The following is a 56,243-nucleotide window of genomic DNA, read 5'->3' as shown; positions in this document are numbered from 1 at the left end:
CGCGCGACGCTCAGGTGCGTGAGGCCATGACGCGCATCGCCGACGATGAGACGCGGCACGCCGAGCTGTCCTGGTCCATCGACCGCTGGGCGCGGGAGCGGCTGTCCTCTTCCGAGCGAGAGGCCCTGCGTGAGGCGAAGCGAGAGGCCGTGGCGACGCTGCGCGAGGAGGTGACGGTGCCGCTGGACGCCGAGCTCCTCTCGGAGGCGGGCATGCCCTCGCCGGAGGTCGCTGCCTCCCTGATGGCCACGCTCGAGCAGGAGCTCTGGGCCTGAGGTGACGGGCCCGAGGAGGGGAGACGAGGAGTGCTAGCGTGGGACTCCTCTTCCCACGCCGGTAGACCTCTCATGCGCCGACTCCTCTCGTTGATGGGGGCAGTGCTGCTCCTCGCCTCCTGTCAGTCCGTGTCGTCCTCTCGCGCAGGCTCCGCCCTTCCGTCGGAGGGGCAGCCCCTCATCCTTGGGGCGAAGCACAGCCTTCGCTCCAACATCCTCGAGGAGGAGCGCGGCTACCGGCTCTATCTCCCTCCGGGGTACGAGACCTCCTCAGAGCGCTACCCCGTCCTCTACCTCCTGGACGGCGATGCTCACTTCCACCACTCCACCGGCATCGTGCAGTTCCTCGCTGGGAACTCGCATATCCCCCAGATGATCGTGGTGGGGGTGTCCAACACGAACCGCACGCGGGATCTCACTCCGCCGACGCGGGGTGACACCCGGATGCCTGGGATTGGCTCTCCACAGAGCGTCGCGCAGGCGCTTCCCACCGCCGGAGGCGCGGATCGCTTCCTGCGCTTCCTGGTGGAGGAGCTGGCCCCTCACATCGAGGCGCGCTACCGCACGCAGCCCTACCGCATCCTCGTGGGCCACTCGTTCGGCGGACTCTTCGCCCTGCATGCCTTGATGAACCGCCCCGAGAGCTTCCACGCGTACATCGCCATCAGCCCGAGCCTGTGGTGGAACAACGGCGAGCTGGTGGCCGGAGCGGTGAAGTCCCTCGAGCGTCTGCCCGAGCAGGAGCGCTTCCTCTACATGAGCATGGGCAACGAGGGAGACGACATGCTCAAACCCATCCAGCGGCTCGCGGCGTCGCTGGAGCAGGCCCGGTTGGCGCGGCTGGCGTGGCGCTACTCCTTCCTCGAGAACGACCATCACGGCAGCACGCCCCACCGGACGCTCTACGACGGGCTGGAGGCCCTCTTCGAGGACCAGCGTGTCTCCCCGGCGCTGGCGCGTGAGGGCAACCTGGCGCAGGTGGAGGCGAACTACGCCCGCCTGTCGAAGCGGCTTGGTTTCGAGGTTCGCCCGTCCGAGGACCTCGTCAACGCCATGGGGTACTACTTGTTGCGCGACGGCAAAGTCGAGCCCGCCCTCACTGTCTTCCGGCGCAACGTCGAGCTGCACGCCGACTCAGCCAACGTCCATGACAGCCTGGGCGAGGCCCTGGAGGCCGCGGGCCAGCTGGATGCGGCCCTGGCGAGCTACCAGCGAGCACTCGAGCTCGGCATCAAGGCCGACAAGGTGCACCCCGCCTACCAGCAGAGCCTCGAGCGGGTGCTGCACAAGCTGGCCGCCACGCCGAAACCCGCGGCGGCTCCGGTTCAGACCTCGGGCGACAGCGCTCCCTGAAAAGGAAGAGGGTGCTCGCGGCCCGGAGGCGCGCGGCACCCTCTCCTTGTCCCTTCCCGGTGGGGGAGGGGAGTTACTGCTCGACGATGTTGAACTCGGTGCGGCGGTTGTTCGCGCGGCCCTTCGCCGTCGCGTTGTTGTCGATGGGCTTCTCCTCACCGAAGCCCACCGCCTCCATCCGGCCCGGGTCGATGCCGCGTTTGAGCAGCTGCGCCATCACCGAGTCCGCGCGCGCCTGCGACATCTTCAGGTTGACCAGGTCCTTGCCCAGCGAGTCCGTGTGGCCCTCGATGCGCAGCTTCTTGATGGTCGGCATGTCGCGCATCACCTGCGCCACGTCGTCGAGCACGGTGAAGCTCTCCTTGCCGATGATCTTCGCCGAGCCGGAACCGAACTTGATCTGCTTCTTGATCTCGATCTTGCCCTTCTTGACGATGACCATCTTGTACTTCTTGGCGCACCCGCGCTCGTCCTTCACGCCGGGCTCGTCGGGGCACACGTCCACGCGGTCCGGGATGCCGTCGTTGTCCTTGTCCGGATCCGGGCAGCCGCGCATCTCCTTGGGGCCGGCCTCGTTCGGGCAGAAGTCCTGGCGGTCCACCAGGCCGTCCTTGTCCGTGTCCACATCCGCGCAGCCGCGCGTCTCCTGGGGACCGGCCTGCTCCGGGCACATGTCGATCCGGTCCGGGATGCCGTCGCTGTCCTTGTCGGGGTCGGGGCAGCCACGTATCTCCTTCTGGCCGGGCTGATCCGGGCAGAGGTCCATGCGGTCCACCACGCCGTCGCCGTCCTTGTCATCGTCCGGGCAGCCGGCGTTCTCCAGCGGGCCGGACTTCACCGGGCAGCGGTCCAGCCCGTCGGGGATGCCATCCGCGTCGTTGTCGAGGTCCGGGCAGCCGTCCTCGTCCTGGAAGCCGTCCTTGTCCTCGGGCTCCTCGGGGCACTTGTCCTGCGAGTCCTCGACGTTGTCCCCGTCCTTGTCGGTGCGGGGGCAGCCCAGGTTCTGGATGGGGCCGAAGGCATCCGGGCACTTGTCCGCGGTGTCGATCAGCCCGTCCTGGTCATTGTCCGTGTCGGGGCAGCCGTCCGAGTCCTCGAAGCCGTCCTTGTCCTCGGGCTGGTCGCGGCACTTGTCCAGGTTGTCCGGGATGCCGTCGTTGTCGGCGTCGCCAGGGGCCTCCTCGGGGCAGCCCTGGTTGGAGAGCGGACCGGCCGTCAGCGGGCACTTGTCGTTGCCGTCCAGCACGCCGTCCCGGTCGTTGTCCGGCTCGGGGCAGCCGTCCGAGTCCTCGAAGCCGTCGCGATCCTCGGCGCGGTCCGGGCACGGATCGTCCTTGTCGAAGATGCCGTCGCCGTCGGAGTCCTTCTCCTCAATCTGCACCACCACCTGCTGCGGCGGCTTGGGAGTGATCTCCACCTGGGTGGGCTGCTCCGTCGGTTGCCGCGGAGGAGGAGTCCCGTCCGGCTTGTCCTTGACCGTCACCTTCGCGGGGGCGCAGCCCTTGGAGCGCTCCAGGGCCTCCTTGATGGCGCTCTCGGCAGTGCGGATGTGCTCGGAGGCACGGTAGCTGGTGCCCTGGCTCAGCTCGCCACGGGCGAAGTCGAGGTGGGCCACGGCGGTGGCGAGCTGCGTGGGAGCGCAGCGCATGGCGCCGCTGCGCTGGGCGCGCTCGATGTCGGCCTGGATGACCTCGGACTGGGCGCGGACCTTGTTACCGCTCACGCAGGCAGCGGAGAGCAGGAGCAACGAGGAAGCGATGAGACGTCGCATCGGTAGGGTGCTCTCGCGTCAGGGGTTGGGGCTGGGGGAATCGGCTTCTTCCGAGTTGGCATTGGCCATGGCCTTGGCACGGGCCTCGGTGGCGTAGCGGGCGGCCTTCTCGGCGAAGTCCACCCCAGCCTGATAGTCGGAGTAGCCGACCTCCTCACGCGCCTTGCGGATGTAGAGGTTGGCGGCGGTCCACTCGTACGGCGCGAGCTTCTCGGCACCGGCGGTGCGAGCCGCTTGAATCTGCACTTCGGCGTCCAGCAGGTTCGAGGTGGACTTCAGGGGGCCGCATCCGGCGAGGGCTCCCGCCGCAGCCACCAGTACCAGGAGTCGCTTCATGGAAGGGGCCTCGGGATAAGGGCTGGAAGACACTAGGCCCGGTCGTATCAATCGCTCCGGGGAGGGTCAAGAATCGGTCAGTTCTCTCGTCCCGAGGGAGGGAGCGGGCCCGGCGGAGGTTTTGACAGCCGCGCTCGGGCCTTGTCATCCTGGTGGGCCGTGCGCACCCTGCCAGCCTGCCTGCTGCTCGTCCTCGCCCTCACCACTCCGGCCGTCCAGGCCGCCCCCCCCTCCGTCCAGAAGCGCCAGGAGCGCCGCATGGAGACACAGGGGCTCGTCAAGGAGTTCCTCAAGGGGGGGCTGGCGGTGCCCACCGCCATCTCCCGGCTGAGGATTCTGCGGGAGGAGGCCTTTGCGGCGGGGCTGTTCGCCGCGGCCATTCCCGAGGTGCTGGAGCCCCGGCGGCTGCGGGACGTGACGGCCGTGCTGGCCGGGCTGGAGACGCGCGCGGCTGAGCCCACCCTGGTGGACCTGGCCGGGCACGAGGACAGCGCGGTGCGCATGTACGCCATCCAGGGCCTGGGTAAGGTGCGCAGCCGGCGCGTGGACGTGATGCTGCCGCTGCTGGAGGACAAGTCCTACGGGGTGCGCCGGGAGGTGGCGCGCGCCCTGGGGGCCACCGGCAACCCCAAGGTGGGCAAGGCGCTGCTCACCAGCGCGCGCACGGAGACGGATCCGCAGACGCGCGTGATGCTGCTGGAGGCGGTGGGGGCCGCGGGTGACAAGAAGCAGACGCCGGCCCTCAAGGCCTTCCTCGACGACAGCTCGGAGAGCACCCGCTTCGCCGCCGCCCGCGGCCTGTGCCTGCTGGGCGCTCCCGAGGGCTTCACCTTCGCGCGCAAGCTGCTGACCTCCGAGGACAAGCACGTGCGCCGCCAGGGCCTGGCCCTCTATGAGGGGGTCGCCGCGAAGCAGTCCTCGTCCGCGCTCCGTCCGCTGCTGGAGGACAAGGACCGCACGCTCGCGGCCGGCGCGGCCCGCATCCTCTACCAGGGAGGCGACAAGACGATGATGTCCTGGCTGGTGCTCGCCTCGTGGAACGCGCAGGGAGAGGAGAAGCTCGTCTACGAGAAGGAGCTGGAGACGCTCCACCTGGCGGACGACGAGCGCAAGGCGCTCCTACGCAAAGCGGGGGTGGTGAAGTGAAGACGTTCGCCCTGGTCTCGGCGCTGCTGGCCCAGACGCCCGTGGCCGGCAATGCGCCGGCTCCGGCCCGGCCCGGGGCGCCGGCGCGCAATACGCTCAAGGAGCCCGTGGTGGTATGGGCCTCGCTCAATCAGCAGGAGCGCGCCTCCTTCATCACCGGCGACGCGAGCCTCCCGCTCAAGGAGCGGCTGCTGCGGGTGAGCGAGCGCTTCCTGGGCACCCCCTACGTCCACTCTCCGCTGGGGGAGGGGAACGGGGTGGACCCGGACCCGACCTTCAGGCTGGACGCGGTGGACTGCCTCACCTTCGTGGAGCAGGCGCTGGCCATGAGCCTGGCCCCCTCCGAGCCCGACGTGGCGGGGCTGCTCGAGCGCCTGCGCTACGCGAGCGCGCCCACCTACGAGGATCGCAACCACCTGATGGAGGCCCAGTGGCTGCCCAACAACCAGCGCAAGGGCTTCCTCGCGGACGTGACGCGGCGCTACGGCGGTGAGGACACGGTGAAGGTGCAGAAGACGCTCACCTCGGTGACGTGGACCTCGCGCTCCTCGCTGGCGCTGGGGCTGCCCAAGGAGCGTCAGCCGCGGGGCACCTGGAACCTGGACATGATTCCCCTGGAGCGGGTGATGGCGCACGCGCGCCAGGTGCCCTCGGGCACCATCCTCGTCGTGCTGCGCGAGGACCTGCCGCTCAAGGCCACCCGGGTGACGCACCTGGGTTTCGTGGTGCAGAAGGGCAAGCGCACCTGGTTGCGGCATGCCCGGCGCGGCGTGGACGGCAACGGCCGCGTGGTGGACGAGGACCTGGAGACCTTCCTCGCGCGCAACGCGAAGTACGACAAGTGGCGGGTCTCCGGTGTGAGCCTCTACGAGCCTCGCCGCCCCCCCGAGACGGGCGGTGGCGAGCTCGTGCGCTCCCCGTGACGGCCTCGCTGCCCCCCTGCCGCTCAGTGGTAGACGTCTACCACTGATGTGCGACCAAGGGGCATAAGGTGCGCCTGGAGATTACAGGGTGCCAGGCGGGGGCGCGGTGGCCTCCGTCTCGAGCTCCTCTTCCTCGGCGGCGCGGGCGGCCTCGTCGGCGGTGGAGTCCAGCCGGGCCTTCTCCTGCGCCAGCAAGGTGAGGGCGCGCTGGAGGTGCTCCTCGCCGACCATGATCTCCCACCAGGGCTCCAGGGCGCCGGTGGTGAGCACGTCCACGGCGCCTCCTCGGCGCGGCCGGATGAAGACGGGGATGCGCTCGGCCTCCAGCACGCGCGAGTAGTCCTCGGCCGTGAGTGGATCATCCGCCGTCGTGGCCCGGACGAACTTGCGAGTGTCGCTCTCACTGGACAGCGGGATGTGGCGCTGGCGCATGGCCTCCGCGTCCACCAGCTCGCTGCCGGGACAGTCGGCGCACTCCTTCACGCCATCCTGGTATTCGGAACCGCACTGCATGCAGTACTTCATCGTGCCTCCCTCCAGGAACCACACCCTGGCAACCGGGCACGAGGTTAGCACGTGCCGGCTCAGTGCCTGGCTGCTTCCCCCAGGCTGCCGACGGCGGCTGACAAACGCTCGACATCAATGGGCTTGCGCAGCACCACGTCGCAGCAGCCAGCGTCCACATTCGTGTAGCCGGACACCAGGATGACGCCTGCCTTGGGTTGGCGGTGCTTGACCTCCTGTGCGAGCTCCGTTCCACACATACCGGGCAGCGACTCGTCCGTGACCACCACGTCGGGGTGGTCGTTCTCGAAAGCTTTCAGCCCCGACAGACCGTCGGATGCCGTGACGACATCGAAGTCCATCTCGAGCAGCTCCGCGAGAAGCTCCCGGCTGTCGCCGTCATCCTCGACCAGCAACACCTTGATTCGCTCTCCCATGCGACTGAGCAACCCAGGAGTCGTCCGGAAACATCCGCGCTTCTCCGGCGCTCCGCCCCTGGCCAGGAGAGCGGCCGAGGGAGCGGGCTCGATAACCGCTCACCGAATGTCACCAGGCTGTCCATCTTGAGGGTCCAAGGGAGGTGACGCCATGAAGGTGTTGATGCGAGGAGTCCATCTGACGTTGACGGACTCGTTGCGGGACTACGCCACGCAGCATCTGGTGGACCCCATCGCCAAGTTCATCGACGACGAGGCGACCGAGGTGGACATTGCGCTGGTGGACATCAATGGTCCCAAGGGGGGCGTTGACCAGGAGTGCCGGGTGACGGTGCGGATGCCGGGTTTCTCGGCCACGCACATCACGGAGACGGCGGAGACGATGTTCCAGGCGATCGACGCGGCGCGTGACCGGCTGGAGACCGCCATCAAGAGGATGCTGGAGAAGCGCCGGGATGTGAGCAGCCAGGGGCTTCCCCAGGACGTGCGCTTCTAGTGCGCAGGTGGAGCCCGGACCCCTCGCCTGGTGTCCGGGCTCCCAGGCGGACCTACCCGGATTCTTGCTGGCCCCGAGCGGTGGACGCTATAAGCGGACACTTCACCCCCCGGGCTAAAGGTCGGCGATGGTCCGCTTCAAGTTTTTCGTCTTCGCACTCTTGGTCCTCGGACTCGGTCTGGCGCATCTCCCCCTGGTGTCGGGACCGCTGAGCGCCCGGGCCACCGAGGATGCTTCCGCACCAGCCACGGCCGCCATTGCCGAGGTCTCTCGGGCTTTTGACGCGCGCCGGCTCGCGGTGCAGGGCCTGGCGCTGAAGCTCGCGGCGAGCCCGGACGTGGCCACCGCCGTGCAGCCCCAGGTGGTGCCGCTGCCCAAGGGCAAGGGCATCCGCATCGTGGAGCCGCCCACCGGCGAGCGCTTCGCCGCCCTGCGCACCGCCGCGAAGGAGCTGGTGCCCGAGTCGCTCGCGGGCTCGCTCGTCCTCGCGCTCGCCACCTCCGACGGCACCATGTACGCGCTTGCCGAGGGGGAGCCCGCCGCGGACGACAAGCTCGACGTGCAGGCGCTCTCGAAGGCTGGCGCCGAGGGCGTGCAGGTGGACGCGTTCGACGCGCCCCACGTCTTCTACTCCGTGCCGGTGCTGTGGAATCCCGAGGGCGGTCGCTCGCAGGTGGCCGTGACGCTGGTGGTGGGCGCTCCGCTGGTGGATGGCAAGGTGCTGGAGTCCGCGGCCCTGGCCTCCGGCGTCGCCGCGATCGCGCTGGTGCAGGGTGAGAAGGTGCTGGGCACCGCCGGTGCGCAGAAGGAGCTGGCCGACGAGGGCATCAAGGTTCTGCGCAAGGGTCAGTCCGGCCACGTGGTGCAGAGTGGCAGCGTGCGCGGGTGGCTGCCCCAGCTGCCGCAGGTGAAGCTGCCGCTGTTCACGTCCTTCGAGGACGTCAAGGGCGGTGAGGCTCCGCTCTCGGTGGGCTCGCGCCGGGCACTCGAGGGGGGCCTCGAGGTCGTGGCCGTCTCCAGCGTGCGTCCCTTCATGACGGCGCTGGCGGACTACCAGCAGATGGCCCTCTTCGGGTTGATGTGCCTGCTGGGCTTCTCCCTGGTGTGGATGTTGGTGATGGGCTCGGGCCGCGGCGCCTCGGCCGAGGCTCCCGCCAAGGAGAAGAAGGACAAGAAGAAGGGCAAGAAGGGTCAGGAGGAGGCCCCTGCGCCCGCCCAGGTCGCGGCGCCGCTGCCCGTGGCGCCCACGCAGGAGCCCCCTGTGCCCGGCCCGGACGACTTCCCCTTCCCGGCGTCTCCTGCCCGTGTTGCCCAGGCTGTGCCGGCCGCTGAGCCGAGTGGCGATGCGTTCCCGTTCCCGCCGCCGGTTCCGGGCTCGGACGCGTACGCGGCGGCCCCGGCTTCTGGCGGAGATGCGTACCCGTTCGCTTCGCCGCCTCCGGTCGTGGATCCGTACGGCTCGCCCACGGTTCCGGGCAAGGACCCGTTCGCCGCGCAGGCGGGGGCCGCGGATGCCTTCCCGTTTGCTAGCGGAGACGCGGGCGCGGGCGTGGCCACGGCGGAGGCCCGGCGCGGTGCGTTCGCCTTCGAGGACCAGCCGACGGCCGCCTACACGCTGCAGCAGGCGGCGGATCCGTTCGCCGCGGCCGCTGCCCAGGCGGGCCCTGCTCCGGCTTTCGGCGAGGACTCGCCTCCCGAGACGACCCGCGTGGCGGCCATCCCGCAGGAGCTGCTGGCGCGCTCGGCTCGTCCCAACACGGCCGAGGTTCCCCTCCCGCATCACCGCCCGGGTCACCCTGGCGTGGCCGCGCCTTCCTCGGCTCCTGGCACGCCGATGGCGGGCATGATGGGCATGCCGCCGCCGCCTCCTCCTCCCACGGGCAACAGCGCCATCGCCCTGAGCGAGGAGCATCACTTCCAGGACGTCTTCCGCGAGTTCGTCGTGACGCGCGAGCAGTGCGGAGAGCCCAACGACGGCCTGACCTACGACAAGTTCGTGGCCAAGCTGCGCAAGAACAAGGAGCAGCTCGTCCAGAAGTACGCGTGCAAGACGGTGCGCTTCCAGGTGTACGTGAAGGAGGGCAAGGCCGCCCTCAAGGCGACGCCCGTCAAGGACTGACGCGCCCGGCGCCGCACTGTTGTCTCCCGAGGGCTCCAGGTCTCCAGGACCTGGGGCCCTCTCTCTTTTCCTGCTACCTCTGGCGGCTTGCTCTCGAGGAGGTACGCATGAAGGTGGGCTTCATCGGTCTTGGCAACATGGGCCACCCCATGGCGAGGAACCTGCGCGCGGCGGGGCACGAGCTCTCCGTCTACAACCGCACGCGCGGAAAGGCCGAGCCGCTGCGCCAGCAAGGGGCCCGCGTCGCGGACTCGCCAGCGGACGCGGCTCGCGGGGCGGAGGTGGTCTTCTCCATGCTCTCGGATGACTCCGCCGTGGAGGACGCCGTCTTCGGTGACACGGGGCTGTTGGCCGGGCTGGGGCAGGGGGCCGTGCACGTCTCCTCGAGCACCATCTCGGTGGGGCTCTCGGAGCGGCTGGCCGAGGCCCATGTGAAGGCCGGGCAGCGGTACGTATCCGCGCCGGTGTTCGGCAGGCCGGAGGCGGCGGAGGCGAAGCAGCTCTGGGTGGTGGCCGCGGGCGCCAAGGCCGATGTGGAGCGGTGCCGGCCGCTGCTGGAGGCCCTCGGACGCGGGCTCTCGGTGCTCGGTGAGCGGGCGCCCTCGGCGAACGTGGTGAAGCTGTCGGGCAACTTCCTCATCGCCTCGATGATCGAAGCGCTCGGGGAGTCGTTCGCGCTGGCCCGCAAGTCAGGCGTCGAGCCGCAGGTATTCCTGGAGCTGTTCCAGGCGGTGTTCGCGCGCTCCCCCATCTTCGAGCGCTACGCGGTGCTCATCGCCAACGAGCAGTACGAGCCAGCGGGCTTCAAGATGCGGCTCGGGCTCAAGGACGTGAGGCTGGTGCTGGAGGCCGCTGGTGCGGCGGAAGTGCCAATGCCGCTGGCGAGCCTCCTGCACGACCACTACCTCGGCGGAGTAGCCCAGGGCAGGGGAGACCTGGACTGGTCGGCGCTCGGGGCCCTGGCGGCGGAGCGGGCGGGCCTCGACAAGAAGTGAGGCCGCGCTGGCTCAGGTGGACTCGGGTTCGTCACCCTCCGAGGGAGGCCTCGGTGTGCTCCCTCGGGCCGGACGCCTACGCCCGAGCGACGTCAGCTCCGGGCCCACGCCCAGGACGAAGGTGTTGCCGGGCGTGGTGCTCGCGCTGCCGAGCGTCTGCAGCATGCGCAGCTCGAGCAGCGACGGGTGCTCCTCCATCAGCCTCGCCGCGTTGGCCAGGTTGCGCAGGGCCGCGGACTCGCCGCGCGCCTTCTCCAGCATGGCCTGGGCCTCCTTCTTCGCCTTGAGCGACTCCGCGAAGGCGCGGCGCAGGTCCGCCGGCAGCATCACGTCCTTTACTTCCACTGCCTCCACCGAGAGTCCGAAGGCGCGCACCTCTCCGGCCACGCGCTCGCGCATCCGCTGGCCCAGGTCGACACGGCCTGCCGCCAGCTCCTCCAGCGGATGGCGGCCCACCTCCTCGCGCAGGGCGAGCTGCACGGCCAGGTAGAGCGCTTCCGTGAAGTTCTGCACGCGGTGCAGGGCCGGCTCGGGCTCGGCCACCGCGAAGCGCACGGCGAGGCTCACCTTGAGGCCCACCTGCTCCTGGCTGAGCACGTCCTGGCCGGGCACGGTGAGGTAGCGCTGGCGCATGTCCACCTGCTGCGTGCCGTGGCCCTGGCGCAGCACTCGATGGGCTCCGGGCGTCAGCGCGCGCACGAAGCGGCCCTGGCGGTAGAGCAGGGTGGTGAAGCCCTCGGGGACGACCACCTTGAGCACGAGCAGCTTGTAGGCCACCGCGCCCAGCACGAAGGCCACCACCAGCAGCGGGAAGAATCGGAATGTGTCCACCGGCCCCACCTCGTTCAGCGAAAGACGTCGGCTCCAGGAGCCCCGGCGGCGCGGCGGGGGTTCTTCACCCGCAGGGCCGTTCCGCACGGTGCACCTCGAGGGCGCTGGCTCCCGGAGCTTCCGTTGGGGAGTTGAACCCCGGCCTTTGCAGGCTTCCAGGAAGGGGAACCCCGATCCCAGGACACCCCCGGACCGATGTCCGCGGGCGCTGGAGAGGTCTCCCCACCGCACAGGGACGCACCTGTCCCCGTGGCCTGACCGCGATAATTTCCCCTCGCCCTCCGGGAGAGGGACGGGGTGAGGGTATCGGGTGAACCCGGGTTGAACCCCTTGCGCAAAAAGAGCGCCGCCCCCGTCTCCGGAAGCGGCGCTCCTGATGTCATCTCACCTCGGTGACGACGCCGGCGCCAATCGTCTTCCCACCCTCACGGATGGCGAAGCGCATGCCCGGCTCCACGCCGATGGGGCGCAGCAGCCGGAAGCCCACGCGGGCCCGGCCGCCCGGCTGCACGAGCCCCTCGTCCTTCACCTCGATCGTCCCCGTCACGTCCGTACTCCCGAAGAAGAACTGCGGCGTGTACCCGGTGCCGAACGCAGTGTGGCGGCCCCCCTCGCTGGCCGAGAGCACGTACAGCTCGGCCTCACCCGCGGCGTGCGGGTGGATGGAGCCCAGCGCGCAGAGCACCTGGCCGCGAGCCACCTCCTCGCGCTTGAGACCGCGCAGCAGCAACCCCACGTTCTCACCCGCGCGGGCCTCGGCGTGCTGGCGGTGGAAGGACTCGATGCTCGTGACCACCACCTCCCGCGTCTCCGCGCCGCCCAGCCCCACCAGCTCCACCGCCGCCCCCGCAGTGAGCACCCCGCGCTGGATGCGGCCCGTCACCACCGTGCCGCGCCCCGAGATGGTGAAGACGTCCTCGATGGGCATCAGGAACGGCGAGGTGTAGTCCCGCACCGGGTCCGGAATGTGCCTGTCGAGCGCGTCCACCAACTCACGGATGCAGCGGGTGGCCTCGTCCTCCACACGCCCGGCCATGACGGCCTCGAGCGCCTTGAGCGCCGAGCCCTTCACCATCGGCACGTCCGTGTAGCCGTGCGCCGCCATCAGCTCCTGCGTCTCGAGCTCCACCAGCCCGAGCAGCTCCGGGTCCGCCACGTCCACCTTGTTGATGAACACGACCATGCGCTCCACGCCCACCTGGCGGGCCAGGAGGATGTGCTCACGCGTCTGGGGCTGCGGCCCCTGCGAGCCGTCCACCAGCAGGATGGCGCCATCCATCTGGGAAGCGCCGGTGATCATGTTCTTCACGTAGTCCGCGTGACCGGGGCAGTCGATGTGGGCGTAATGACGCGTGGCCGACTCGTACTCGACGTGGGTGATGTTGATGGTGATGCCACGGGCCTTCTCCTCGGGCGCGCTGTCGATCTGGTCGTAGCCGAGGCCCTTACCGCCATGCATTGCGGCCATCACCTGAGTGAGGGCGGCGGTGAGGGTCGTCTTGCCGTGGTCCACGTGGCCGATGGTGCCAACGTTGACGTGCGTCTTGGTGCCCATGGGAGTTGCTCCTTGGTTGTGGGCCGGGCCGGCCCGGGTGAAGGCGCTGGAAAAAGAAAAACCCCTCGAGCCACGCGGGCCCGAGGGGTCGGACGGGGAAGGCGCTGTCGGCCTCAGCCGGTCAGAGCGCCACCTCGCGCCGCACACGCGGGTCTCGCGACGAGCGGGTCGCCGCTGAGACTGATGACGTGAGCGCGAAGGAGGTCATGGCCGTCGAAAGGAAAAAGGAGTTCTGGGGGGCACGGACGCACGGGCCGGAGAATCCTGACGGGGTGTCACGCTTTTCCGGCATCTGCCTATAGAGGGCACGGCGGTACGGACGAGGACACGATGCGGGTGGACGACAGCGCGCGGGAACAGCTCCGGCGGTGGATGGCTCGGCTCGCCGAGGGCGACCGGGACGCCTTCACTCCGGCCTTCGCTTGCCTCCAGCCGCTCCTGGAGCGCTTCTGTGCGCGGCTGCTGCCGTGCCGCGAAGACGCCGAGGACGCGGCGCAGGCGGCGCTGTTGAAGGTGTTTGCCCGAGCCTCGGAGTACGACGCGGCGCGCGAGGCCCTGCCGTGGGTGTTGGGCATCGCCGCCTATGAGTGCCGCACCGTGCTCAAGGCGCGGGCGCGGCGGCGCGAGGCTCCCGAGACGGAGGGCGTGGAGGTGGTGGATGGGGCCGCGGGGCCCGAGGCGCGGCTGCTCGTGGAGGACTTGCGGCACGCGCTGGCGGAGGTGATGGGCGGATTGCGGCCGGAGGATGTGGAGACCCTGGAGGCGGCCATGGGAGCGCGGGAGCGGCCCGCGATTCCTGGCGCCACTTTCCGCAAGCGGCTCGAGCGGGCGCTCGGGCGGCTGCGCGAGGCCTGGAGGATGCGTCATGGTGTCGAGTGAGATGGTGCAGCTCCAGCGTCGTGCCCGCCGGGCCTATGAGTGGGGACGTCTGCGGGCCGCGATGCCCGGAGCCCTGTATGCGGTGGTGCTGACGGTGATGGCGGTCCTGCTCCAGCACGGCGTGAGGCCCTCGGTGCTCGTCTTGGGAGGCCTGCTGACGCTGCTGTGCCTCGGGTTGGGCTGGTGGGGGCGTCAGTGGGACCGGGCGGTGACTCCGGGCTTGATTGCGGGGCTCTTCCCGTTGCTGCTCCCCTTCGTGGTCAGCGGGGCGGGACACGTCTGCTACACCGGTGGCTGCCGGGCCTTCTGTCTCATGACCTGCGTGGGCGGAGGGCTGGCCGCCGGGGCCTTCCTGTCGCTCGCGGCGCTTCGGCTCTCCGAGGGACGTGCGCGCTTCATCTTCGCCTCGGGCACCGTGGCCACGCTCTGCGGGGCCCTGGGCTGTGTCCTCTACGGCCTGAGCGGAGTGCTTGGGCTGGTGGCCGGTCTGGCCCTCATCTCGACGCCCGTGCTCGTCCTGCGCCGGGCCTGAAGCACCCTTCAACCCTGGTCGTCACTGCCTGCCTGGACGTGTCTCCGGGTGGAAAGGAATCCTCATGTCTTCGCTCCTGTCCCTTCCCCTGGCGCTGCTGCTCCACGCGGCTCCCGCGGCTACTCCCGAGCCGGTGCTCTTCGCCCCGGGCGTGGTGTCCACCGGCAACGAGGAGTTCGGCATCACCTTCTCGCCGGATGGGCGCACGGTGGTGTTCAACCGGGCGGATCCCACGCGCTTCCAGTTCCAGCTGTTGATGACCTCCCAGTGGCGGGACGGCCGCTGGACGACTCCCGAGGTGCTGCCCTTCTCGGGCCGCTACCGGGACATCGACCCGGCCTTCTCTCCGGACGGCAAGCGGCTCTTCTTCGCCTCCGTGCGGCCCCAGTCCAAGGAGGAGGTGGTGCATGCCGACTTCGACATCTGGTTCGTCGAGCGCACCGACAAGGGCTGGGGAACACCGCGGCTGGCCGAGGGTCTCAACACCCCGGACACCGAGACGAACACCTCTGTGTCGCGCGAGGGAGCCGTCTACGTGACTCGCAGCCAGAAGGCCGGCAAGCGGCGCATCTACCGGCATGCGCCCCAGGCGTCGGGATGGGGCCCGGGCGAGCCACTGCCGGAGGTCATCAACTCGGGTCACGGGGATGGCAACCACTTCGTGGACGCGGACGAGCGCTACCTCATCTTCTCCTCGCAGCGGCCGGGAGGGGTGGCTCCGGATGGCTACGATCTGTACGTCAGTGAGCGGAAGGAGGGGCAGTGGGGCGTGCCGCGCAACCTCGGACAGGCGGTCAACCAGTTCGATGGGGGGCTTACCCCGACGGTGGTGCCTGCGCGGGGGACGCTCATCTACGCCCAGCGCCGGCCCTTCGTCACCACGCCGCCCGAGCGCCCGCTGACCACGAAGGAGTTCGCCACGAAGCTGGAGTCGCCGGGCAACGGAAATGGCGACTTCTACGAAGTGCGGCTCGCGGATGTGGGGCTGCCCGCGCCGGGCAGGTAGCGCGTGTGCTAAGGCTCCGCATGAACGACGCCGGGCGGGAGGCTCCCCTTGTCCAGATGCGTGGCCGTGCGGTGGATGTTGGCGCTCCTCTTCCTGCTCCCAGCCATGGCTCGCGCTGGGGAGGGGAGGCGCTGGGAGGATGTCCCCGAGGCGGCGGGTGGGAGCCCGGGACGGCTGCGGCTCGTGCAGGCACCGGTCGTGGACACCACGCCGAGGCTTCTCCCGGACCCCGTGCAGGTAGCGCCGCCCGTACATCCCTTGTGGCAGCGGTTGCTCGTCGAAGGGGGAGCGGGCGTGGGCACGGGCCTCGCGGGAGCACTCGTGGGCGTGGGGTTGTACATGCTCGGGAGCGGTCTCCAGCTCTTCGAGCCCGATGAAAGCCCCACGGTCCTTCCCTTCGCGCTCGCGGGGGCAGCCCTCGGCTTCCCGCTGGGCGTCTGGTGGGGGGGCGAGCTGATGGCGGGAGATGGGAGCCTGCTCGCGACAGTCGGCGGCACCGCCGTAGGGGGGCTCGCGGCGGTAGGACTGTGGGCTTTGTCTGAGCGCCCGCGCGAACCGTTCTCCAGCATCCTCAGGGGCGTGGCCATCCCCCTGCCGGTGGTGGGCGCCTTCCTGGGGTACGAGCTCTCCTCCAGCCACCGGAAGAAGGAGACGGGGCTCCAGGTGCAGCCAGCCGTCGTCCTCTCCTCTCAGCACCAGGCGCTGGTGCTGGCCGGTCGCTTCTGAGGGCTCACGAGCCGGAGGGGCGTAGGGCCCCCGATAGCGCAACGGACAGGACGAACGGACCCCGAGCCGGGTGGTTCTGACGGCGGCGTCGTGGTACCCCCAGGCCGTGAGCAACACTTTTGACCAGCTCGGCCTGTCCCCCGAGTCCCTCGAGGCTGTGCGCCGCGCTCGGTTCGAGCGGCCCACGCCCATTCAGTCGCAGGCCATTCCTCCGGCGCTCGCCGGCCGGGACGTCATCGGCTGCGCCGCCACGGGTACGGGGAAGACCGCCGCGTACGTGCTGCCGTTGGTGGATCGCTTCGCCGGCCGCAAGGGCACGTTAGGCCTGGTGCTGGCGCCCACTCGCGAGCTGGTGCAGCAGATTGCCGGGACGGTGGATTTCTTCGGCACCTCGCGAGGCGTCACGCACGCGGTGGTCATCGGCGGCGAGGACATGGCGGCACAGGCCGAGGCCTTGAAGCGGCGGCCCACGCTGGTGCTGGCCACGCCGGGGCGGCTGGTGGACCTGCTGGAGTCGCGAGTCGTGTCGTTCTCGCAGTTGGAGGCGCTGGTGCTCGACGAGGCGGACCGGATGCTGGACATGGGCTTCCAGCCGCAGCTCGAGTCCATCCTCGCGGCGCTGCCTCGGCGCCGGCAGACGCTGCTGTTCTCCGCGACGCTGGGGCCGGATGTGAGCCGCTTCGCCCGCGCGGAGCTGAACCGGCCGGTGCGCGTGGAGGTGACGCGCAGTGGGACGCCCGCCGAGCGTGCCGAGCAGCGGCTGTACGTGGTGAAGCCCGAGGAGAAGTCCGCGCTGTTGCTGACGCTGCTGGCTCGGGATGAGGCAACGGCGCTCATCTTCGTGAGGGCGAAGGAGCGGGCGGACAAGGTGCACAAGGCGCTGGAGCAGGCGGGGTACCGGAGCGGGGTGCTGCACGCGGACCGGACGCAGAGCCAGCGCAACCAGACGATGAAGGCCTTCCGGGAGGGCACGTACCGGTGCCTGGTGGCCACGGACATCGCGGCGCGAGGGCTGGACGTGGAGGACGTGGGGCACGTCATCAACTACGATCTGCCGCACGCGCCAGAGGACTACGTGCATCGCATTGGCCGCACGGCGCGTGCCTCCGCGAGCGGTGTGGCCTCGACGTTCGTCACGGCGAAGGACCGGCTGATGACCGAGCGCATCGAGCAGATCATGCGGGCAGGAATCCCCCGCGTCACCGTGCCGCGCGAGGACCCCGTCTTCAAGGCAGAGTGGGAGAGACACCAGGCCTCGCAGCGCGATCCGGGTCCGCCCCAGAAGGACCACGGCGTCTCCAATCGGGCCCCGGAGCAGGCGCCAGGCAGGCACGCGCTGTCGCACGGGAAGGGCCCGCGCTCGAAGCGGACGAAGGATTGAGCCTGCGTACCGAGGAGGGGAACAGACCTGTCAGGTCCCAGGTGTCTTCAGAGATGAGGTCGCTCCACCCCATGCCCTGAGTCCTTCATTGTCTCCTGCTCAAGACCCTCCACTGTGGGCATGGAGACAGGACGTGCCTGGTTGGTGCTCTCTCTAGGCGCAGAGCGCGAGTACGCAGGGAACGTGGGGTATGCCGATGAGCTGGATTCGGTCTACCGCTACGACAGCTTCGTTCCGAATCACCTGCAGGTGACAAAGGGGGATCTGCTGATCCTCTGCGATCGGAAGGCTGTCTTGGGCATCGCCAGGATCTCCAGGATTGCTTCCTTGGATGAGCCCAAGAAATTGAGGCGGTGTCCGGATTGCGGGATTGCGACCATCAAGGAGCGCAAGAAGAAGCGCCCGCGATTCAGGTGCTGGAATGGCCACGAGTTCGATGAGCCCAAGCCGGATGAGGTGCCGAGCGTCAAGTACGAGGCCTATTTCGATGGGGCGTTCCAAAGAGCCCCTGGGCACATCCCCGTGCAGGAGGTGCGCCGGGCCTGCCCAATCTACAACGCGCAGCTTTCTATGCAGAAGGTGGACCTGGCGCGTCTGGAGGGGCCGGCGAAGAGCGTGCTTCGATTGGCGGAGACATTGCCTGAAGCAATCCTGGGCCTCGGTCTCGTGGCGGAGGATTCTTCGGAAGAGCCGTATGTTCCCAATGAACGGGATGAAAGGAAGCGCATCGCACGCCAGATCCGCGAGCGTCGGGGTCAGGGTCCCTTCCGTCAGGGGCTTCGTGAACGCTTCGGCGACACCTGCTTGGTGACCCGGTGTAGGCTTCCGGACCTACTCGAGGCGGCGCACATCTCTCCCTATCGGGGTGAGAAGGACAACCATCCCTCGAATGGACTTTTGCTCCGTGCGGACATCCACACGCTCTTTGATCTGGACCTGCTCGGAATCAATCCAGAGACGCTCCAGATCAGTCTGCACCCCAGGTTGAGCGGCATGGGGTACGAAACTCTCGCAGGCGCTGTGCTTGCCTGTGATTTACAATTGCTGAGCAGGGATGCTCTGGAATTGCGCTGGAGGAGGTTCCAGGCCGGTTTGTCGAAGTAGCCTGAGCGGCACGATGAATCGTCACCGCTCCCGGGGCAGGGACAGGGTGAAACAGGCGCCCTGGCCGGGCTCGCCGCCCACGTCCAGCTTGCCGCCGTGCTCCTGGAGGATTCTCGCCGCGATCGCCAGTCCCAGGCCGGTGCCACCCTCCTTCGTCGTGAAGTAGGGCTCGAAGATGCGAGCGCGGTGCTCGGGTGGAATCCCCGGGCCGCTGTCCTGCACCTCCACCACCGCCTCGTGGTCGCTGCCCTTCACTCGCACGTGCAGCGCCCCGCCTCCCTTGGCCATCGCCTCCTCGGCGTTCTTCACCAGGTTCACCAGCACCTGCGTGAGCTGGTCCCTGTCCGCCTTCGCCACCACTCCTGGCTGCACCTCCGAGTGGATGCTGATGCCCTCGGGTGGTGAGGCGTAGAGCGACAGCACGTTCTGCGCCAGCTCTCCCAGGTCCACTGGCTCGAGCTGCGGCTTGGGCAAGCGCGCGAAGCGGCTGAACTCGTCCACAATCCGCTTCAGCCGATCCACCTCTTCCAGGATGACTCCCGCGCTGTCTCGGAAGAGCGCGGGGAAGCGCTCGTCCTGCGCGTCCTGCACCGCCATCAGCGTCTCCAGCGACATGCGGATGGGCGTCAGCGGGTTTTTGATCTCATGCGCCAGCCGCCTCGCCACCTCTTGCCACGCGGCCACGCGCTCGGTGGCCACCAGCCGCTCGGTGGTCGAGCGCAGCTCCGTCGTCATGTGGTTGAACGTCTTCACCAGCTCGCCCACCTCGCCCGTGGCCTTCACCTGCACCTGCACGTCCAGCGCGCCCTCTCCCACGCGCCTTGCGCCCGAGGTGAGTGCCTCCACCGGCTGGGTGATGCGCCGGGACATCATCAGCCCCAGCAGCACCGCGAAGCTCAGCCCCAGTCCGGCCAGCAGCAGGAAGGAGCGGAACACGCCGACCGTGGCCTCCCGCTCGGCCGCGCGGCTGAAGACGAGCCGCACCGTCGCAGCCTCTCCCAATGGCAGCACCCGCGACACCGTGGGCGGCGTGACGCTCCCCGCCTTGGCCACCACCGAGTCCCCGGACAGCAGCGACACCTCCGCCCCAGTGAGCCTCGACAGGTGCGCCGCCAATCCCTGGTCCAGCAGCACCCCGCCCACCACCCACAGCCGCGAGTCCCCGTAATCCACCGGCCTCGCGGTGACGAGCGCGGGCACCTCGCGCAGGCCCTGGTCTCCTCGCACCGATACCTTCACCGGCACGGGCTTGGAGGACTTCTCCCTCGTCACCCCGAAGAGGGCCGGATCCGGGTCTCCCCGGCGCGCGGGCAGGTGTCCGGAGGACAGCGTGGTGCCCTTGCGGTCGAAGAGGGACAGCACCGTGAGGCCCCGGCTCTTCATCAGTGGCTGGGCGGTGTCCGCACGGATGGCGCGGGCGGGGGACTCGCGGGCCTCGCGCGCCAGGTCCTCCATGGCGGGGCTCTCCACCAACTCCTCCACGGCTCGGCGCGCGTTGGCGGCGGCTCGCTCGAGGGCCTCCTGCGCGGAGGCAGTGGCGCCGTCCATGCGTGCGTCCAGCCCGCGCGACAGCGTGGCGCGCAGCTCCGTCAGGGTGAAGGGCACCATCACCGCCAGCGGCACCAGTGCCAGCAGGGCGAAGGCGAGCGCCAGCCTCGTCCTCAGTCTCATCTCCGGGCTCCCGGGACACCCGTCACTGCAGGTTGCAGCCAGGCGCCGTCCAGCATGGGCAGCCCCTGGGCGTCGAAGGCGAGGCCTCCCACCTCCGGTGCTGCCCGCAGCGCCAGCCCCTGCGCGTACAGGGGCAGCAGCGGTACAGACGGGGCGAGTGCCAGGGCCCGCTCTCGTGCTCTCGCATCTCGCGCCGCAGCGTCGGGCAAGGCACCGATGCGCGGCAGCTCCACCCCGAGCAGATCCTTCCGGCCCGCGGCGTCCAGCACCACGGCCAGGGCCGGGCCGGGCACAGGCGGCAGCAGCAGCGAGTGGAGCATCAGCTCGTACTCTCCCCGAGCCCAGCGGGCGCGCAGCTCGGCGCGCGGCAGGGACTCCAGGGCCACGGCGTAACCCCGGTCGTGCAGCCTTACCTGGATGCGCTCGGCCACCGCGCGCTGGTCCTCGCTGCCCGCGTCGTAGAGGAGCGTCACCTTGCGTCCGGCCTGGGATGCGGGAGTCGGTGTGGGGCGGGCCTCCGGGGACTGCGGGAGGAGCGCGGGGGGCAGCAGGTTCGGCATGGGCACGGCCGGCCCGCGCACGAAGAGGCGCGTGAGGTCCTCGCGGTCGAGCGCACTCTCCACCGCTTGCCGGAAGTCCGCGGGCACGCGCCGTGGAGACCAGGCCAGGTAGGTGGCGTACAGCGCCGCGCCGGAGGGAGTACCTGCCTCGGCGAGCACGCCGAGCGCCACCTGGGCCTGCTGCGTCGACCACAAACGCGAGAGGCCGCGCTCATCGGTGGGCAGCAGACGCAGTTTGTCCAGGTACGGCCGGCCCTGGCCCCATGCAAGCCGCGCTTCCACGTTGTTGGCGCTGACAGCGGAGAACGGGCCGAGCGCAGCGGGGACAGAGCGCGGCAGGGCGAGCGCGGGGTGGCACAGCGCGCGCTCCAGGTCCGGCCAGGGGAAGCCGAGCGCCAGCTCCAGGGTGTCGCCCGTGGCGGAGAGTTGCCGCCCCTCGCCGCGCAGCGGGAAGAGGAGGGCACGGTAGGGAGAGGGGGCCTCGGTGCCGGCGAGCCGAGCCCAGGCCCGGGCGAGCGCGGTGGCCTGCGCAGGGGAGGGCAGGGCGAGGCGCACCACTTGCGGAGAGGGACGGGACAGCTCACGGGCGAGCGCGGTTGCGAGGTGCCCGTCCGGGGCCAGTTTGCAGGCGGGCCGGGAGAGCAACCCGAGCAGTGTGGCCTCGAGAGGGCTGTCAGCGAGGGTCGGCTCACCGGGCTCGGCGGGGCCGGCGTGGGCGACGCGCAGCTCGCCTCCGTAGGGAATGCGGCCGGCGGCGAGCGACGGCGTGGCCCCGAGCAGGAGGAGGCTGGCGAGGGCGTAGCGGAGCGTCATGGCGCACCCTGGCGCAGGAGGAAGAGCTCGCCGGTGCCGTCCGGCTTCGTGAGGCCCACCACCACCTCGCGGCGCTTGTCCCCGTCCAGGTTGGCCGTCACCACGTACAGGGCGCGGCCCGCGGGCAGAGGTCCCTGCCAGAGGGGCTCATGGGCGGTGGGGTCGCTCCCGTTCGTCTTGAAGACGCGCAGGACGTCCGGCGACGGTTGGAGCTCGGGTGAGGTGGTGAGCAGCTCCGGCGTCCCATCCCCGTCCAGGTCACCGAGCGCGCTGCCGGCGCCGAGGCCGGAGATGGGCACGGCGGCCACCGAGGGCCGGGCGAAGAAGGAAGCCGAGCCATCCGGGTGGACGAAGAGCAGGCGGGAGTTGGCGGAGCTGAAGGTGGTGAAGCGGGCCGCCACGCTCGCAAGCCGCTGCTCCCCGTTGTTGCCCAGCTTCACCTCGGGCGCGAAGGCCGTCTGACCCGGGACGAAGCTACCGCGCGCGTCCGGGCCCAGGGGCACGGCCTCGAGCCGGGACACCCCTCGCAGCGCGCCGTTCTCCAGCGTGAGCACCTCGCCATGGGCGAAGCGGGTGGACCAGGCGGCGAGACGCGGCGGACCGGAGAGGATGGCGAGCGCGCCAAAGGGCTCGCGGGTAGGGGCGGGGCCGGGGGGCAGCATGTCCAGAGAGCGCTCCGCGATGAGGCTCCCGTCTGCGGCGAAGACATGCACGGAGTGCGCGGTGAGCGCGGCCACCTCGTCCTTGCCGTCCCCATCGAGGTCCCCGGCAGCGAGCGCGGCGGGAGGGGAGGGCAGGCGCGCCAGCACGGCACCCAGCAGGCGCAGGGGACGCGGCTCCTCGGGTGTCGGGGTGGGCGTGCGTGGGGTCTCCACGGCGGCGAGCGCGAGTGCCGCGGCATCCGCCTCCACGGCCTGGACGATAGCGGCTGCGGGCGAAGGGGCACGGGTGGCAGTACGGCCGGACCAGAAGTTCACCCAGGTGCTGAACGCATCGCCGCGGGCGCGCAGCTCTCCGGCCTCCACGCTCAGGCTGAGCCGCACCAGCGCGCGGGCATCCTGCTCACGGGCGAGGGCCTCGGCAGCCTCGGGGGAGGGCGCTTCCAGCACCACGGGGGCGAGCCCGGCGGAGGCCAGGCGTGAGGTGAGCAGCGTTCCGAAGGCGCGCCGCAGCTCGGGTGTTCCGCCGGAGAGGTGGAGGGCAACGGGGGGCTCGGGCTTCATTGCCCGCACGTCCGTGGCCACCGCCTGGGCAAGCCGCTCGAGGGCGGGCGTGGCCGGGGTGGACGGAGCAGCCTGCGTGGCCGGTGGCGGTGGAGTCTGGGCGGCCGGAGCGGGCAGCGCGGCCAGCAGGAGGGCGGCGGCGAGGGCCCGGCTCACAGACCCCCCCGGCTACCTTCCTGGAGGAAGAAGTCGCTCGGGCTGACGTGGCCGGGCGGGGGCGCCTCGGCGGTGGGCTGGGTTCCATCGAGGAAGGACTCGAGCCGGCCAGGCACGGAGTTGCCCGCGAGCAGGCCAGTGACGGGATCGATGCGCACCTGCACCACGCCCGGGGGCACCTCGAACTCGCGCGAGGGCAGGCCCTCGTGGGCGGCGCGCATGAAGTCCAGCCAGATGGGGAGGGGCGCGCGGCCACCCGTCTCGGAGCTGCCCAGGGGAGAGTGGTCGTCGAAGCCCACCCACGCGCTGGCGACCCAGTCCGCGGTGTAGCCGGAGAACCAGGTGTCGCGGTTCTCGCTGGCGGTGCCCGTCTTGCCGGCGGCGGGGCGGTTGAGCTCCGTCACCGCGCGGGCCGTTCCCTCCTCCACCACGCTGCGCATCAGCGAGGTGGTGAGGTAGGCCACCGCCGGGGGCAGCGTCTCCTCGAAGGCCGGCTGGTGCTCCTCCATCACCTTGCCCTGCGCGTCCGTCACCTTGAGGATCATCAGCGGCTCGGCGTAGCGGCCGTTGGCCTGCAGGGTGGCGTAGGCGTTGGCGGCCTCCAGCATGGTGACCTCGCCGGTGCCCAGGGCCAGGGTGAGGTTCTCCGGCAGCTCCGAGCGGATGCCGGCGCGGCGGGCGAAGTCGATGGCGGTCGCGGGGGTGATGGCCTCGATGAGGCGCACGGACACGGTGTTCTTGGACTTGGTGAGCGCCTGGCGCAGCGTCATGGGGCCGTCGAAGGCGCGGTCGTAGTTCTGCGGCTTCCACGTCTTGCCGGTGTACGGGTCGCGGATGGCCTCGGGAGCGTCGTTCACCGTGCTGATGGGGGTGTAGCGTCCGCTGCCGAGCGCGGCGCCATAGAGGAAGGGCTTGAAGGACGAGCCGGGCTGGCGCTTCGCCTGGGTGGCGCGGTTGAAGGGCGAGGTCGCGAAGTCGTAGCCGCCCACCAGCGCCACCACATTGCGGTTGCGCGGGTTGATGACGACGAGGCCGCCCTGAACGATGGGCACCTGGTCCAGCGTGGCCTCGAGCAGCGCGGGGGCGGGCGTGACGCGCGTGACACGCACCCGGACGATGTCGCCGGGCTTCATCACGTCGGACATCTTCGAGGGAGCGCTCTTGCCCTTGATGCGCGCCCAGGTGACGGTGGAGAAGGGAATCTCCGCGGCGCGGCCCACCAGGTCCACGCGGGCCTTCTTGCCGGTGTCATCCACCTGGGTGACGACGCCGGCCACGCGCAGGCCCTCCTTGAGGGGCTGCAACTGCACGGCGAGCGCGAGCTTTTCGTCGGCGGAGAGCCGGGCCTCCTCCTCCTGCTCGGTTTCGGTGACCACCACGGGCGTCAGCTCGGCCGGAGTGGGGAGGGCGCTGGACTGGGCGAGCGAGGAGAGGTCGGCCACGTAGGCGCCTTCCTTCTGGCGCCGGCCGGCCTCTTCGATCTGCTTGGCGATGAGGGGCTTGAGCTGCTCGAAGCGCGCGGGCTCCAACGTGCCAACGGGGCCGCGGTAGCCCTGGCGCCGGTCCACGGCCTCGAGTCCCTTGCGCACCGACTCGTCGGCGATGGCCTGGAGCTTCGGGTCCATGGCGATGTCCACGCGCAGGCCCCCGGTGAGCACGGCGTCACCGCCGTACCGGGCCACGAGCGTGCGGCGGATCTCCTCCGCGTAGTAGGGGCCCACCTCGGCAGGAGGCCGCGGGGCAAGGACGATGGGCTTGTCCATCTCCTTCTCCACCAGCTCCCTGGGAACGAAGCCCTGCCCGGCCATCTGCCCCAGCACGTACTGCTGGCGCTGCTTGGCCTTGACGATGTTCTTCTCCGGGTTGATGCGGTTGGGCGACTGCACCGTGCCCGCGAGCACCGCGGCCTCGCCGATGGTCAGGCTCTTGGCATGCTTGCCGAAGTAGTAGAGCGCGGCCTCCTCGATGCCGTCGCGACCCTGCCCGTAGTAGGACTGGTTGATGTAGAGGCCGAGGATCTGATCCTTGGTGAGGGCCTGCTCCACGCGCGGGGTGAGGATCCACTCGCGAATCTTGCGCGAGAGGCTGCGCTCGGGCGTCAGGAGCATGTTCTTCACCACCTGCTGCGTGATGGTGGAGGCGCCGGACTTGCGGCTGTTGGGGATGAGGTTCTTCACCGCGGCGCGGACGATGCCGAAGAAGTCGAGGCCCTCGTGCTTGTAGAAGTCGGCGTCCTCGGCGGCGAGGAAGGCGTTGCGCACGTGGGGCGGCAGGTCCTTGATGTCCACCACGGTGCGGCGGCCCTGGGGCATGAAGAACTCGGTGCACACGGAGCCGTCTGCGCACTGCACCTTGGTGACCTGGGGCAGGCGGTAGTTGCGCAGCGCCTCCACCGAGGGCAAATCCCGGCTGTAGTAGAGGTAGACGCCGAAGACGGTGAGCACGAGGAGCACGAGGCCCACGGCGGCGAGCACGAGGAGTCGCTTCGTCCAGAGCCACAGCCGGGCGCCCAGGCTGGGCCGGGCCGGAGGAGCCGGAGGGGTGGCGGGAGGAAGAGGGGAGGGCTGGAAGCTCATCTCGCGGGCCGGGTTCATGGGACGACGCGGGGACAACAAAAGGTGGGCGACGTTAAACCGCCGGGCGGAGAACCGGAATGGGTTGGTGGCCCGCCGGGCGGGGGGGCTTCGCGAGACACCCGAGAGCCCCGGCTATTCCGGGCACCCCGGAGACGTGCGGTCCCCGAGGAGCGCTTGGAGGTCGACGGAGGCGCGGGCCTCGCGATTCAGCCGCTGGAGGTTGAGGCGGGCCTTGAGGTCCCCCGGCGACAGGCGCGTAGCGGTATCGAAGGCCATGCGGGCCTCTTCGTAGCGGCCAAGGCGCTCATAAGCGAGGCCCAGGTTGTTGTGGACGTAGCCCACGTGGGGGAGCAGGTAGGCGGCCTGGGCGAGCGCCTCGGCGGCCAGCGCGTCCTGGCCGGTCTGCAGGTAGGTGAGCCCGAGGTTGTTGAGGGCATACCCATGGTACGGGTCGAGGTGCACGGCCTGTCGGAAGCGGATGATGGCCTCGGTGGCCTGGCCGGCGGACAGGTGGATGCGGCCGAGCACCTGGTAGACCTCGGGGTACTCGGGGTCGAGCTCGAGCGCGGACTCGGCGGCTCGGAAGGCGCCCTCGGTGTCGCCCAGCTCCAGCAGGAGGCGGGCCTGCTGGACAAGGGGCTCGGGGCCATCGGGGAAGAGGACCGCGAGCTCGCGGTAGGCGTCGGCGGCGAGCTGCTTCTGGCCGGACAGGCGGGCGATCAGGATGAGGGCGTCGAGGGCCTGCTCGGCGGCGTCGACATCATCGGCGGCGTCGTGGACGGCGCGACGGGCCTCGGTGAGGGCACCGGAGAGGTCACCCTCCTCGCGCAAAGCGCGGGCGCGCTCGAGGTGAGCCACCGGATAGAGGTGGGGCTCGTGGGGGAGCGAGATGGAGTCCGCGGGCTCGGCGGGGATGAGCTCCTCAGGCTGAGGATGGGCCTCCTCTGGCATCTGGGGCGGAGGGGGGAGCCCGGCCGTCTCGGGCAGGGCCTCGCCCGGCGAGGGGAGCGAGGGCGGGGCGAGAAGGGCGACCTCGGTGGTGGGCTCGCCGGAGGGGCGCACGCGGTTGTCGAGGCGGTTGGCGGTGGACGGGAGCAGCGCATGGGGCCGCCGGAGCTGGCTGACGTCGCAGGCGGTGAGGGAGAGGGCGGCGAAGCAGGCGGACAGGATGGTATTCCTCATGGTGCGGCTCCTTGTCGGGAGGAGCCCATTGCGATGCCCGTGCCAGCCCTGCTCCAGACTCCCTCTCCCTCTGGGAGAGGGTGGGGGTGAGGGTCTACGAGGACGCCTCCCTGCTCCCCGGACGGGTTCCCTGCGGCCGGTGGGCCACACCGAGGAATCCAGGGGCCAAAAGGCTCAGGTGCCACAGCGCGCTACAGGACCCCTGAGGGTGTGCCTGGAAGGCGGAGGGAAAAACCGTGGCGGGGTGAGAAGTGACGTGCGACGTTGGGCGAGATGAAGATCGCTGCCTGGAACGTGAACTCGGTCCGCGCCCGGCTGGACCGGCTGGTGGACTGGCTGAAGAGTGCTCAACCGGACGTGGTGTGCCTGCAGGAGCTGAAGTGCCAGGACGCCGAGTTCCCGATGGAGGCCGTGCGGGAGGTGGGCTACCACGCCGCGGTGCATGGCCAGAAGACGTACAACGGGGTGGCCATCCTGGCGAAGACGGAGCCCACGGATGTGGTGCGCGGCCTGTCGGATGGGGTGGATGACACGCACTCGAGGCTGATCGCGGCGACGGTGAATGGGGTGCGGGTGGTGAGCGCGTACGCGCCGAACGGGCAGTCGGTGGGCTCGGAGCAGTACGAGTACAAACTGCAGTGGTACGGGCGGCTGCGGCGCTACCTGGACACGCGGCAGAAGCCGAGCGAGCCGCTGGTGCTGTGCGGTGACTGGAACGTGGCGCCGGCGGACATCGACGTGTGGGATCCGGCGCTGTGGCAGGGTCAGACGCTCTGCACGGACAAGGAGCGGAAGGCGCTCGAGCACCTGTGCGCGTTCGGGCTGACGGACACGTTCCGCAAGCTGTACCCGGCGGAGCAGAAGTTCAGCTGGTGGGACTACCGGATGCTGGCGTTCCCGAAGAACCAGGGACTGCGCATCGACCACATCTTCGCGACGGCGCCGCTAGTGGAGCGGCTGGTGTCGGCGGGCGTGGACCGTGACGCGCGCAAGGGCAAGCAGCCCTCGGACCACGCGCCGGTGTGGGCCGAGTTCAAGGGGAGCTAGTAGCCAGGGCAAGGACCTGGCGTACGTGCCGCCAGCACAAGGGGTGCGCTTCATTTGGCAGCCCCTGAGACTGCCCGTGCAGCCTGAGAGGATGGCCCCGGTATGGGGGCCAGGGCAGGCGAGTGCCGCATGCGGGCCGCACGGTCTCTACACCAGTAAGGGGGCTCCTGTCCCTCCTATGGGGATGCGCCCCAAACTCCCCTACACTTGCCGCACGGCAACAGGGGATGTTCATGAAGCTCGCAAAGTATTGGGTGGTGGTCCTCGCGGTATGGGTGTCCGCAGGAGCCTGGGCGCTGGAGGGCGGAACGATTCGAGGCACGGTGTACGTTGCCGGCAACGAGCCGCTACCGGAGGCCCAGGTGGTGGTGGTTGGCACGGACCTGGTCGCCACCACCAACGGCGAGGGAAAGTTCGAGCTCCGCAACGTCCCCGCCGCCAGGCAGGAGCTGAAGGTCTCCTTCCCGGGCTATCGCGACAGCACCCGCTCCGTGACGGTGATGGCGGGGCAGGTGGTCTCGCTCGAGGCGGACCTGGAGCTCGATGAGAAGTTCGGCGAGGAGATCATCGTCACTGGCTCGAAGTTCGGGGAGAAGCGGCTCGAGTCCCCGGTCGCGGTGGAGACGGTCGGGGCGAAGACGATCCAGCAGGCCGGAGGGGTCTCGTTCATGACGGCGCTCTCGGCGATGAAGGGCGTCGACTACGTGGACAATGGCATCAACGAGAAGCGCATCTCCACGCGCGGCTTCAACAACCAGTTCAACTCCCGCATGCTCTCCCTGGTGGATGGCCGGCTGGCGCAGATGCCCATCAACGGCCTGCCGCTGGGTGGTCAGCTCCCCACGCCCAGCCTCGACGTCAAGTCAGTGGAGGTGGTGGTAGGGCCGGCGTCCGCGCTCTATGGCGCCAATGCCCATACCGGTGTTCTCAACGTCCTTACCAAGTCCCCCTGGGACGACTCGGGCGTCTCGGCGGTGCTGCGCGGCGGCAGCCAGGAGCTTCTGGACGGGTCCGTACGCGTGGCGGGCACCATCAACAAGGACTTCGGCTACAAGTTCAACGGGGAGCTCTTTCGCGGCCTGGACTTCGCGCCCGACCGGGACCTGCCCTCCCACTACTTTGGCAGCCCCCGGCTCCCGCTCGTCTTCGAAGGCGACTTGATGGGGCAGTACGAGACCCGCACGGCCAAGGCAGAGGGCTACCTCTACTACCGGGCTGGTGACTGGAACTTCAAGGGGGGCTATGGCTTCTCGATTCATGATGGCGTGCTGACCACCAATGCGGGCCGCACGCACCTGCGCGGCTGGCAGGTGCACACCCAGACCGTGTCCGCCAGCAACCCCAACTGGTTCGCCCAGGTGTCCCGCACCTCGAGCGAGGCGGGTAACAGTTACCAGTTGGAGCGGCTGGCGGGAGTGCTCCAGGCCAGCGGTGGCCCTCCGAGCGACCCGGCCTCGCTGGAGGGGCTTCGGGAGCAGCTCAAGTTCATTGACCACAGTCAGATCATCGACTCAGAGGTCCAGTACCAGAACACGTTTGGAGGGGTGAAGCTCGTCACCGGCCTCCAGCTGCGCCAGTACAACCCGAGCACCGAGGGGACGTCCCTCTCCGACGGGGGTGGCAATCGTCTGAGCGCCACGGAGTTCGGTGGCTATGTGCAGGCAGATACCTCGCTGCTCCGAGATACGCTGCGGCTGGTAGCGGCCGCGCGGCTCGATGCCCATTCCAACTACACGCCGCAGTTCAGCCCCAAGGCCGCGGTGGTCTACAGCCTGACCCGGACCCAGCATCTGCGCGTGGGCTACAACCGCGCGTTCAAGAGCCCCAGCCTCATCGAGAACTTCATGCTCATCAACAACAGCTTGGTGGGCAATCGGACTGGTTTCTTCATCCGGGACGCGGAAGGGAACCTGCTATCGGAGATCCGGCCGCTGGTGCCAGAGCAGGTGGACTCGGTGGAGCTGGGCTACAAGGCGACCTTCTTCAACCGGCTCTTGGTGGATGTCGTCGGCTACCACTCCTGGTACCGAAACTTCATCAGTGCGCTGACCCCGCGGGCCAATCCCACGCAGGGCACCTTCGCCTTCTACCCGGATGGCCGGCCGGTGGCGGAGGGGACTCCCGCGCAGGGCAGCCTCTCCACCTTTTCCAACTTCGGCCGCTCGCGCGTGGCGGGGCTCGATGTCGGGGCAGAGTACCTGCTCACCCCGCACCTCCTCCTCAACGGCAGCGTCTCGTACATCCGGCTGCTCAGCTTCCAGAACACGGGTCCAACGCAGAAGGCGCTCTTGCTGAACGTGCCGGATCTGAAGCTCAAGGCCTCCATCACCCTGCAGGACCTGGTGGTGAAGAACTCGTTCGTGCGGCTCTTCGGTCGCTACCAGTCGGCCCATGCGTTCTCCGCGGGCCGGTGGGACAGCTCCCTGTTCTTCCAGGACGGGAAGGTCCCGGCGCGCTTCGTGGCGGACCTCGGGCTCGGCTACACCTTCGACAACGGCCTGGCGGTGAGCGCCCACGTCTTCAACCTCCTCGATGACAAGGGCGTGGAGGTTCTCGGTGCGGCGCCCACCAGGCGCTCCGGCTTCGTCCAGCTCGCGTACAACTACCAGGGGCTTGACTTCTAAGCCCCCGGACATGGTTTCTGTCCACGGTGGATGGGTGGGGGTCCACGAGGCTCTTCGACTGGTTGCAGTGCAAAGAGCAGAGCGGCTTCCGGGCGCGAACTCGCGCAACTGGTCCGATGGTCGGACCAGTTGGAACAGCTCGCGGCCGGAAGGTGCAGCGCGCCAACGCCCCCTCGTCATCGCCAGCGGCTCCTGGCGAGGAGTGGACAGTATCTATGTCCGGAGGCTTAGCGCTCGCCAGCGGCTCGAGGTTCGAGTGTGTCGAACCACCGGCGCGCTTCGATGTGACAGGGCGTGACGGCGTTCTGATGATCCAGGGCCCCCACGCTGACGATCGCGACGTCCGCTCCGAGCTCCTTCATCCGCCCCTCCGCGATGACCGCGTTCTGGAAGGGCACGTCCAGGTCCGCCTCGCCATGACAGAGCCGGACGGGCTCGTGGGGCCGCCAGTCGTAGAGATCATTCTCCCGGGCTGCCCGCCGGAGCGGGTGGGCCGGGTCGTCGCGGAGCGCGGCGAAGTACTCTGGAGTCAGCAGCGCCTCGGGCGTGGCGGGGAGCTTCTCCAGGACCTCTTCGAAGCCGTGCGTCCTGTCGAAGAGCCGCTCCACCAGGGGGGCATCCCGGAAGACGTCGCTCGGGCTCGCGAAGAGATCGTAGACGCGGTTGTAGCCCAGGAGGATGTACGCGAGGTACAGCGACGAGGCGAGCTGGGGTTGCCGCAGCACCGCGTCGAGGCTGGTCCGTGAGAGATCATACGGCCCCCCCATGGGCATGGCGGCGCTCACCGGGAGCTCCTCGGCGTGCTGCGCCTGGAGCGCCTTCGACAGGGCCATCGTCGCGTGACCACCCTGCGAGTAGCCGGTGAGGTACAGCCGGTCGCTCAGCGGGATGCCCATGGCGCGCGCGACGTGGTGCGCCGCGCGGATCATGTCGATGCTCGCGTTCGCCTCGCTGGTGGCGTGCAGGTACGGGTGGATGCCCTTGCGCTCGGAAGCGCCCAGGCCGAGGTAGTCCGAGGCACAGACCGCGTATCCTCCCCCCGAGAAGAACAGGGCCATGAAGGCAGCGAAGTCCGAGTCGCCCCCCGTCGGGACGGCACCGTCCGCCACCTCCGTTCCGTGTTGGTAGCTGATGAGGGGCACGGCCTCCTTGCCATCGAGCGGCAGGCAGACGATCCCAGAGGCAAGTGTGGGGCGCTCCTCGAGGTCCACCGTCTCGTAGGTCACCTCGAGGCACTCGACCCCATGCTCGATGGGAGGAATGTCCTTCAGCTCGGGAATCCTCGCGCGGCTCGTCTCGATGTCGGCTCGTGCGTAGCGTTCCACTGTCTCCGCGAGGACCACGCGTCCCCGGCCCTCGCCGAGCTCCGTGAATCGATGGGATGGCCCGCAGGCGCTCATCAACCATCCCAGGACAACCACTCCTCCCAACATTCTCGTGCTGTGAAACCCGAACACGTTGCTTCCTCTCTTCCGTCGCGGCCTCCGGCCAGGTGCTCCGCTCGAGACACAGAGTGCAATCGTGTGCGGCTCACCGCATCGGGCTCGGGGAGGATTCTTCACTCCGTCCTCAGACCGAGGTCCGATCCGCCGGTAGGATGAGCCCCGTGCCTTCGAAGCTCCACATCCTCCTCGCGGACGATCATGCGGTGGTGCGCATGGGCGTGCGCGCCTTGCTCCAGACGCAGCCCGACTTCGAGGTCGTCGGGGAGGCGGAATCGGGCGATGCGGCGGTTGCACTCGCGGCGCGTCACACGCCAGACGTGGTGCTCCTGGACCTGCTGATGCCCGGGCTCTCCGGAGTGGAGGCCACGAAACGCCTCAAGCAGGTGAGCCCGCGCTCGCAGGTGCTGATCCTCACCTCGTTCCACGACGACGAGCACGTCCTGCCCTCGCTGCGTGCGGGGGCCCTGTCCTACCTGCTCAAGAGTGCGTCCCCCGACGAGCTCCTCCAGGCGATCCGGAAGGCCGCACGCGGAGAGGCGGTGCTGGCCGCGCCCATCGCCAGTCAGGTGGTGCGTGCGCTCCAGCAGCCGTCCAGCCCTCCTCCGCGGTCAGGGCCACTCGAGGAGCTCAGCGAGCGCGAGGCCCAGGTCCTGCGGCTGCTCGCGGAGGGGGCCGCCAACGCGGAGATCGCCCGGCGGCTGTTCATCAGCGAGAAGACGGTGAAGTCCCACGTCAGCAGCATCCTGGGGAAGCTGGCGGTGACGGACCGCACCCAGGCCGCTGCCCTGGCCTGGCGTGAGGGGCTCATGACTGCTTCCAGAGGCCGTGGGGACTGAGTGTCTGCGGCTGCTGCCCGGCTTCGGCCCGTATCTCGAACAGGACCTGGATGCGGACGCCACCGTGCGCGCCTGAAGACAGGGTGAAGCTTCCGCCCGGCAGGCGCTCCGCGCGCTCACGCATCGAGCGGAGCCCCATGCCGGCGCCAACCGCCCCGGACAGCCCCCGGCCGTTATCTTCGATCGCCAGCTCGCAGAGACGAGTGCCTCGGGCGCGGAGCGCGAGCGTCACCCGGCGGGCGCCGCTGTGCCGGGCGACGTTGGAGAGTGCCTCCGACACGATGCACATGAGCTCCTGCGTGACTTCGGTAGGGAGCGGCAGTTCCTGCACGTCGCCCCCGGCGTCGACGGAGATTCCCTCCCGCCGCGACCACTCCTCGAGGAGGACTCGGAGCTGCTCGGCCCATGGCGCGTCGGGGAAGCTGGGCCGGAGCATGTGCAGCGTGGCCATGAGCTCGTTCTGTGACTGCTGCACGAGCGAGGAGGCCTGTTCCACGCAATGGGCAGCGCGGGCCGGTTCTCCCGGGAGCAACGCGCGCGCCGCCCCGAGCTGCATCGCGGTGGCGAACAGGTGCTGCTTCACGGTGTCGTGAAGGTCGCGTGCGAGGCGATGCCGTTCCTCGAGCGCGGCGAGCTGCTGCCGGCTCTGCACCTGCATCCGCAGCTCGGCGGCCATCCGGTTGAGCTGGTGCGAGAGGCCGGCGAGCTCGTCGTGACCGGACACCGTGGACGAGACATCGAGCGCGCCATGTGTCCAGGCGTCGGCTGCGGCCGTGAGCGGTGCGAGGCGGCTCATCAACCAGCGTGACGTGAGCGCCCCCACCCCGAGCGCCGACAGCCCGGCGAGGAGCGCAATCACCAGGCCGGTCGAGGCCACGAGCTGCACCGCCGCGGAGAGGTATCCAGCGGCCTCGATGGGTGGAGCGATGCGGACGAGCAGGGCCACCTTCGGCGAAGCGGGACCCGGTCCCACGGGCACTGCGACCACGATTCCTCCATCTGGGAGCCGGCGCGAGAGGCGTGCCGTGTCTACGGTCCCGGTCAGGGCCCGGGCCAGCAATTCCTCCTCCTCCGGAGTGGGCACCAGTGCGGAGGAGGCCTGGACGCGCCCTCCTTCGAACGCGAAGGTCGAGACATTGGCCCGGTCACGCGTGAAGACCGCGACAGCCCCCGAACGCACACCCGTCACGCGCAGCTCGAAATGGAGCGGACTGGACGGGGTGTCGCTCTCGGAGCTCACGAGCGCGGCGAGTTGCCGCTCCACGGCTCCATGGTCGGGAGGGTCCGCCAGGAGCGCGGATTCCAACCCTCTCGCGACGTTCCGAAGCTCTTCCGCGATCGTGACCGCGAAGCTGTCGGAGCGCCCGAGGTAATAGCCGAGCAACGCGAGCAGGATGAACTGGAGCACGACCGCCGCGAGCACCGTTGCCCCGGCGATCATCGCCGTGAGGCGCCAGGGGAGTCGATGCCAGGGGCGAGGACGGCGCATGAAGGGTCAGAAGCTCGTGCGGAAGCTGTCGTAATCGTACTGCACCTGGGTCGCGTAGTCGGCGGCAATGGTGCGCACCCGGGCGCGGAAGCCGGCGTGGTCTCCGTCGGTGCGGGCGTGGATCTCACTGTCCACCGAGTACGGGAAGACCGCCGAGTCCCAATCCTTGTCGGCGCGGGCGTGGTGGGTAGCCAGCACTTGCCCCCACTGCTCGGCGAGGTTCGTGAAGCGCGTCAGCGTGGTGAGCTCCTCCGTGGGGAAGGACTCCTTCCAGGGCGACACCTCGCGCACGCTGTACGGGACGCCATCCACCAGCGTCACCCAGCCCAGGTGGTCGTCCACGCGGTAGCCGAGTGCCTTGTATGCCTGCACGGTGCGCACGGCCATGTTGTTGCCACACACGGAGCCCGTCTGGCTCACGGCGGAGGCGCTGAGGTAGGGCCAGGCGCTCGGGGTTCGCTGGGCCTTCACGTCGAGAATGCGGTCATCGTCCTGGGAGGTGGTGGCACCCTCGATGAGCACGTAATAGCGGGTGACACCCAGCGAGCCGATGCCGGCGTGCAGGCGCTGCGCCACGCTCTTCACCGTGAAGTAGCTGGACGGCCACGTGGTGCCCCCGCTGAGGGTGGAGCGGTAGCTGCTCATCCGGGAGCGGAGGTCGCTGTCCACGGCCGGGGACACCGCGGAGAGGTCCGGGTTGCTCGTGGTGTCGAGGCGGCGGATGCCATTGACCTTCACCGTCCACTTGTCGAGCAGCTCCACCCGGCTGTTGCTGGCGGTCACGTCGTCGAGGAAGTCATTGAGTAGACCGTAGGTGTTGCTGGCGCGGAACTTCCGGGTGGTCTCGCCGCTGTTGCCGGCGAAGTCGGCCAGGGTGTCCAGGTAGGACTCGGAGAAGGCATCCAGGAGGACGTCCTGGTCGGCGGTGCTGAACACACCGTTCTCGCGGGCCACGAGCACCAGGCTGACGGCCATGCGCCAGACATCGAGCTGGTAGTCGCCAATGACGGCCTCATCGAAGTCGTTGAGGCCGAAGACGATGTCGCCCTGATCGTCGTCGAACGCACCAGTGTTGTTGATGTGCGGATCGCCGCCCAGCCAGGTGCGCGTGGAGCTGGTCCCCCCGTAGGTGGAGAGCAGAGGGGAGCTGCCGAAGTCCTTCCAGTACAGGTGGTTGCTGCCCCGGTAGAAGGAGAAGGCGGACTCCTTCATCCGCGCGTACTTCTCGGCGCGGCTCGCGGAATCCAGGCTGGAGTTGAACGAGGTGATTTCACCTACCACGTAACTGGTGCGGCTCTGGGCCGCGCCCGCGCTCGAGGCGGCAAGGACGAGCAACACGCCGCCCAGGGCGGCACGGAGGGGGAGGGGAGGGGACATGGGTTGGGCAAGGTAGGGTCCCCATGTGGACGGTCCGTGACGCTTGGGTCACGGCTCTGCGTCACGCTTCGACTAGAGTGGCCGCATGGACGAGCTCTTGCGGTTCCTCCTCACCGAGTCACCCGCTCCGGCATCCCTCGGCTCTGTCGAGGACTGGTGGACGCGGCACCTCCAAGTGTCCTCGCGCTTCTCGCTGCCGGTGGACGTGGCGTTCGCCGGGGGCTTCGCGGCCGATCGGCTGGGGTACGCATTCGCGTCGGGCTACCACTCGGCCCTGCGCTCCTTGTTCCCCCAACTGCCGCCCCATCACCGTTACGCCCTGTGCGTCACCGAGGCCGGAGGCGGACACCCCTCGGCCATGCAGACCCGGCTCACCGGCTCGGGCGAGGGCCCGTTGCGCCTGGAGGGCACCAAGGCCTTCGTCACCCTGGGGACCGCGGCGGACGAGCTGCTGGTGGTGGCCAACGAGGGGCAGGACGCGCAGGGGCGCAACCGGCTCCGGCTCGTAAGGCTCGACGCCCGCCGTTCAGGGGTAACACTCACCGAGCTGCCCGAGACGCCCTTTGTCCCCGAGGTGCCCCACGCGGAGCTGCGGCTGCACGAGGTGGCGGTGGCGCCCGAGGAGGTGCTGCCGGGCGATGGCTATGAGCGCTACGTCAAACCGTTCCGCACAGTAGAGGACTGCCACGTGTTCGCGGCGGTGCTCGGGTGGCTGCTGCAGGTGGCGAGGCGCTCGGGCTGGCCGGACGAGGTGCGCGAGGAGCTGCTGGCTCTCGCGGTGACGATGAGGGGACTGGCGCAGGCGGACCCGGCGTCGCCGGCGGTGCACCTGGCGTTGGCGGGGGCGCTCGACCTGTGCCGGAGACGGGTAGACGGCTTGGGACCGCTCTGGGAGCAGGTGGACGCGCCGACGCGCGAGCGCTGGGAGAGGGATCGGCTGCTGCTCAACGTAGCGGGCAAGGTGCGAGCGAAGCGCCGGGAAACCGCCCGCCAGAAGCTGACCCCTCCGAGCAATCCCGAGTGACATCGAGCCCCACTCCCCTCTCCCTTCGGGAGAGGGACGGGGTGAGGGTATCGGATGTCCCAAGTTCCCACCCGTGCCCGTGTGCCTGCTTTCCGAGCGGGAAGAGGAGCGCATCCAGCGGGCTCCCGAGTACTCTGTGAACCATCCCTTCTGGGGGGAGGACGCGAATGGACTTCGATTGCGACTGGCTGATCATCGGCTCGGGTTTCGGGGGCAGCGTGAGCGCGCTGCGACTGACGGAGAAGGGCTACCGGGTGGTGGTGTTGGAGAAAGGCCGGCGCCTGCAGGCGAAGGACTTCCCCAAGACGAACTGGGACCTGAAGAAGTGGCTGTGGGTGCCGCAGGTCGGGTGGCGGGGCCTGTTCAAGATGACGTTCTTCCGCCACGTCACGGTGCTGTCCGGCGTGGGCGTGGGCGGAGGCTCGCTCGTCTACGCGAACACGCTGCCCATCCCGAAGGATGACTTCTTCCAGGCGCGCTCATGGGGGGCGCTGGCGGATTGGAAGTCGGAGCTGGCGCCGCACTACACCACTGCGCGCAAGATGCTCGGGGCGACGGTGAACCCGCTGCGCACGCTGCCGGATGAGATCATCCAGCAAGTGGGCAAGGACATGGGCCGCGAGGACTTCCAGTCCACCACGGTGGCGGTCTACTTCGGCAAGCCCGGGGAGACGGTGCCGGATCCGTACTTCGGCGGCGAGGGCCCCGAGCGCACGGGCTGCAACTCGTGCGGCGGCTGCATGACGGGCTGCCGCTTCAACGCCAAGAACACGCTGGACAAGAACTACCTCTACTTCGCCGAGAAGCGCGGCCTGACCCTCCACGCGGACACCGAGGTCACCTGGGTGCGCCCGCTGCCCGGTGGTGGCTATGAGGTGGAGGCGCTCGAGGGCACCTCGCGCTTCTCCCGCCGCAAGCGGCGCTTCACCGCGCGCCAGCTCATCTTCTCCGGCGGCGTGCTGGGCACGGTGGACCTGCTGCTCAAGCTCAAGGCGCACCCGGACGGGCTGCCTCGGCTGTCGGATCGGCTCGGCGATTGCGTGAGGACCAACTCGGAGGCGCTCATCGGCGTGGTGGCCGGCAAGCGCTTCCACGACAAGGATCTGTCCAAGGGCATCGCCATCGGCTCCATCCTCCACACGGATGCGCACTCGCACCTGGAGCCGGTGCGCTACTCGGCGGGCTCGGACTTCTTCCGCTCACTGATGGCGCCGCACGTCGGGGGCACTAATGCCCTCTCGCGAATCGCGAACCTGGCCGGCCTCTTCCTGCGCCACCCGCTGAAGATCCTCAGCGGATGGTTCACCCGGGACTTCGCCCGGCGCTCGATGATCCTCCTCTATATGCGCACGCTGGACGGGCACCTGCGCATGCGGCGCGGGCGAGGGCTCTTCACCGCTGGGACGAAGGGGCTCGTCACCGGCCTGCAGGAGGGCCCCGCGCCCACCGCCCATATCCCCGAGGCCACCGAGCTGGCCGACCGGGTGGCGGAGAAGCTGGACGGCCTGCCCATGACCCTGGCCTCCGAGTCGGTGATGGGCATCCCCACCACCGCCCACATCCTCGGCGGCTGCTGCATGGGGGACTCGCCGCAGACGGGCACCATCGACTCGCAGCACCGCCTCTTTGGCTACGACGGCCTGTATGTCATCGACGGCTCGGCCATCTCCGCCAACCCAGGGGTGAATCCCTCGCTCACCATCACCGCGCTGGCCGAGCGCGCCATGACCTTCATTCCCGCGCGCCAGCAGGTGGACGCGGGGGCAACGGAGCCTGTCGCGCGTCCCACCGCGATCGGAGCGTAAGCTTCACGCCGGTTGCATGGTTGGCAGGGGAGCCCTCGTGGTACGACTCGGGCCCCCCATGACAAACACCAGGTGGAATCGAAGAGGAGGCGCGCTCGCTTGCGCGCTGCTGCTGGCCACGGGCTGCGGCCTCGTGGACGCCCCGGGCGAGCCTCGCGTGGTAGCGCACCGCGTCGGGGCGGGTAACTACCCGGAGAACTCGCGCTCGGCGGTGAGCGCCGCGCTGCACGAGGGCTACCCGGCCATCGAGGTGGATGTCGTCCTCACCAAGGACCGCGTACCCATCCTCTCGCATGACGCGTGGATCGACGCGGAGCTGTGCACGTACACCCTCGTCGAGGGAGAGCTGGAGCCCCGCCGTCTGTCCGAGGACTCGCGTCTCCTCATCAAGGACTTCACCCTGGAGGAGCTGTGGCGCGACTACCGCTGCGGCGGCCTGGGGGATGCGGCGACTCCCGGCGCCTTCAAGGTGGCGGACCGGTACTTCACCTTCGATGAGCTGCTCTCCGCGCTGAAGGGCCACCCGGACGTGGTGGTGCAGCTCGACGTCAAGGAGCATCCGGACTTCACGGAGCCGCCCGAGGTCTTCGCCGAGGAGATCCTTGGCCGCTGGAACGCGGCGGCGCTGCCCAATCGCTTCTTCGTCACCTCTACCCGCGGCGAGCTGCTCAAGGCTGTCCAGGCGCACCAGGACGTAGAGACGCTCCTTATCTGGCCGGCCTTCGGAGCGGACGACAACACCACCCTGGTGGGCCTCACCAAGGAGCTGCAGCGCACCGTGGGCGCTCAGGAGCTCATCCAGCTCACGCGCGACGCGGGGGCGGATGGCATCGCCGTGGCGTACCCGGTGGCGGCTCGCCCCGCCATGGAGGCGGTGCGCAAGGCCGGGCTGAAGACGGCCGTGTGGACGGCCAACACCGAGGGCCAGCTCGCGGCCTACTGCCGCTGGCCCCTGGACTACCTCATCACCGACTACGTGGAGCGTGCGCCGTGCCGTTGACCCTCTCCCTGGTGGCCGCGGGCCTCACCCTGGCCGCGCCGGTGCGGTTGGATCGCGTGGATGTGCTCAGCGAGGACTCGGGCACCTTCCTCCATTACGACGTGCCCATGGCGCTGTCCTACCCGCCGATGACGGCCGTGCGTTTCCTCACGCAGGTGAAGGTGGTGCTCTCCCTGCCGGTGAGTGGACTGTATGCGGGGGCCTCCATCGCCTCGCAGTCGCTCTCCTACGAGGGGCCGCTCTGGCGTTCCCAGGATGGGCGTGGCCTCTTCTGGACGGCCAGCGTGCACACGCGGCTGCTGATGCCCTATGGCGCCCACGCGGGCGTGGCCTGGCGCTTCGGCTTCCTGCGCCTGGGAGTCGGGGCGAGCGCCTCCTCCGAGGCCACCTGGGCCCGTCCAGCGTGGACCGAGTGGAAGGTTCTGCCCACCCTGTCCCTGGGCTTCGGGCCCAACGTGGCTCCGGGCCAGTAAGCGCTCGGTCTCCGGGGAGACGAAAGCGGAGAAAACGAGATTAGCCGTCTTGACCGGTGGGTCCCGGAAAGACTAATTCCACCGGCTGCGCTCGTTTTCTTCACCTGTAGTCCTGACCCCCCTCGGAGACCGTTCATGAAGCTGAAACTGAGCCGTGCACTGTTCACCTGCTCGCTGTTGGGCGTGGCCGCCTGCGGTGGCCCGCTGCCCGAGGAGGAGGGTGTCCTTCCGTCGAAGGAGGTGGGCCAGCTGGCTCAGCTCCTGCGCAAGCCGAAGGCGGTGCCGGGCGAGTACATCGTCGTGCTGCGCGAGGACGCGAAGGACGTGGCGCTGCGGGGCTCCGCGGACGTGGCGCGCGAGATGGTGGCCGCGCGCGGCGGTCAGGTGCTGCACACCTATGAGCGGGCGCTCAAGGGCTACTGGGTGAAGATGTCCGAGGCCCAGGTGCGCGAGCTGCTGGCGGACCCGCGGGTGGCCTACGTGGAGGAGAACGGCGTGGTGTCGGCGTCGGCCACCCAGACGAGTGCGACCTGGGGCATCGACCGCATCGATCAGCGCAACCTGCCGCGTGACTCGACCTACAACTACAACTTCGATGGTACCGGGGTGCACGCGTACATCATCGACACGGGCATGCGGCTGACGCACTCTCAGTACTCCGGGCGCGTGGGCAACGGCTTCGACGCCATCACCACGGGCGGCACGGCGGCGGACTGCCACGGCCACGGCACGCACGTGGCGGGCACGGTAGGCGGCACCACCTGGGGCGTGGCGAAGAAGGTGACGCTGCACCCGGTGCGCGTGCTGGACTGCACGGGCTACGGCTCCGACGCCCAGGTCATCGCCGGCCTGGACTGGGTGACGGCCAACCACGTCAAGCCGGCCGTGGCCAACATGAGCCTGGGCGGCGAGGCGTCGCAGGCCCTGGATGACGCGGTGGAGCGGATGATCGCCGCGGGCGTGGTGACGGCCGTCGCCGCGGGCAATGACACCGACAACGCGTGCAACTACTCGCCGGCCCGCACGCCCAACGCCCTGACGGTGGGCTCCACCACGAGCAGCGACGCGCGCTCGTCCTTCTCCAACTACGGCACCTGCCTCGACATCTTCGGGCCGGGCTCGAGCATCACCTCGTCCTCGTACTCGAGCGACACGAGCAGCACCTCCATGAGCGGTACGTCCATGGCCTCGCCGCACGTGGCGGGCGTGGCGGCCCTGTACCTGCAGGCGAACCCCACGGCCACCCCGGCCCAGACGATGGCGGCGCTCACCACCAACGCCACCCCGAACAAGGTGACCAGCCCGGGCACCGGCTCGCCGAACCTGCTGCTCTACAGCATGTTCATCACCGGCGGCGGGGGCGGCGGCGACACCACGGCGCCGAGCACCTCCATCACCTCTCCGGCGAGCGGCTCCTCGGTGAGCGGCACCACCACCATCAGCGCCAACGCCTCCGACGACGTGGGCGTGAGCCGGGTGGAGTTCTTCCAGGGCACCAGCCTGCTGGGCAGCGACACCACGTCCCCGTACAGCTTCGACTGGAACACCACCGGCGTGGCCAACGGTACGTACTCGCTCACCACCAAGGCGTATGACGCCGCGGGCAACGTGGGCTCCTCGTCCACGGTGTCCGTCACCGTGAACAACGTCACGGGCAGCTGCTCCATCTCCGAGCAGCTCCTGGCCAACGCCGGCTTCGAGAGCGGCAACGTGAGCTGGACGACGACCTCGGGCGTCATCGACAGCGACACGACCAGCCCGGCGCGCACGGGCAGCTACAAGGCGTGGCTGAACGGCTACGGCTCGAGCCGCACCGACACGGCGTACCAGCAGATCACCATCCCCTCCACGGCGTGCAGCGCCACCTTCAGCTTCTGGGTGAAGATCACCACGTCCGAGACCACGACCACCTCGGCCTACGACACGCTGACGGTGCAGGTGCAGAACAGCGCGGGCACGGCGCTGGCGACCCTGGCCACCTACAGCAACCTGAACAAGTCCACGGACTACGTGCAGAAGACGTTCGACCTGAGCGCGTACAAGGGCCAGACGATCCGCGTCTACTTCAAGGGCGTGGAGGACTCCTCGCTCAAGACGAGCTTCTTCATTGATGACACCGCGGTGAGCATCACCCGGTAGTCGCTCGCTTCAGGGCGCGGAGTTCCCGGCGGCGCGGGGGAGGCGATCAGGCCCCCGCGCCGTTTTCATGTGCGGCCCATCTGATGTGCTTGAAGAATTTGCAGCAGATGCTCAAGCGCATGCCCAACAACAAGTCCAAGCGGCAAGTCGTCGAAGAGGCCATCAAGCGTGGAGAGAATGCGCTGAACCACTGGAGCAGTTCATGATCGATACTGAAAAGGCGCAGGTGCTCACTCACGTTCTGGAACGTGCAATGCTCAAGGCCGTTCCGGACGATAAGGTCCGAGATGAGATGGCCTTTCACATCGCGGATGTATTGAGGGACTTTCTTCAAATAGGGCCTGTGATCGATAAGGCCTTTGAGAAAGGCGAGCTGTCACGAAGTGACGTTGATGCGGTTCTGTCGCTGCTGCTGTCGCATTGGCCGTATCATCTGAAGGGGCTTGCGAGATTGCGGACGCGGATGGAGGCCGCTCCGCAGGCCAGGAGGAAGTCTGCTCGTCGAAAGTGAATGTGCTGTCTTGAGTGGCGTTGGTGCTGGCTCCCTGGCTCATCACGAGGGGCACCCGCGATGGCAAATCCCACAGGCGATGGAGGGGAGGTCCTCGTCTTTGTGACATCCGGGGTGGAGGCTCGATAGCTCGTTGCCGCTCCAAGCGGCCTGCCTGGCCCTCTCCCTCCGCGCTCAGCTAGTCCCTGCTGAAAACCCAGCGCGGAATGGAGGTGATGAACCAGACGAGGCCCGCGACCAGCGCGAACCCGAGCGCCAGGGAGAGACCCCAGGAGCGCCAGGTACGGCAGGTGGGTACGTGCTCGCTTTTTGTCTGTGCTGCTCAATCACGCAGCTCATGCAGCCCCTCCAGGAATTCGCGGAAGTTGTTGGCGATGAAGTAGACCTCCAGCTCAATCGTCACGAGGACGATCCTGGGTTGACCAGGAGATGCGTCGCGGTAGTCAAAGCAGATGTTCTCTCCTCCTGGTGTCATCCCGAAAGGAAAGATGCCCGGTGGCACGTAGGCTCTGATGATGCTGTATCTGCTGGAGACGGCATACCCTTCCTTGGGCTCTTCCGAGGCAAGGGTCAGCAGGCAGGTGAACGCATTATCACTCTCCCCGATGTCGAAAACGTTGGGTGTGGGACGCATGCCATGGTGCCGAGGAGCGAGCTGTTTGTACTCCTCGGGCAACTGGACGTTCCAGGCCGCTTCAAGCTTTTCGACTTCAACAGATTCTACAGGGTGGGCTTCCTTCCAGACATAGGGTTGCCAGCGGATGTTCATTTCGAGGTTCCTCTCGCAGGTGCGAGCTGGCGGTATCCTCCACCCCAGATGGCCATACCACCCGTATGTGAATTAGCAAGACGGTGTGCGCCTTCGCGAATGAGTTGCATTCGTCCTACGTCTTGGTGATGGTGCCAGACAAAGCCATTTGGAGGATCCGCCTGCGCAGGAAGGCGAGCAATCTCCTCTGATGAAAGGCCAAGCTCTCGTGCCAGGTCTGGATCCGCACGAATGGCTTCGTACAGTCGCTGATCGGCATCCACCCTGCCTCCTACCGATGCTTGGGCCAATGCCGCGCTGGTTCGCCGATATTCATCACTGTGTTACTCCACCCGGACCATCGTCCAGGGCTCGTAGAGCACCAGCCCCTGCGGTGCTCGGAGCCCGAGCTGGTACCAGATCTTCCCCTCCGAGATGTCCGACGGCGCTCGCCAGTGGGGACCCGTTCCGTAATAGGGCCCATCGAACGTGCGGACACTGGACGTCTCGTCCGAACGGAAGCGGCAGACCACCTCCCAGCCCTCGGGCACCGTCCCGTCCACGATGGCCCGGATGCCTACCTGTTCCGACTCGCGCTCCACGGCTCCTCGTGGGCGCGGCAGTGAGTCGATGACCTCGCGCCGGCGCTCCACCTGCTCGTCCAGGTACGCGTAGAAGTCGTCGAACACCTGGGACAGATCGATCCCCGCCGTCTGGAATGCGTCCTGCCACGCCAGCGCGCCCTGTAGTCCCTCGGGAGCGTCCTTCCTCCCGAGCGCTGTGAGCACGCGGGCCGGGGCTCCGTCCCCATGCCGCCGCACCAGCACCTCGATGAAAGCCCTCCCCAGCGGGTACACCTGATTCTCATCCCGCTCGGCCGCGAGCTTCTCCAGGTCCAGCAGATCCTCCGTCTTCACCTCCCGCCGCGCACGGGCCGCCGCGGCGATGAGCTGGTATTCCTCCTCCGCGCCGGGTGCGTAGAAGAAGCGGTACTCCACGTAGCTGGCCAGTCCCTCGCTGAGCAGCTTCATGGTCGTCAGGCGGGGCGCTGCCTCCACACCGGCAATGCGCTGGGCGAGCACGTGCGTCGTCTCGTGTCCCAGCACCGCGAGCCCTTCCTCGGGCTGGGAGAGCCCGGCGAGGTTCATCCGCAGCGTGTTCCAATAGGCCGTGCCCGCCGTGTGCCTCGCGCTCCCGCTGAGGTCCGCGCGGATGGGGACTCCCGCCTCTATCCCGAGGAAGGTGCGGACCTTCTCGAAGGCTCCATCCGCCCCATCCAGGAGCGGCTCGGCGTGTTTGCGCAGGCTGGCCGGGTAGCTGAACTCGTACCGGCCGGTTGTCGCCTGCGCGGTGGCCGTGGTGGGGAACTCCACCTGGGGGCCCTCGCCGTCGTGGGTGTCCTCCTTCAGGCCGTCGTTCCCCATCGAGCGGACGAAGACCGCGAGGAACAGGCCCACCGTGGCGAGTGTGGCCAGGGTTCCCATCCACGAGCCCTGCAGGCGGCGCTGGACGGCGGCGGTGAGCCGCTCACCCCACCCGAGGAATTGCACCAGGGCCAGGCCGAGCAGCACGCAGGCCACCGAGAGTTGGAGACTCAGGGCCTCCACGGGCCAGCGCCACGTGGTGCCCTCGAACCGCGGCGCCGTGAGGCGGAACGGGTTGAGCGCGGACAGCCATGGCACCCGATCCTCGAGGATCGACTGGCCCAGCATCAGCACCGCCAGCGCCGTCCAGCACAGCCGTCGCAAGGGCGCCAACGCCAGCGCCAGGGCGAGCACCGTGAGCACTTGCGCCACCCGCAGCACGGACGCTACCGCCATCACCTCCAGGTGCAGGCCCGGCTCCAGCGAGGTGCGTGACACCACCTGGTGGAAGATCATCCACAGCGTGGTCCCGAGCGGGAACACCAGCACGGTGGCGAGCGCGACGAGCAGCTTCACCCAGAAGAGCGTCCAGCGAGAGGTGGGCAGCGCGTCGAGGAACTCCAGCGTGCGGTCATCCTGCTCGCGCACGAGCAGGCCGCAGCCCAGCGCGAAGGTGAGGACGAACGTCATCAGGGACAGGTCGCCGTCCGGCTCGAACCGCTCGAAGGTGTCCGCGTAGGGCGCGAACCCCAAGGGCTCGGTCCACAGGTCCGACAGCACGTCGAGCGCGACGAAGAAGAGCGCGAGCCAGAGGAACGGCCGCTGATCGCGCACCTCCTTGGCCACGAGTGGGCGGATCATCGGATCTCCCTCCTTTCCGCGAGCAGGCGGATGGGGCACCCGAGCGCCTCGGAATCCATCTGCACCACGAAGAGCCATCGGTCCCCGCGCGCGAGCCCCAGCGGAAGCCGCGCCCCGTTCGCGGATGGCGCCGTGTCCTGGCGGGAGAGCTCGTGTGGTGCCACCTCGTTCTCGAAGGGCTTCAACTTGTGGTGGAGGAGCGCGTACCGGGCGGGAAGCGCGGTTGCCTCCTTCGCCTGGAGGGAGTGCTCCAGACGGAAGGTCTCCGCCGACTCCGGCACCAGCGTGAGCGAGGGCTCCATTCCGGCCAGACGCTCCAGCTCCTTCGCGTGCCTCTCGCGATCCTCACGGAGTGCTTCGGACCAGAGCCGCAGCAGCTCCTCCTCGGAGAACCCGTTCTGTTCGCGCAGCAGCGAGGCCAGTCGTGGTTCATTCCAGAGTCCCCAGAGTCCTGTGCCGGGGGGCTGCGCCAGTGTGCGCTGCATCAACGTCCGGAAGGAGGGCTCCCCGAGCCGCGTATTCAACGCCTGGACTCCCCGGGCGGCCAGTGCTCCCGACAGGCAGGGGCCGAGGCGCTCACGCAGGGCCAACCAGCCTCGGAAGTTGAAGTCGTCCCGCGAGGCCACCGCGGCCCTCGCCGAAAGCCGCTCCTCCTGTTTGCTCCGGTGGGCCCACCACGTGGTGAAGCCATCGAGCAGCCACTGCCGCTCCTCGCGCAGCACTACGCCCTCGCTGACCTGGATGAGCACCTCGCGGAAGAGGAAGGCCTCGAAGGCGCGCGAGTCGAAGTCCGGAGCCGCGAGGTTTGCCCGCACCACGACCCCATCGGCCTTCTCGAGTTTCGCGCGCTGGAACACGTCAGCGTCGAGCTCGCGAATGGGCAACACCGCCACGGCCGGAATCCGCTCGAGCCCGAGGTACTCACTCATCGCGAGCAACTCCTCTGCGAGCCGTTCCGCCAACGCTTGGGCCCGCTCCCGTGGGAAGCCCACTCCGGAGGCTACCTGGACGGCCGACTCCTTCACTCGGGTCTGCTCCGCGTCATGCAGGGCGAAGGGATCTCGCTGCTTCGCCTTGTCCATCATGGAGATCACCATGGTGAGGCCGACGAAGACACACGCGATGAACACCTTCTCCCGGTGGCTCATTCGCTGGGAGAACAGCTCGGCCAGGGTGCCATCCCGGTAGAGGATCAGCCCGAAGCAGAGCATCACCGCCACCCCCGTGAGGGCCCAGCACCCGATGAGGTCTCCCCAGGGGATGCGATGGCGCTCGAAGGCGAAGTCGGCACCGAGCAGCGAGAACGGTCCGGCCTTGGAGAGGTCGAACTCGGTGAGTTGGTCCGCCGCGAAGGCCGCGATGGCCAGGAAGAGGTAGAGGGGGTTGCGGTAGCGGCCGAGCAGCCCGGCGAGCGCGAAGAAGCTCCAGCCCAGCAGCACCGGGGTGGCCGCGCGCAGCGAGAGGATGAGGAGGAAGCGGCCGGTGACGTCCTGGTGTGCGCTGACCATGCTCCAGAGCAAGAGGAGGGTCGCCGCGAGCGGCAGCAGCAGCACAGCCGTCCCGAGCACGAGCTTGGTGGCGAGGATGCGCGTGCGCGAGAGCGGCAGCGCTTCGAGGAAGAGCTGGGTCCGCTGGCCGTACTCGCGCACCACCAGGCGGTGGCCCGCGAAGAGGGCTCCCACGCTGGAGAGGATGAGCGCGGGGGTCTGGAGCAGCTCGAACAAGCTGCCCTTCTCGGGGGTGACCTTCTCCGCCAGGAACAGCATGAACAGCAGGAGCCCGAGGAGGATGTTGAGGAGGAGCCACGCGCCTCGGTGCTCGCGCCACTCCTTCAAGAGGAGGGCCCGGTTCATGTCTCGTCCGACCGTCGCGCGTAGGCGAGGAAGATGTTCTCCAGGGACAGCGGCTCCGCCACCTCGGCGAAGGGGCTGGTGGCCCAGTCCCCCGGAGTTCCGAAGAGCACCAGGCCCAGGCGCCCATCTGGCAGGCGCTCGCGCCTCACGAGCGAGAGGCCGTAGGGGAGCTGCTCCGGTGAGGTCTCCAGCACCACCCGCCGGACCGACTGGCGGAGCGTGTCGAGGCTCCCCTGGAAGCGCAGCCGGCCGTCGTGGAGGATACCGATGCGGTGCGCCACCTCCTCCACCTCGCCGACGAGGTGGGAAGAGAAGAGGGCGGTCTGCCCCTCGCGCCGGACCTGGTCGCGGAGAATGTCGAGGAACTCGCGCCGCGCCACGGGATCCAACCCGGCGGTGGGCTCGTCGAGGATGAGCAGCGGCGGACGGTGAGCCAGCGCGAGCGCGAGTCCCAGCTTCATCCGGGTGCCGCCGGAGAGCTGCGCGGACTTGCGGTCCTTCGGCACGTCCAGCACGCGGAGGAGCTGCTGGAACCGGGTGTCATCCCAGCGAGGGTAGAAGCCGGAGACGAACCGCCCCAGCTCGAGCGCCGTCATCCAGGGATAGAAGACCTGCTCCTGCGACACGTAGCCGAGATGCTGCTTCTGGGCGGCGCGCACGCGGCGGACCCGCTGGCCCAGCAGCTCGATGTCACCCTGGTCTGGACGGAGGATACCCATCAGCATGCGAAGCGTGGTCGTCTTCCCCGCACCGTTGCGGCCGAGGAAGCCGTAGACCTCGCCTCGCCGCAGCTCCAGGTCTACCCCGTTCACTGCCTTCACCTCGTGGAAGGCGCGGGTGAGCCCATGGGTGCGGAGGATGACCTCTGGCTCCGGCAGGGGCGCCGGTGCCGGCACGTCGGGGGGCGGGGTGGGAAGCGACTCGAGGACCTCGGACATGGGGCGGGAGTCTATGCGCTCCCGAGCCCGAGTGGCTCGGCCCCTCGCCTCGGGGCCCGAACCGGTAACAGGGTGTCCGCCGCGAGTGACTCGCCTACTGAGGGGTGTTGAGCTCCCGGAGCACCTCGCCGGCATGCCGCGTCTCGCCCGGCACCGTGGCCAGGTCATCCAGGCTGATGAGGCCCACCGGGTTCTTGTACACGTCGAGCACCACCAGGCGCCGCACCGCCTTCTCCTCCATCAGGTGCTCGGCCTCGGAGATGGGGGCATCCGCGTCGCAGGTGATGACGGTGTGAGTCATCGCCTCGCGCACGGTTGTCCGGTTCGGGTCCTTGCCCGCAGCTGTCGCTCGCACGGTGATGTCCCGGTCCGTCAGCATCCCCACGAGCTGCTCTCCATCCATGACGGGCAGCGCTCCGATGCCATACGAGCGCATCCGCTCGGCCGCCTCGCGCAGGGTCGCATCCGCCTCGATGGTCTCCAGGCCCTTCGTCATCAGCTCGCCGATAAGCATCTGCCGCCTCCTCGGGGCGTTCCGCGTCCCCATGTGTTCCTCGATGCTCACGTGCACTCCCTCCGCCCCGTGTGAGAAGGCCTGGCTCAGGCCGGTGCATGCAGGCTGGGACCTGGCTCTGCGCCCAGCCAGGTGAAGTCCGGCATGTGCTCGTGCAGGTACTCCCGCATGTTGGCGATCAGCCCGGCTTCCACCTGGCGGGCCCGTTCGCGGCTGACCCGGAAGTGCTCTCCGATGGTCTGCAGCGTCTCGGGCTCCTCGGCCAGGAGCCGGTGCTCCAGGATGTAGCGCTCGCGCTCGTCGTGCAGCTCGTGGGCGAAGTCGTGGACCTTCCTCTGGAACCAGCTTGTCAGCTCCCGCCGTCCAAGCTCCTCATCCACGGTTGGCTCGCCCGAGGGCAGTGCGCGCGCCGGGCCGGGGCGGCCCTTCTCATCGTCGGGAGCGGTGGCGTCGAGCCGCACCTCGTCCTGGCGCAGCCGCTGATCCATCTCGACGACCTCTTCTTCGGCGACTCCCAGCCGTGCGGCCAGCAGCCGGGGAGTCACCTCCTGGCCCGAGGCGAGCAGGCGCCCCTCTTCCTGCCTCATCCGGAAGAACAGCTTGCGCTGCACGTCGGTGGTCCCCAGCTTCACCAGCCGCCAGTTCTCCATGATGAAGCGCAGCAGGTAGGCGCGGATCCACCAGGCCGCGTAGGTGCACAGCCGCACACCGCGCTCGGGCTCGAAGCGCTCCACGGCGATGATCAGGCCCAGGTTGCCCTCCTGGATGAGGTCCATCAGGAGGAGGGGTGGGCGGTGGTGCTCCCGTGCCAGCTTCACCACCAGCCGCAGGTTCGAGGCCACCAGTCGGGCCCGGGCCTTCGGATCCGCGCGCTCACGGAAGTGCCGAGCGAGCGCTGCTTCCTCCTCCCGGGTCAGAAGGGGATGCCGCTTCACCTCCGCCAGCCACGTGACGAGCAGCGCCTGGTCATCGGGCGTCAGCGCCCCGTAGTGTCCATGGTGACGCTTCGATGGCCGCGCCAGTCGGGCAGGGCGGAAGTGGGGGACCGGAAGCATTCGGGGACCTCGCGGGGCGGATCACAGACGATCTGCGACCGCTGCTGTCGCGATGCAGCAAGCGTGCGAGGAGGGGTCCTTCCGGCGAGGCGCCCGGCCGTCCGCAAATCCTGCATGCGTGCGACCGGGTGCAGAGGGTGCAGCAGCCCGCGGGTCAGGCGCGGCGACCGCGTACCTTCGCATCGAGGCTGTAGGGCCCACCGCCGACGAGCACGGCCGCGGCCAGCACCGCCAGGTAGAGCAGCGCCAACTCCATGCGTCCGAAGGGGTCCACCCGGTGGCGGTAGAGCGCTACCACCATGGTGAAGGCCGCGAAGGCTGCCGCCGGCCGGGTGAAGAGCCCCAGCGCCACCAGCAGTCCACCCACCAGCTCCGCCAGCGCCGCGCTCCAGGCGAAGAAAGTGGGGAAGGGGAAGCCGAGCGCCGCCACGCCTTCCGCGAAACGGCTGATGTCTCCCGTGACCTTTGGCAGCCCGTGTGAAAGCGCCAGCGTCAGGCCGAACACCACCCGCACCAGAGTCCATCCAATGGCTGCGCCCTGCGTCTTCATCATCCCTCTCCTCCGCTGGTGCCCGCGTCCTTCTCCCCGCCACGACGGAGTCCGAGGGCCTTCATTTTTTTGGAGAAAGCCGGAGTATTGCACGGTGTTCCGCCGGGTTGCTCGGCGTTGGCTTCTCCTCTCGGCGAGGAGGGGGGCTCGCTTCTCGCTGTTGCTTCGTGTGCCCCCTCGGTTGTTGCTGCCGCGCACACGGCGAGCACGCGGGTCACCTACTGGCACGGCGGCGTGTCGGGGCTGCATGTCGGCGACTACATCCTCCCGCCGTCCGTCACCGGCACGCAGCACATCCTCTCAGTCTGGGACGGGCATGAGGAGGTGCGCCCCGGGTACCGGAGGGACCGCGTGTATCTCACCGGGGAGATGGCGGTGGCCGAGGTCTTCGCCGCCATGTGCTTCCCGTCGTCTGGCTGGGTCTACCGGGTCGTCCCCGAGGGCCAGCTCGAGGTGGACCCGGACTCGGGCGAGCCGGGCATGTCCTGGGTCTGTGCACGGGCCCGCATCGTCGAGGTGATTGAGCTCGACCTGCTGACCGTCATCGCGATTCTCACCGAGGTGGAGCAGGGGAGACGGGCGAAGGCGGGAGGTGTGGCATGAACCGCCACCTCCTTCTGCAGCTGGCCGCCGGCCCGGTCTTCGCGCTGTTGACGGCCGTCACGTACCGCGCAGCCTTCTGGGTGCTCGGCGGCGCGATGTCGAGGCTGGACATCTTGTGGGGCATTTTTTTCAGCGTCATCGCGCTGCTGGTCGGCTGGGCGGCTGTCACCGTCCGGGTCCACCCCTCTGCCGTCGAGCTGGAGCGAGACAACCTCCGCGAGGCCGCGGAGGAAGCGCTCGCAGCACTCCAGGACCCAGACACAGCGTGGACGCCATCCGGCACGGACGCGCGCCAGGCGCTCCGGAACGCCCTCGGCTACGACCCCGCCCAAGTGTGCTTCGGGTGCGAGGTGGACCAGGGCGGGCACTCCCATGGCTGCTCTGCCAACCCCAAGAACCACCGCAACGCTGGTGCGAAGGGCGGTGTGGCATGAGCGTCCTCTCGTACCCGGAGTGGCAGGACTGGCAGACGACGTGCCGCGTCTGCGAGCGGGTGAAGTGCCCGAAGCCGGAGGCGGTGGGGGAGTGGCTGGAGAAGCTGGTGCGCCAGCTCCACGAGCAGATGCTTCCGGACCTCAGTGGTCACTCGGGCTGGCGCCGTCAGGCGGCGTTCTTCGAGTCCCTGCTCCAGTGCTACACCGTGACGTGGTCCTGGGCCCTGCGAGGGGTCTGCCCGGACTGCATCAAGTACGAGGACCCGACGACGGCGGCGTACCTCGACAGCCCCGAGCTCGTCGACTTCGACGCAGCTGTGCGCTGGTCCTGCCTCGCCCCTGACTTCAAGGTGGTGTCGCTCGTGAGGGCCTACACCCCGCGCGGACTGGTGCGCGTGCCGGCCGTATGGCGCTCCCGCGGGCTCTCCGTGCACCCCAACGTCGACTTCTGGCCCACCGATTTCAGGTGGTGCATCAGCCACGACCGCACCGGTTATCGGGTGACGAGGGTTGATGTGCAGGATGAGGCTGTTGCCCTGGCCGAACTGCTCTCCGAGGTGGCCGACTGGGAGGCGCTCGACCTCGCCGTCATCGAGGCTGACAAGGCCCTGCACGCACGGGTGAAGCACGTGGTGAGCGTGCTCTCGGTTGGAGGTGCGCGATGAGTACACCCGTCACGGTCTGGCGCTATGTGCTGCGCAGCAAGCACGGCTGGGCGGTGGTCCTCATGGACTCCACCGGCGTTTTCTCCGCCGTCTCCGACTGGGGAAACTTCGGCCACTGGTGGAGTCACCATGGGCACGATGACTTCCGGGAGTTCTTCCTCGGGAAGGACTTCGCGCAGTACCCGAGCTACTGCGCCGGGAAGTTCCGTCCGGCGACCGTCTACGACGAGGAGAAGACGTTTCAGGGCATCCGCGAGCGCATCCTCCGCTGGCGCCGCGAGGGCTCTATCTCCATGGAGACGGCTCGCAAGGAGTGGAGCCACTTCGTCGAGGTGACGTGTGTCCAGTACCTCGCGCGGTGGAAGGACACCACCTCCATCTCCGAGGAGGACTTCCGCGCCTGGTACGACGGCACGAGCATGCCGGACGCCGGCGAGTGCGCGTCCTACGGGGATGACCCGCAGGCTGTGGGCTTCGTGCAGAACATCCTCCCCCTGCTCGCTGAGGCCATCCAGGCCGAGCTGGCGGCGGAGCGGGAGGTCGAGGCGGGGCACATCCTCGCCCGGCCCTCGAAGGGCTCCCTCCTGGTGGAGGTGCCCTTCCTCGTGGGCGAGACGCCCGAGGCTGGAGTGGAGCTGGACGTCCTGGTCGGCGAGGAGCCGGAGCTGGGCGTCGAGCTCGAGGTGTGCGTGGAGCCTCTGCGAGGTGCCGCATGAGTACGCCCAACGGCCCCCCGTTTTCCGAGCCCACCACAGTCAAGGCGTTGACGCCCGAGCAGGTCGACGCAGACGTCGAGGGGGCGTTGCTGGGATACGTGCGGTGCGCCCAGCGACTCAAGGGGTATATCTCCCTGCTGGAGCACCGCTCTGACGTGCTGACGCGGGCGGCTGCGTCTGCGCGGGACTCGCTCAATGAGGCCGCGCGAGAGCGTGTGCGCCCCCGTGAGTACGGCACCCTTGTGCAACTCGCGGATGACGTGTCGCGGAGGCTGACAGCGGCCCTCACCGACACCCCGGCGCCCACCTCCGACGCCGAGGAACTGGCCGACTCCCTGGACCGGGAGCACCGCGCCCACGAGCAGACGCGCCAGGCGCTGGTGAAGGCCTCCCGCGAGCTGGAGCACCTGTGCTCCGTTGAGGCGGCTGCCCGCACCGTGCTCGGCGTGTGCGACACCCCCACCACCTTCGCCCAGCAGGGTGAGCGGCTGAAGGAAATGGACGCGGCCCTCGGCGTGCTTCGCTCCGTGGTCGGGGGCGAACTGCCGGCGGACCTCAAGGAGATGGTGGCCAACCTCATCACCTTCTCGTCCATGCGCGCCGGTGCACAGGGCCGGGACTTCGACGCCCACGAGGCTGCGGATCTCGTCGTGGCATGGCTGTTCGGCCGGCGTCGGCTTCTCCCTTCGGCGACCGCTTCGACCTGGACGCGGAGGGCCCCGCCCGAGGCCTTTACCAGGAAGCACGCGATTGACCCCGACATGCCGGGTCTGCCCGACGGAGAGGACGTGGACAATGGCTGAGCCCCGCGAGCGTCCCATTCTGTTCTCCGGGCCCATGGTCCGGGCGCTGTTGGACGGCCGGAAGACGCAGACCCGGCGGGTGGTGAATCCGCATCCTCGGCTGATCCCCAGCAGCGAGGGGAAGCCGATCTGGCGTTTGGACCTCCGCAATGGCTTCGTCAACAGCCTCGACGAGACGCGGTGGCCCGAGACAATGACGCGGACGTTCCGCGACCAGGACGGCACCATCTACCCTGCTGTCTGCCCCTACGGCTCCCCTGGGGACCGCCTCTGGGTGCGCGAGAGTGCCCGGGTCATCGCTTGGCGCGGGTTCCGCCAGTGCCGCCTGAGTTACGAGGCGGATGGCGCGGAGACCGACTGGCTGCCATTTCCAGTGCGGCTGAAGGGGGGCGAGACTTCGCTGCTTGGGAGGTGCATCGCGAACGGGGTGTTTCGCGAGGGCGCGCGGCTCACGCTGGAGGTGACGGGCGTCCGCGTGGAGCGCCTGCGCGACATCTCCGAGGCAGACGCGCGGGCGGAGGGCATCCGCTCTGTTCCTCGCCACATGGACCCGAGCGGGGTGTGGTGGACGCATGACGCCGCCACCTGCCCCGAGCCATGGGGCAGGACACCAGAGGATGCATTTGCTCGTCTCTGGGAGATCATCAACGGTACCGAGTCCTGGGACGCCAACCCCTGGGTGTGGGTGGTGGAGTTCCGCCGGGTGGAGGAGCGCGCGCCATGACCGCCTTCCAGCGCCGCTACGCCCTGGTGGGCTGTGGAAAGTCGAAGCTGGACCGGGCCGCGCCGGCGAGGGAACTCTACACGGGCCCGCTCTTCCGGGCCGCGCTCGAGGTGGCTGAGTCCGAGTTCGGCCAGGACGTCTGGATTCTCAGCGCGAAGTACAGACTCACGGACCCGAACGAGGGCCTTGAACCGTACGACCTGCACCTTGAGGACCTCCCGCCCAAGGAGCGCGCGGACTGGGCGCGTGACGTCATCCGCAACCTCGTGGACGACGACGAGGGTACCCCAGCCCACCTCACCGTGTACGCGGGCTCCACGTACGTGGACGAGCTCCGCGCGCACCTTCCCAACACATGGACCCTGGTCGACCCGATGAAGGGACTCGGTCAGGGCGAGCGCCTGGCGTGGCTGAAGGCCCGTCGCGCGGCGCTCATCAACACCCCTTCCGCCGGGCCATCGGCCTCGCCTCTGGAGCTTTCGATGTCCACCGCAATCCCTACCACGCTGAACCACGAGCAGAGGAGCACGGCATTTAACCAGGCGCTGGTGCTCGAGGACGGGCTGAAGGAACTGGAGGCCCTCAAGGCGCGACTGCTCGCCGGACTGGAGGCCCAGGCCGATGTGATGCGGCAGAGCCACGCGCGCCTGATGCGTGCCGCCACCACGGGCGTGAGCCCTGAATCCCCCGAGCAGCAGGCGCTCCCCTTGGATGGGATGGCGCCGGCGGCGTCCGTCCAGGCCCAGGCCGCCGAGGTCTCGCCAAAGGAGGATGAGCCGCCCCCGGAGCCCCCGAAGGGCAAGGGCCGTAGACGCTCGCGCGCGGCGAGCTCAGCGGCGACGGGGACGAAGCGCACGGGGCCCGCGGCCTCGGCACGCACGGCGAGCGCACAGCAGGCCAGCGCGCGACAGGCAACCGAATTGGACGACGCCGTGCCGGCCCCGCGCATCCCTTGCTGTGATTGCGGCCACTCGGTGGCGGACCACCAGGACGGGACGGGCCGCTGCGGCGGCAAGGCGAAGGGCCGTCGCTGCAGGTGCAAGCGTTTCACCGCGGTGGCCGTGGAACTGCCGGGCGCGCCGGGCTGGAAGGTGCGGCCCTTCAAGGGCCAGCTCTCCATAGGTAAGGGCGGCGACCAGGGGTGCATTCTGGTGGGAGGGAAGGACGAGACGCCCCCGCTGTACTGGGTGCCAGGGTACGGCTTGGCCTTCCAGAACGGCGAGGCGGTGAGTGCTGTCGTCAGCCACCTGGGCGACAAGGCCACCACACTGGCCTACGAGCAGGACCCGCGCTGGCACTGGGTCCCGAAAGCGGTGTTGCGCGCTGTGGCCGAGTACCTGGGGGCGACCTGGCCCGAGCCGAGCGGGGAGGACTCTGCACCAGAGGCGCTCCCGCGGATGGAGGCGACGACCGACCACCCCTGCGAGTGCGACGGGTGCGGAGAGACCTTCAAGGCTGCGGAGCTCCAGCCGGTGGGTGAGGAGGACGCGAGGGGGTTCTACTGCCCGAAGTGCAAGGCCGAGGTGGAGGAACAGGACGGGGAGAAAGACGCGCCTACCGCCCAGGCCGAGCGCGACGTGCCAGAACTCGATGATCCGTTCGTCGTGCCGTCAACCGATGGGGCGGCGGACCCGTCCTTCAGCGACCTGGACCTGTCCTCGATGGAGCAGTTGCTCGGCAAGCCCCGGATCGGCCACTCCACGTTCTTGGTGAAGGTGCACGGCAGTAGCCCACGGGCATGCGAGGCGTGCGGCACTCGGGAGCGCCCTCGAGCATGGATCTCCATCAACCGCGATGACCGAGCGTCAAAGCGCGGGGCGATCGTGGGCGGAGGGGGATTCGGCCTTGCTCTGTGCGTGGAGCATGCCACCGAGGAAGGTGGACGGCTTTCTATGGACAACCGCCGCAGGGTGCTGCTGGACCAGACGACTGGCGCGGCCGCGTTTGAGCCTCGCGGGCTGTTGAAGGATATGGACCTATCCCGCCTGCCTGATGCACGCGAGGTGGAGGCGTTCATGCGGGGGATGCCGGAGGCGAACGCCGCGGGCGAGTGGATGCGCGGCCTGGTGCTCACCATCAACGACGCCATCGACGA

Annotated in this window: 51 protein-coding genes and 1 pseudogene (2 of these 52 running past the window's edge); 30 read left to right on the top strand and 22 right to left on the bottom strand. The window is 69.0% G+C overall.

All coding sequences use genetic code 11. The features are described from left to right. Both OV287_RS38525 and OV287_RS38520 read left to right on the top strand, forming a co-directional pair. Window positions 1–275 carry the end of a ferritin-like domain-containing protein gene (locus OV287_RS38525; RefSeq protein ID WP_267539036.1) on the top strand. Its footprint begins 1,072 nt before the window's first position, so 275 of the gene's 1,347 nt are visible here — the last part of the coding sequence; its start codon lies off the left edge, out of view; it ends in the stop codon at window positions 273–275. Window positions 276–347: 72 nt separating this feature from the next. Beyond that, window positions 348–1,628, top strand: a complete 1,281-nt coding sequence (locus tag OV287_RS38520) for an alpha/beta fold hydrolase (protein WP_267539035.1) — start codon at window positions 348–350, stop codon at window positions 1,626–1,628. Between the two features lie 73 nt (window positions 1,629–1,701). Here OV287_RS38520 and OV287_RS38515 read toward each other — a convergent pair whose 3' ends face one another. Next, on the bottom strand, window positions 1,702–3,399 hold the full coding sequence (locus OV287_RS38515; RefSeq protein ID WP_267539034.1) for an OmpA family protein: 1,698 nt from the start codon (window positions 3,397–3,399) through the stop codon (window positions 1,702–1,704). 18 nt (window positions 3,400–3,417) lie between these two features. After that, window positions 3,418–3,735: a DUF4398 domain-containing protein gene (locus OV287_RS38510; RefSeq protein ID WP_267539033.1), complete on the bottom strand. Its 318-nt coding sequence runs from the start codon at window positions 3,733–3,735 to the stop codon at window positions 3,418–3,420. Window positions 3,736–3,894: 159 nt separating this feature from the next. On the opposite strand from OV287_RS38510, the gene OV287_RS38505 reads away from it, so the two are divergent. Together OV287_RS38505 and OV287_RS38500 are read left to right on the top strand one after the other, a co-directional pair. Next, window positions 3,895–4,881 (top strand): HEAT repeat domain-containing protein, encoded by a 987-nt coding sequence (locus OV287_RS38505; protein WP_267539032.1) that lies wholly within the window; start codon window positions 3,895–3,897, stop codon window positions 4,879–4,881. Continuing rightward, window positions 4,878–5,804: an N-acetylmuramoyl-L-alanine amidase-like domain-containing protein gene (locus OV287_RS38500; protein WP_267539031.1), complete on the top strand. Its 927-nt coding sequence runs from the start codon at window positions 4,878–4,880 to the stop codon at window positions 5,802–5,804. The genes OV287_RS38505 and OV287_RS38500 overlap by 4 nt, the downstream gene beginning before the upstream one ends. Before the next feature lie 81 nt (window positions 5,805–5,885). On the opposite strand, the gene OV287_RS38495 is transcribed toward OV287_RS38500, so the two are convergent. Together OV287_RS38495 and OV287_RS38490 are read right to left on the bottom strand one after the other, a co-directional pair. Further along, the gene (locus OV287_RS38495) at window positions 5,886–6,329 is read right to left on the bottom strand and encodes a putative signal transducing protein (protein WP_267539030.1); all 444 of its coding nucleotides are present in this window, start codon (window positions 6,327–6,329) and stop codon (window positions 5,886–5,888) included. A gap of 59 nt (window positions 6,330–6,388) precedes the next feature. Then, entirely contained in the window at window positions 6,389–6,745 is a 357-nt protein-coding gene (locus OV287_RS38490; RefSeq protein WP_267539029.1) for a response regulator, read from the bottom strand. A 151-nt stretch (window positions 6,746–6,896) separates the two neighbouring features. On the opposite strand from OV287_RS38490, the gene hpf reads away from it, so the two are divergent. The 3 genes from hpf to OV287_RS38475 all read left to right on the top strand — a co-directional run bounded on the left by hpf (window position 6,897) and on the right by OV287_RS38475 (window position 10,355). Then, window positions 6,897–7,241 (top strand): ribosome hibernation-promoting factor, HPF/YfiA family, encoded by a 345-nt coding sequence (hpf, locus tag OV287_RS38485; RefSeq protein ID WP_267539028.1) that lies wholly within the window; start codon window positions 6,897–6,899, stop codon window positions 7,239–7,241. A gap of 127 nt (window positions 7,242–7,368) precedes the next feature. Then, window positions 7,369–9,360, top strand: coding sequence for an MXAN_5187 family protein (locus OV287_RS38480; RefSeq protein WP_267539027.1), 1,992 nt, complete (start codon window positions 7,369–7,371; stop codon window positions 9,358–9,360). 107 nt (window positions 9,361–9,467) lie between these two features. Then, window positions 9,468–10,355, top strand: coding sequence for an NAD(P)-dependent oxidoreductase (locus OV287_RS38475; protein WP_267539026.1), 888 nt, complete (start codon window positions 9,468–9,470; stop codon window positions 10,353–10,355). A 12-nt stretch (window positions 10,356–10,367) separates the two neighbouring features. On the opposite strand, the gene OV287_RS38470 is transcribed toward OV287_RS38475, so the two are convergent. Further along, window positions 10,368–11,186, bottom strand: a complete 819-nt coding sequence (locus OV287_RS38470) for a slipin family protein (protein WP_267539025.1) — start codon at window positions 11,184–11,186, stop codon at window positions 10,368–10,370. Window positions 11,187–11,565: 379 nt separating this feature from the next. Continuing rightward, window positions 11,566–12,741: an elongation factor Tu gene (gene tuf / locus OV287_RS38465; protein ID WP_267539024.1), complete on the bottom strand. Its 1,176-nt coding sequence runs from the start codon at window positions 12,739–12,741 to the stop codon at window positions 11,566–11,568. A gap of 330 nt (window positions 12,742–13,071) precedes the next feature. Here tuf and OV287_RS38460 point away from each other — a divergent pair, with 330 nt between their 5' ends. The 6 genes from OV287_RS38460 (at window position 13,072) to OV287_RS38435 (ending at window position 18,369) form a co-directional block, all read left to right on the top strand. Then, window positions 13,072–13,620, top strand: a complete 549-nt coding sequence (locus tag OV287_RS38460) for an RNA polymerase sigma factor (RefSeq protein WP_267539023.1) — start codon at window positions 13,072–13,074, stop codon at window positions 13,618–13,620. Then, the gene (locus OV287_RS38455) at window positions 13,607–14,152 is read left to right on the top strand and encodes a hypothetical protein (protein WP_267539022.1); all 546 of its coding nucleotides are present in this window, start codon (window positions 13,607–13,609) and stop codon (window positions 14,150–14,152) included. The genes OV287_RS38460 and OV287_RS38455 overlap by 14 nt, the downstream gene beginning before the upstream one ends. Before the next feature lie 64 nt (window positions 14,153–14,216). Further along, the gene (locus OV287_RS38450; protein ID WP_267539021.1) at window positions 14,217–15,158 is read left to right on the top strand and encodes a TolB family protein; all 942 of its coding nucleotides are present in this window, start codon (window positions 14,217–14,219) and stop codon (window positions 15,156–15,158) included. Window positions 15,159–15,206: 48 nt separating this feature from the next. Then, on the top strand, window positions 15,207–15,884 hold the full coding sequence (locus tag OV287_RS38445) for a hypothetical protein (RefSeq protein WP_267539020.1): 678 nt from the start codon (window positions 15,207–15,209) through the stop codon (window positions 15,882–15,884). Between the two features lie 106 nt (window positions 15,885–15,990). Beyond that, window positions 15,991–17,265: a DEAD/DEAH box helicase gene (locus OV287_RS38440; protein WP_267539019.1), complete on the top strand. Its 1,275-nt coding sequence runs from the start codon at window positions 15,991–15,993 to the stop codon at window positions 17,263–17,265. 144 nt (window positions 17,266–17,409) lie between these two features. Beyond that, window positions 17,410–18,369, top strand: a complete 960-nt coding sequence (locus OV287_RS38435; protein WP_267542489.1) for an HNH endonuclease — start codon at window positions 17,410–17,412, stop codon at window positions 18,367–18,369. A 21-nt stretch (window positions 18,370–18,390) separates the two neighbouring features. Here the strand turns inward: OV287_RS38435 and OV287_RS38430 are convergent, their stop codons facing one another. From OV287_RS38430 to OV287_RS38410, 5 genes are all read right to left on the bottom strand, one after another. After that, on the bottom strand, window positions 18,391–20,040 hold the full coding sequence (locus OV287_RS38430; protein ID WP_267539018.1) for a sensor histidine kinase: 1,650 nt from the start codon (window positions 20,038–20,040) through the stop codon (window positions 18,391–18,393). Beyond that, entirely contained in the window at window positions 20,037–21,413 is a 1,377-nt protein-coding gene (locus tag OV287_RS38425; protein ID WP_267539017.1) for a periplasmic substrate-binding domain-containing protein, read from the bottom strand. The genes OV287_RS38430 and OV287_RS38425 overlap by 4 nt, the downstream gene beginning before the upstream one ends. Next, complete coding sequence (locus OV287_RS38420; protein ID WP_267539016.1) at window positions 21,410–22,792, bottom strand: FG-GAP repeat domain-containing protein; 1,383 nt, start codon at window positions 22,790–22,792, stop codon at window positions 21,410–21,412. The genes OV287_RS38425 and OV287_RS38420 overlap by 4 nt, the downstream gene beginning before the upstream one ends. After that, window positions 22,789–25,386 (bottom strand): penicillin-binding protein 1A, encoded by a 2,598-nt coding sequence (locus OV287_RS38415; protein ID WP_267539015.1) that lies wholly within the window; start codon window positions 25,384–25,386, stop codon window positions 22,789–22,791. Before OV287_RS38415 ends, OV287_RS38420 begins: the two co-directional genes overlap by 4 nt. Before the next feature lie 114 nt (window positions 25,387–25,500). Beyond that, window positions 25,501–26,550 (bottom strand): tetratricopeptide repeat protein, encoded by a 1,050-nt coding sequence (locus OV287_RS38410; protein WP_267539014.1) that lies wholly within the window; start codon window positions 26,548–26,550, stop codon window positions 25,501–25,503. 273 nt (window positions 26,551–26,823) lie between these two features. Between OV287_RS38410 and xth the strand changes: the two genes are divergently transcribed. Next, window positions 26,824–27,597, top strand: a complete 774-nt coding sequence (gene xth / locus OV287_RS38405; protein WP_267539013.1) for an exodeoxyribonuclease III — start codon at window positions 26,824–26,826, stop codon at window positions 27,595–27,597. 233 nt (window positions 27,598–27,830) lie between these two features. Then, window positions 27,831–30,221 (top strand): TonB-dependent receptor, encoded by a 2,391-nt coding sequence (locus OV287_RS38400; RefSeq protein WP_267539012.1) that lies wholly within the window; start codon window positions 27,831–27,833, stop codon window positions 30,219–30,221. Window positions 30,222–30,448: 227 nt separating this feature from the next. Here OV287_RS38400 and OV287_RS38395 read toward each other — a convergent pair whose 3' ends face one another. After that, complete coding sequence (locus tag OV287_RS38395) at window positions 30,449–31,621, bottom strand: alpha/beta hydrolase family protein (RefSeq protein WP_267539011.1); 1,173 nt, start codon at window positions 31,619–31,621, stop codon at window positions 30,449–30,451. A gap of 206 nt (window positions 31,622–31,827) precedes the next feature. Between OV287_RS38395 and OV287_RS38390 the strand changes: the two genes are divergently transcribed. Then, window positions 31,828–32,502 carry a response regulator gene (locus OV287_RS38390; protein WP_267539010.1) on the top strand — a complete coding sequence of 225 codons (675 nt, stop codon included), beginning with the start codon at window positions 31,828–31,830 and terminating at the stop codon, window positions 32,500–32,502. On the opposite strand, the gene OV287_RS38385 is transcribed toward OV287_RS38390, so the two are convergent. Continuing rightward, window positions 32,471–33,991 (bottom strand): sensor histidine kinase, encoded by a 1,521-nt coding sequence (locus OV287_RS38385; RefSeq protein WP_267539009.1) that lies wholly within the window; start codon window positions 33,989–33,991, stop codon window positions 32,471–32,473. The two genes, OV287_RS38390 and OV287_RS38385, sit on opposite strands and share 32 nt — an antisense overlap. A gap of 6 nt (window positions 33,992–33,997) precedes the next feature. Continuing rightward, window positions 33,998–35,368 (bottom strand): DUF2252 domain-containing protein, encoded by a 1,371-nt coding sequence (locus tag OV287_RS38380; protein ID WP_267539008.1) that lies wholly within the window; start codon window positions 35,366–35,368, stop codon window positions 33,998–34,000. An 85-nt stretch (window positions 35,369–35,453) separates the two neighbouring features. On the opposite strand from OV287_RS38380, the gene OV287_RS38375 reads away from it, so the two are divergent. The 7 genes from OV287_RS38375 (at window position 35,454) to OV287_RS38345 (ending at window position 42,320) form a co-directional block, all read left to right on the top strand. Beyond that, a complete protein-coding gene (locus OV287_RS38375; RefSeq protein WP_267539007.1) occupies window positions 35,454–36,392 on the top strand; it encodes an acyl-CoA dehydrogenase family protein in 939 nt (312 codons plus the stop codon). Between the two features lie 167 nt (window positions 36,393–36,559). After that, entirely contained in the window at window positions 36,560–38,197 is a 1,638-nt protein-coding gene (locus tag OV287_RS38370; protein WP_267539006.1) for a GMC family oxidoreductase, read from the top strand. Window positions 38,198–38,255: 58 nt separating this feature from the next. Next, complete coding sequence (locus tag OV287_RS38365) at window positions 38,256–39,197, top strand: glycerophosphodiester phosphodiesterase (RefSeq protein WP_267539005.1); 942 nt, start codon at window positions 38,256–38,258, stop codon at window positions 39,195–39,197. Beyond that, a complete protein-coding gene (locus OV287_RS38360) occupies window positions 39,188–39,670 on the top strand; it encodes a hypothetical protein (protein WP_267539004.1) in 483 nt (160 codons plus the stop codon). The genes OV287_RS38365 and OV287_RS38360 overlap by 10 nt, the downstream gene beginning before the upstream one ends. 135 nt (window positions 39,671–39,805) lie before the next feature. Next, a complete protein-coding gene (locus OV287_RS38355) occupies window positions 39,806–41,809 on the top strand; it encodes a S8 family serine peptidase (RefSeq protein WP_267539003.1) in 2,004 nt (667 codons plus the stop codon). Between the two features lie 83 nt (window positions 41,810–41,892). Further along, the gene (locus tag OV287_RS38350) at window positions 41,893–42,015 is read left to right on the top strand and encodes a hypothetical protein (RefSeq protein ID WP_267539002.1); all 123 of its coding nucleotides are present in this window, start codon (window positions 41,893–41,895) and stop codon (window positions 42,013–42,015) included. Continuing rightward, window positions 42,012–42,320, top strand: coding sequence for a hypothetical protein (locus tag OV287_RS38345; RefSeq protein WP_267539001.1), 309 nt, complete (start codon window positions 42,012–42,014; stop codon window positions 42,318–42,320). Before OV287_RS38350 ends, OV287_RS38345 begins: the two co-directional genes overlap by 4 nt. A 322-nt stretch (window positions 42,321–42,642) precedes the next feature. Here the strand turns inward: OV287_RS38345 and OV287_RS38340 are convergent, their stop codons facing one another. From OV287_RS38340 to OV287_RS38305, 8 genes and pseudogenes are all read right to left on the bottom strand, one after another. Next, on the bottom strand, window positions 42,643–43,089 hold the full coding sequence (locus OV287_RS38340; RefSeq protein ID WP_267539000.1) for an SMI1/KNR4 family protein: 447 nt from the start codon (window positions 43,087–43,089) through the stop codon (window positions 42,643–42,645). Continuing rightward, window positions 43,086–43,346 (bottom strand): annotated as a pseudogene (locus tag OV287_RS38335) (HNH endonuclease); the annotation flags it as partial. The pseudogene OV287_RS38335 and the gene OV287_RS38340, both read right to left, overlap by 4 nt. Window positions 43,347–43,412: 66 nt before the next feature. After that, the gene (locus tag OV287_RS38330) at window positions 43,413–45,293 is read right to left on the bottom strand and encodes an ABC transporter permease (protein ID WP_267538998.1); all 1,881 of its coding nucleotides are present in this window, start codon (window positions 45,291–45,293) and stop codon (window positions 43,413–43,415) included. Further along, entirely contained in the window at window positions 45,290–47,146 is a 1,857-nt protein-coding gene (locus OV287_RS38325) for a hypothetical protein (protein ID WP_267538997.1), read from the bottom strand. Before OV287_RS38325 ends, OV287_RS38330 begins: the two co-directional genes overlap by 4 nt. Further along, window positions 47,143–48,084, bottom strand: coding sequence for an ABC transporter ATP-binding protein (locus tag OV287_RS38320; RefSeq protein ID WP_267538996.1), 942 nt, complete (start codon window positions 48,082–48,084; stop codon window positions 47,143–47,145). Before OV287_RS38320 ends, OV287_RS38325 begins: the two co-directional genes overlap by 4 nt. Before the next feature lie 94 nt (window positions 48,085–48,178). Further along, window positions 48,179–48,649 (bottom strand): CBS domain-containing protein, encoded by a 471-nt coding sequence (locus OV287_RS38315; protein WP_267538995.1) that lies wholly within the window; start codon window positions 48,647–48,649, stop codon window positions 48,179–48,181. Between the two features lie 35 nt (window positions 48,650–48,684). Further along, window positions 48,685–49,653: a sigma-70 family RNA polymerase sigma factor gene (locus OV287_RS38310; RefSeq protein ID WP_267538994.1), complete on the bottom strand. Its 969-nt coding sequence runs from the start codon at window positions 49,651–49,653 to the stop codon at window positions 48,685–48,687. A 154-nt stretch (window positions 49,654–49,807) separates the two neighbouring features. Beyond that, window positions 49,808–50,206, bottom strand: a complete 399-nt coding sequence (locus OV287_RS38305) for a DoxX family protein (RefSeq protein WP_267538993.1) — start codon at window positions 50,204–50,206, stop codon at window positions 49,808–49,810. Window positions 50,207–50,320: 114 nt separating this feature from the next. Between OV287_RS38305 and OV287_RS38300 the strand changes: the two genes are divergently transcribed. The 7 genes in view from OV287_RS38300 to OV287_RS38270 are tightly spaced (each overlapping or abutting the next) and all read left to right on the top strand, a layout consistent with a single transcriptional unit that may run on beyond the window. Next, window positions 50,321–50,806 (top strand): hypothetical protein, encoded by a 486-nt coding sequence (locus OV287_RS38300; RefSeq protein ID WP_267538992.1) that lies wholly within the window; start codon window positions 50,321–50,323, stop codon window positions 50,804–50,806. Further along, window positions 50,803–51,240, top strand: coding sequence for a hypothetical protein (locus OV287_RS38295; RefSeq protein ID WP_267538991.1), 438 nt, complete (start codon window positions 50,803–50,805; stop codon window positions 51,238–51,240). The genes OV287_RS38300 and OV287_RS38295 overlap by 4 nt, the downstream gene beginning before the upstream one ends. Beyond that, a complete protein-coding gene (locus tag OV287_RS38290) occupies window positions 51,237–51,905 on the top strand; it encodes a hypothetical protein (protein ID WP_267538990.1) in 669 nt (222 codons plus the stop codon). Before OV287_RS38295 ends, OV287_RS38290 begins: the two co-directional genes overlap by 4 nt. Continuing rightward, entirely contained in the window at window positions 51,902–52,621 is a 720-nt protein-coding gene (locus tag OV287_RS38285) for a phiTE_072 family protein (RefSeq protein WP_267538989.1), read from the top strand. Before OV287_RS38290 ends, OV287_RS38285 begins: the two co-directional genes overlap by 4 nt. After that, window positions 52,618–53,424 (top strand): hypothetical protein, encoded by an 807-nt coding sequence (locus tag OV287_RS38280; RefSeq protein ID WP_267538988.1) that lies wholly within the window; start codon window positions 52,618–52,620, stop codon window positions 53,422–53,424. The genes OV287_RS38285 and OV287_RS38280 overlap by 4 nt, the downstream gene beginning before the upstream one ends. Next, window positions 53,417–54,148 carry an ASCH domain-containing protein gene (locus OV287_RS38275; RefSeq protein WP_267538987.1) on the top strand — a complete coding sequence of 244 codons (732 nt, stop codon included), beginning with the start codon at window positions 53,417–53,419 and terminating at the stop codon, window positions 54,146–54,148. The genes OV287_RS38280 and OV287_RS38275 overlap by 8 nt, the downstream gene beginning before the upstream one ends. Beyond that, window positions 54,145–56,243, top strand: the 5' portion of a protein-coding gene (locus OV287_RS38270; RefSeq protein WP_267538986.1) for a DUF6884 domain-containing protein. 1,306 nt of this gene lie beyond the right edge of the window; 2,099 of the gene's 3,405 nt are visible here — the first part of the coding sequence; it begins with the start codon at window positions 54,145–54,147; its stop codon lies beyond the right edge, outside the window. The genes OV287_RS38275 and OV287_RS38270 overlap by 4 nt, the downstream gene beginning before the upstream one ends.

Origin of the sequence: Archangium lansingense (assembly GCF_026626635.1) — a bacterium.
GTDB classification, from domain to species: domain Bacteria; phylum Myxococcota; class Myxococcia; order Myxococcales; family Myxococcaceae; genus Archangium; species Archangium lansingense.
This window is presented reverse-complemented; position numbering and strand designations above follow the sequence as displayed.

What these genes read in the sequence shown, in the direction of transcription:
- hpf (WP_267539028.1), top strand. Translation starts at nt 6,897, where the DNA reads ATGAAGGTGTTGATGCGAGGAGTCCATCTGACGTTGACGGACTCGTTG.
- OV287_RS38310 (WP_267538994.1), bottom strand. Translation starts at nt 49,653, where the DNA reads ATGCTTCCGGTCCCCCACTTCCGCCCTGCCCGACTGGCGCGGCCATCG.
- OV287_RS38490 (WP_267539029.1), bottom strand. Translation starts at nt 6,745, where the DNA reads ATGGGAGAGCGAATCAAGGTGTTGCTGGTCGAGGATGACGGCGACAGC.
- OV287_RS38450 (WP_267539021.1), top strand. Translation starts at nt 14,217, where the DNA reads ATGTCTTCGCTCCTGTCCCTTCCCCTGGCGCTGCTGCTCCACGCGGCT.
- OV287_RS38455 (WP_267539022.1), top strand. Translation starts at nt 13,607, where the DNA reads ATGGTGTCGAGTGAGATGGTGCAGCTCCAGCGTCGTGCCCGCCGGGCC.
- OV287_RS38280 (WP_267538988.1), top strand. Translation starts at nt 52,618, where the DNA reads ATGAGTACGCCCAACGGCCCCCCGTTTTCCGAGCCCACCACAGTCAAG.
- OV287_RS38365 (WP_267539005.1), top strand. Translation starts at nt 38,256, where the DNA reads ATGACAAACACCAGGTGGAATCGAAGAGGAGGCGCGCTCGCTTGCGCG.
- OV287_RS38375 (WP_267539007.1), top strand. Translation starts at nt 35,454, where the DNA reads ATGGACGAGCTCTTGCGGTTCCTCCTCACCGAGTCACCCGCTCCGGCA.
- OV287_RS38350 (WP_267539002.1), top strand. Translation starts at nt 41,893, where the DNA reads ATGTGCTTGAAGAATTTGCAGCAGATGCTCAAGCGCATGCCCAACAAC.
- OV287_RS38475 (WP_267539026.1), top strand. Translation starts at nt 9,468, where the DNA reads ATGAAGGTGGGCTTCATCGGTCTTGGCAACATGGGCCACCCCATGGCG.
- OV287_RS38395 (WP_267539011.1), bottom strand. Translation starts at nt 31,621, where the DNA reads ATGAGCGCCTGCGGGCCATCCCATCGATTCACGGAGCTCGGCGAGGGC.
- OV287_RS38355 (WP_267539003.1), top strand. Translation starts at nt 39,806, where the DNA reads ATGAAGCTGAAACTGAGCCGTGCACTGTTCACCTGCTCGCTGTTGGGC.
- OV287_RS38330 (WP_267538998.1), bottom strand. Translation starts at nt 45,293, where the DNA reads ATGATCCGCCCACTCGTGGCCAAGGAGGTGCGCGATCAGCGGCCGTTC.
- OV287_RS38520 (WP_267539035.1), top strand. Translation starts at nt 348, where the DNA reads ATGCGCCGACTCCTCTCGTTGATGGGGGCAGTGCTGCTCCTCGCCTCC.
- OV287_RS38425 (WP_267539017.1), bottom strand. Translation starts at nt 21,413, where the DNA reads ATGACGCTCCGCTACGCCCTCGCCAGCCTCCTCCTGCTCGGGGCCACG.
- OV287_RS38480 (WP_267539027.1), top strand. Translation starts at nt 7,369, where the DNA reads ATGGTCCGCTTCAAGTTTTTCGTCTTCGCACTCTTGGTCCTCGGACTC.
- OV287_RS38430 (WP_267539018.1), bottom strand. Translation starts at nt 20,040, where the DNA reads ATGAGACTGAGGACGAGGCTGGCGCTCGCCTTCGCCCTGCTGGCACTG.
- OV287_RS38340 (WP_267539000.1), bottom strand. Translation starts at nt 43,089, where the DNA reads ATGAACATCCGCTGGCAACCCTATGTCTGGAAGGAAGCCCACCCTGTA.
- OV287_RS38510 (WP_267539033.1), bottom strand. Translation starts at nt 3,735, where the DNA reads ATGAAGCGACTCCTGGTACTGGTGGCTGCGGCGGGAGCCCTCGCCGGA.
- OV287_RS38320 (WP_267538996.1), bottom strand. Translation starts at nt 48,084, where the DNA reads ATGTCCGAGGTCCTCGAGTCGCTTCCCACCCCGCCCCCCGACGTGCCG.
- OV287_RS38305 (WP_267538993.1), bottom strand. Translation starts at nt 50,206, where the DNA reads ATGATGAAGACGCAGGGCGCAGCCATTGGATGGACTCTGGTGCGGGTG.
- OV287_RS38295 (WP_267538991.1), top strand. Translation starts at nt 50,803, where the DNA reads ATGAACCGCCACCTCCTTCTGCAGCTGGCCGCCGGCCCGGTCTTCGCG.
- OV287_RS38290 (WP_267538990.1), top strand. Translation starts at nt 51,237, where the DNA reads ATGAGCGTCCTCTCGTACCCGGAGTGGCAGGACTGGCAGACGACGTGC.
- OV287_RS38495 (WP_267539030.1), bottom strand. Translation starts at nt 6,329, where the DNA reads ATGAAGTACTGCATGCAGTGCGGTTCCGAATACCAGGATGGCGTGAAG.
- OV287_RS38285 (WP_267538989.1), top strand. Translation starts at nt 51,902, where the DNA reads ATGAGTACACCCGTCACGGTCTGGCGCTATGTGCTGCGCAGCAAGCAC.
- OV287_RS38325 (WP_267538997.1), bottom strand. Translation starts at nt 47,146, where the DNA reads ATGAACCGGGCCCTCCTCTTGAAGGAGTGGCGCGAGCACCGAGGCGCG.
- OV287_RS38275 (WP_267538987.1), top strand. Translation starts at nt 53,417, where the DNA reads ATGGCTGAGCCCCGCGAGCGTCCCATTCTGTTCTCCGGGCCCATGGTC.
- OV287_RS38415 (WP_267539015.1), bottom strand. Translation starts at nt 25,386, where the DNA reads ATGAACCCGGCCCGCGAGATGAGCTTCCAGCCCTCCCCTCTTCCTCCC.
- OV287_RS38400 (WP_267539012.1), top strand. Translation starts at nt 27,831, where the DNA reads ATGAAGCTCGCAAAGTATTGGGTGGTGGTCCTCGCGGTATGGGTGTCC.
- OV287_RS38410 (WP_267539014.1), bottom strand. Translation starts at nt 26,550, where the DNA reads ATGAGGAATACCATCCTGTCCGCCTGCTTCGCCGCCCTCTCCCTCACC.
- OV287_RS38515 (WP_267539034.1), bottom strand. Translation starts at nt 3,399, where the DNA reads ATGCGACGTCTCATCGCTTCCTCGTTGCTCCTGCTCTCCGCTGCCTGC.
- OV287_RS38345 (WP_267539001.1), top strand. Translation starts at nt 42,012, where the DNA reads ATGATCGATACTGAAAAGGCGCAGGTGCTCACTCACGTTCTGGAACGT.
- xth (WP_267539013.1), top strand. Translation starts at nt 26,824, where the DNA reads ATGAAGATCGCTGCCTGGAACGTGAACTCGGTCCGCGCCCGGCTGGAC.
- OV287_RS38370 (WP_267539006.1), top strand. Translation starts at nt 36,560, where the DNA reads ATGGACTTCGATTGCGACTGGCTGATCATCGGCTCGGGTTTCGGGGGC.
- tuf (WP_267539024.1), bottom strand. Translation starts at nt 12,741, where the DNA reads ATGGGCACCAAGACGCACGTCAACGTTGGCACCATCGGCCACGTGGAC.
- OV287_RS38380 (WP_267539008.1), bottom strand. Translation starts at nt 35,368, where the DNA reads ATGTCCCCTCCCCTCCCCCTCCGTGCCGCCCTGGGCGGCGTGTTGCTC.
- OV287_RS38385 (WP_267539009.1), bottom strand. Translation starts at nt 33,991, where the DNA reads ATGCGCCGTCCTCGCCCCTGGCATCGACTCCCCTGGCGCCTCACGGCG.
- OV287_RS38460 (WP_267539023.1), top strand. Translation starts at nt 13,072, where the DNA reads ATGCGGGTGGACGACAGCGCGCGGGAACAGCTCCGGCGGTGGATGGCT.